The organism is Kitasatospora sp. NPDC022785 (genome assembly GCF_055561295.1).
Genome location: NZ_JBVHHB010000041.1, coordinates 1 through 46,026 on the forward strand (window position 1 = coordinate 1; position 46,026 = coordinate 46,026).

Genomic DNA, 46,026 nt, shown 5'->3' on the forward strand with positions numbered 1-46,026 from the left:
CATACCGCGATTCTGGCGTACGAAGATCAGCTCTGTTCGACCGCCCCACGCTCCACCCGGCCACCGACTTGACGGCTTGGCGCCGTGAGGTGTCTTGATGGTCCGCCCCGGAAACCTTGGTGACTCCTGGACACCTTGAGGCCCAGGAGCGACACCTTGATGGTGGCTCCGGATCCGTCGAGCTTGTTCTTTAAGGTCGGACCGGGCCAGTTTCGAGGTGCGGCACCGGGTCGCCAACCGCGCCGAGCAAATCCGTTGGCACCGGCAGCCTTCGGATGGCAAGACTGCACTGGTGAACACCCTGCCGCCGTTGCCCGGCCCGCTCCCGCTGCCAGTACCGGACCCGCGTTCCCGCGACGTCGTTCTCGACTACGCGGGCATGCACGCCCTGGTGGCCGACCTCGTTCTGCCCGGCGACGCGTCGATGTACGTCATGAGCGCGATGGAAACGTCCCGCGAGCTCATCCGGCACTCCTACTACCGGTACGAGTTCGCCACCGTCGCCGTCACGCATTCCCTGTTCGCCCTGGAGCACGTCCTTGCCGAGCGTCTGGCGATCAACGAACCACTCCAGGACCTCATCGAGCGGGCCACCGACGCAGGGCTCATCACGGCCGAACTCACCGCCGAACTCGACCGCAGCCGACTACTGCGCGACGAACTCACGCAGGGCACCGTGACAAGTGCCGCCCTCGGCCCGGCCAGGGCCATCGCCATGGTGCGTGCCGTCCTCGATGCTGTTTCCCTCCTCCTTCGCCCACCATCCTCGGCAGACGTGGCAGCCGTCGACATGAGCGGAGCCCAGCCTGAAGACCGACTCGCCCGGCTGGGGGAGGAGCACCGGCGCGCCCCGTTCCCCGACAGCTTCCGCGGCATTGACATTGAGGGCGTGGAGCTGATCCTCCTGGACGCCGACGTCGCCGGTCTTGTCCAGAGAGAGCTGAACGGTGGGCTCGACGACAGTGGCATTGCCATCCTCTGGGCGTGCATCGCCGACCTCGACAAGATCGTGCCCCTGATCAACTCGGGGTACTGCGCCTCCTACTTCGCGAAACTTCGGACGATGGCCAAACTCGCGGCAGCGCGTTGCCTTCCCACCGCGACCTGACCCTTGGAGTCGAAAGCGGAATCTCCCTCGACCTCGTCTTCACGGTCATCAGCATCCGGGCGACCAGCGGGTGGGCGTCCGCGATGGCCTGGAGGTCGCGGATGCGCTGCCGGGCGGCCCGCTCGCCGGTGTCGGCCAGGACGAACAGCAGCCGCGGGAAGACCACGTAGTGCTGCTGCCAGGCCGGCAGGGTTGCTCTGCGCGCCGGCGGTGCGCAGCCCTCTCTGGGGGTAACCCCGTGGTGCGAGGCGGGTGGAGTCCACTTTGTGCAGCTCGGCGCCGGGTGAGGTCAGAGTGGCGGGTGCAACAGGTATGGCGCCAACCGTCGTTCGGATGGCCTGGCGCGTCAGCCGGTGGGTGTGCTCCGCTCTGCTGCCTCGCGGGCGTCAATGAGCTCGTCCAGGTGAGTTTCGGCCCATGCGCGGACCACGCCCAGTAGATCGAGGAGACTCCGGCCGAGCGAGGTCAGTTCGTACTCGACGTGGCGGGATGGTTCGACATGGACGGTGCGGATGACGTAGCCGTCACGTTCCAGGGTCCGGAGTGACTGGGTGAGGACCTTCGGCGTGACGTTCCGCAGCGGTGTTCGTAGTTCGGAGAACCGCCGTGGGCCGTCTTCAAGACACTGGATGATCATCCCGGCCCACTTGTCACCCACCCGGATCGGCATCAGCTCAGAGGGGCAGAGCGGGTCGAACATGTCCGGGTCCAGAGGCTTTGTCACAGGGGCCACGGTAGTTCGGTATCCAGGAGGTAACCATGGGTCCGGCTACTTTGCGGAGTCAGCAGGCAGAGCTTGTCGAGACGAAGCGAGGTAGCCGCATGGGCAAGATCATTGTTTTCGGCGCAGGTGGCCGTGCTGGACGGGCAGTTGTCGCCGAGGCGGTCCGGCGCGGGCACCATGTCACCGCGGTCGTCCGGGATCCGGACAAGTACCGGGATCTCGAAGGGGCGGGAGTCCGCCTGCTCGTCGGTGATGTCACCGACGCCGACTCCGTTGCGGACCTCGCGAACGGGCAAGACGCTGCGATCATGGCTGCCTACGACCCTGGCGCCCAGGCTGACGTGTTCTTCAAAACCGCTGCGCAAGCGCTCTCGGACGGGCTGCCGAAAGCCGGTGTGGGCCGGTTGGTCGTCGTCGGCCTGGCGGCCGTTCTGGAGACCACCGACGGGACGCCGTTGATGGACAGCCCCGGCTTTCCGCCGGAGTACCGGCCCTTCTGCCTCGCTCATGCAGCCGGGGCAGGTGTGCTGCGCACCTCGACTACCGCGCTGGACTGGCTGATCGTCAGTCCAGCGGGCGACTTCGATCCTGACGGGACGCGCTCTGGGCGCTACTCCACCGCTTCCGCCGACGCTGCCAGCCGCATCTCTCACCACGACTTCGCAATCGCCTTGCTCGACGAGATTGATGAGCCTCGACATCACCGCACTCATGTAGGCGTTGAGACGGCGTGAACCGGGCCGCCGCCGCGACAGCCGTCGTGCCGTGGCGGCTTCAGGGACCCGTGCACGGTGGGACATCGCAGATCAACCGCGTTGGTTAAGGGCTCTTGCCAGGTCCCGGTTGGCCTCCCGTGCGGCATCCAGGTCGGACCGAGCCTCTTCCAAGGCCTCCGTGTCCCGGCCTTCGCCGTAACGGTGGTAGACCTCGGGCAGGAAGTCCAGCGGCGCGCACTCGTCGCCCGCCTTCCGGGCGCCGGCCACGAACGCGGCCTGGGTGCGGGTGACGGCCAGGATGTGCCCGACCCGCAGCCGCGCCTCGGGTGGCGCGCGGTTTCTTGATCGGTTTCTGTTGGGTGGGATCGCTGTGCGGGGTTCTGGCCTGTGGGTATCGGTGACGGGTCGGGAATCGTGGGTTGTCTGAGATGTCCTGGGGTTGCTTGCTGGTCTGTCGGTAGCCCCACAGGTGGGCGACGTGTGGTTTGTCGGGGTTCAGCTGGTGCGTGGGTGGTGGATCCAGGTCCACAGGAGGTCGCCGGGTGGGGGTGCGAGGCGTTCGAGGCGGAGCTGGTGGGCGGTGTGGGTCGGGAACGCGGTGATGGCGGGATGGGCCTGAGGCGCGGGGCGTTGTCGTGGCTGCCGGGGCAGGCGTGCGGTGGCCAGGACACGGGCGAGAGTGATCGTCTCGGGGTAGGTGACGAGTTCTCGCGCGTACGGGGCCCAGGACTGTGTGGTCGGTGTGGCGTGGGGGTTGGCGTCGGCGAGGTAGTGGAGCCGGTGCTGCCGGCGTGCGGCGCGGTGGGTCTGCTGGTCCTACCAGCGGGTGGTGATGGCGCCTGCCCAGCTGGGCGCCGCGGCGGCGCGCGGGTGGCGGATCAGGCGCTGGTGGTCGCGCCAGGCCTGGCCGAGTTCGGGCAGGGCGGCGGTGGTCAGGCTGGTGTCGGGGCCGTGGCTCCAGTGGTGGTGGCGCGGGCACAGGGTGCGGTGCGCGGGCGGGTGGAGGTGGGCTAGGTCGGCGGTTCCCCGGGTGTGGCGCAGGGTGCAGGCAGGACACGCCCGCACGGGCTGCTCGCCTCTCTCCAGCGGCTGCCAGGCGGCGGTGGCGGCCGTGTCGGGTGCCGACACCTCGCCGGGCCCGGACCCGGCGGTGGGGGAGCGGCGGCCGGGCCCGGCCACCACGGGGATTCCGGAGGGGTCCACAACGACGGGGCCGTTCAGGGGAGTTCGTGTCGAGTGCCGTCGGCGACGGCGTGGAGTTTGTCGGGGTTGGCCACGTTGTGGATGGCCGAGATGCGGCCCTCCGGGTCGAAGTCGAAGGTCATCGTGGCGACCACCCGGTCCGGGCCGTGGAAGACCACGCCCGGGCCGCCGTTGATCCAGGTGAGCTCTGCCCGCATCTGACCGGGTTCGATGCCTTGGTAGGTCGCGGTGCCGAGCGCGGCGAACCATCCGGCCACGGTCTCCAGGCCGATGACCGGCTTGAGGGCCTGGCGGACCTTGCCGCCGCCGTCGGTCCACAGCGTCACGTCCGGGGAGAGCAGTTCCATGAGGGTGTTGATGTCGCCGCCCGTCGCTGCCGCGAAGAACCGCTCGGTGACGTCGCGTTGGCGGGCGCGGTCCGCCCTGAACCGGGGCCGGCGGGCCTGGACGTGCTCGCGGGCGCGGTGCGCGGCCTGCCGGACCGCCGCCTCCGAGCGTTCCACCGCCTGGGCGATCTCCGCGTAGCTGAAGGCGAAGACCTCCTTCAGGACGAACACCGCGCGTTCCAGGGGGCTCAGCGTCTCCAGGACGACCAGCAGAGCCATGGAGACCGAGTCCGCCGTGGCGACGCCGTCGGCGGTGTCCGGGCCGGTGAGGATCGGCTCGGGCAGCCACGGCCCGACGTAGGTCTCGCGCTGGTGGCGGGTCGAACGCAGCCGCTCCATCGACAGGTTGGAGACGATCCGGGTCAGGTAGGCCTTGGGGTCGGCGACCTGGGAACGGTCGGCCGCCGACCACTTCAGCCACGCGTCCTGGACCACGTCCTCGGCATCGACGGCGGAGCCGAGGATACGGTAGGCGACGGAGAAGAGCAGGGTGCGGTACTGCCGGAAGGCGAGCTGGTCGGGGCCGGCCGGTTGCGGATGGGTCACTTGGCGCTCCTGATGCGGGTGTAGCGGCCGCCGTGCGGCCAGAGGGCGCCCGAGGCGGGCATCTTCTTCATGCGGAGAAAGGTCGGCCACGGCGCTGCGGTGACCGTCTCCTTGTACTTCGCGGCCCGCTTGCCGGTCAGCACGATCCGGCGCGGGCTGTCGTCGGGGTGGGTGAACTGCACGACGGCGTCGCCGCGGCCCAGGCTGACCGGGGTGTGGTAGTAGCCGAAGCGGAAGGGCTTCGGCTCCTTGCCGGCCAGTACCCGCAGGATCGACAGAGCCGCGTGCACTCCGGTGGGCATCCCGCTCTGGCAGGTCCCGTGCATCACGCCGAAACCCTGACGGATCGCCGCCGCATCGCCCACGGCGTAGACGTCCGGGTGGGAGACCGAACGCAACGCGCTGTCGGTCACCACCCGGCCGCGCTCGTCGACGGTCAGGCCCGCGGCCGCGGCCAGCGGGGACACGCGGGTGCCGCTGGTCCACAGCACCGCGGCCGCCTCGATGCCGGAGCCGTCCGCGAGCTCGACACTGTCCGGCAGCACCTTGACCACCTCGACGCCGCTGCGCACCTGCACGCCGAGCCGGGCGAGCGCCGCGTCCAGGTAGGCCTTGGCCTTCGGGTGCATGCTCGCGCCCGGCTCCTGCCGGCCCAGCAGCACCACCTGGAGTTCCGGGTGCCGCTCGGCGATCTCCGCGGCGGCCTCGATGCCGGTGAGACCGCTGCCGCCGACCACGACGGTCCCGCCGTCGAGCCGGGCCAGCCGGTCGGCGAGGAGGGCGGCGTCCTGCGGACTGTTCAGGGTGTAGGCGTGGTCGTCCACGCCGGGGACGGCGACGGTGTCCGCGATGCTGCCCAGGCCGTAGACCAGGGTGTCGTAGCGCAGGATGCGGTCGTCGTCGATCCGGACGGTCTTTGCCTCGGCGTCCACGGCGGTGACCCAGCCGCGGACGAAGCCGGCCCCGGTGCCGTCCAACAGTTCCGGGACGTTCATCTCGGCCGTCTCCTGGCCGGTGGCGGTCATGTGCAGCCGGAGCCGCTCGGTGAAAGTGTCGTAAGGGTTGACCAGCGTCACTCGCAGGTTCCCACGCTTCCTTGTGCGGGCCGCCAGCTGGATCGCGGCGGAGAGCCCGGCGTAACCGGCGCCCAGGACCAGGACCTCGTGCTGCTGCGCTGCTGTCGCGTTCATCGTTCTACTGCCTCTTTCGTGTCGACCGTTCCCGCCGTGCGGACGACCACCAGACGCAAGCTGCCCTTCCGTTCGTGACATGGGAATGATGTGACCCGCGTCACCTCGCGAAGAGAGAGTGGCCGCGCACGGCATCAGCACCGTCGTCGGCGGCGAACCGGAGGCGCGAACGGGCCTGCGCCGCCTCTACGGCGCCCTCACCCGCGCCGTCTCCGGTCGCGCCGTCCTGCACGCGGCACCGCTGCCCGAGCACCTGGTCCAGCGCCGCCGGTACGGAGTACCCGCGCCGCGGCTCAGCTCGGCGCGTTCATCGGGACACCCTGGAGCACTGCGGCCACCTCAGGGGCGCGGACCAGGGCTTCGAGGTCGTCCAGTGGGGCCGGGCCGACGTCGTGGCCGCCGCCGCTGGGAACACCGCCGAGTCCGAACACCTTTCCCTGCGGGGTGGCCAGCGTGACGCCGGTGACCGGGTTCGTGGTGCCCTTGCTCAGCCAGCCGGTCGAGCCGTCCGAGAGGGTGACCGATCGGCAGTCCGCGAAGTACGCCCGCCCGGCAGGCCCGGCCGCGTCGCAGGGGCTGCGCGGATACGTCCCGGCCGGGAGTGGGTTGCCCATGACGGCCGCGACCGCCACGGTGCCCCCGTCCTCACGGACCAGCTCGAAAGTGGTCGGGCCGCTGCCGTCGACGACGTTCACGTAGCCCGCCGGAAGGTTCGCCCGCAGCGCGGCGAGCATCCGGTCGTGCCACTTGTCGAGCTGGTGCATGCCGTCCTGGCGTACCGGCCTGCCCGTGCCCCCGGCCGCCGGCCCCACCGACGTCGGGCGCGATCCCACCGCTACCACCGTGCCCGTCCCGCACAGCGCCAGCACGGCCAGCGCGCCCACCCCGACCGCCAGCCGCCTCCTGCGGCGCAACCTGCGACCGCCTGTCCGCACCTCGTCCAGCACCGGCGGCGGGTCCGGCTCCGGCTGCGCCAACACCTCCTGGAACAGGGCGGCGGTCATCCGGTGGACCTGCTCTGCGTCGTTCTGCGATGTCATGCCTCTCTCCTCTCCCCGCGTCAGATTGCGGCGATCTCGCTGAGCGACTCACCGAGGATCGCCCGCAGCTGGGCCAGGCCCCGGTGTGCGTCGGAGCGCACGGCTCCGGTGCTCACGCCGAGGATCGCCGAGGTCTCCTCGATGCTCTGGTCCTCCCAGTAGCGCAGCACCAGGACGGCCCGGTAGCGGGGCGACACCTGGGCCAGCGCCGCCAGCAGCGCGAGCCGTCGGTCGTTGTCCGGCCCGGCCGCGGCCTGCTCCGGCAGGTCCAGGCCGGTGAGTTCACCGCTGGAACGCCGGCGCCGGCCGTCGATGTAGGTGCGGGTCAGCGTGGTACGGGCGTAGCCCGCCGCGGACTGCGGGTCCCGCAGCCGCGACCAGCGCGCGTACAGCTTGATCAGCGTGGCCTGCACCAGGTCCTCGGCCCGATGCCAGTCCCCGCACAGCAGATACGCCGTGCGGCGCAGCGCCGCGTAGCGCGCCGCGACGAACTCGTCGAACTGACTCTCACGTTCCGGTGACATCCGATCCCGGCCCCCTGCCCCGATTCGCGGCGCCGTCGTACCGGCGCCACCAGTAGTCACGCATCGGGCCGCGCGAAATGTTGCGCCGAACCCCGCCCGTCAGCCGCCGATCAACTCGCGCCACTTCGCGGCCTTCACGGGCGCCGCCACGCCCGCCCCAGCCGCCGCCCTCGCGGGCCGCGCCATCGAAGCCGCGCCATCGAAAGGGCGTACCGGCTCTCGTCGGGCAGCCAGTAGCGCCTGCGCTGGATGTTCTAGATGAAAACAGATTTCATTCTTCTATGGTTCTCGCCACCGCTCCTGGAGGACGTCATGGCCCGCAACGAAGTGCGCCCGCGCCGCGATGCGCGAAGCGAACAACCGCTGGCAGGCGATGACCCGTTCGTCCCGTTTCCCGCGCGGGGCAGCCTGCCACACCACGGTCCTCGGCCCACCGCAGTCGGTCCTCCTCCACAGGATCGGCGACCTCACCTGCACGGCACGGCAGTGGGCGCGCGGCCGTCGACGCCGTCGCCTGGACCCGCGACAACGCCGACTCGGACACCTCGTCTGCCGCGCCCAGCGCCCCTGGCGCCAGCGCCCACGCCCGCACCGGCAACTGCCCGCGTATCAGCAGACAGCAACAGGAGAACCATCAGCGCCCTGGCCGATGTGGCCCGGCGACCACAATGCGACCACCAGGTGACGCAGCAACAGAAAGAGCCCCGGACGAAGACTCATACGTCACCCTCTCATAGTGGTCACGTGTCTCAGCCTGGTCGTGGTCGGGCGGGCGCCCCAACGACACTGGACCGCACATCGGGCCGGCCGGTGCGCTGCCCTGGGGGGCTCCTTGCCCTGCCAGGACAGCGCGGTTCGGCGCTGCGCGGCTCGTCCGACGCTGTCGGGACCTACAGCGCCGAGAGGTTGCCGGCCAGATCGTCCAGGCCCAGGGAGCCCTGGGAGAGGGCCTTCATGTGCCAGGTCTTGAGGTCGAAGGAGGGGCCCTGGCGCCGCCGGGCGGCTTCGCGGCCTGCCAGCCAGACGCGTTCGCCGAGCTTGTACCCGATGGCCTGGCCCGGCCAGCCCAGGTAGCGGTCGATCTGGCCGCCCCGCTCCTCGGCCGAGGCGCCGTTGTAGGTGGCCATGAACTCCGCGGCCAGGGCCGGGGTCCAGCGCTCGCCGGGATGGAAGCCGGAGTCGGCGGGGATGGCGAGCCGCAGGTGCATCCCGATGTCGATGATCACCCGGATGGTCCGCAGCATCTGCCCGTCCAGGAAACCCATGCGGTAGCCGGGTTCGGCGAAGAACCCCAGGTCGTCCATGAGCCGCTCGGCGTACAGTGCCCAGCCCTCGATGTTGGCGCTGACGATGCCCAGCGTGGCCTGGTAGCGGCTCAGCCGGTCGGCTACGGCGACCCACTGGGCGAGCTGCAGGTGGTGGCCTGGCACGCCCTCGTGGTACCAGATGCTGACGAGCTGCCAGGTCGGGAAGGACTCCCGGCCGAGTGTGGGCAGGTAGGTCCGGCCGGGGCGGCTGAAGTCGAGGCTGGGGCCCGAGTAGTAGGGCCCTCCGACGCTGCCCGCGGGCGCGATCAGGGACTCGACCTTGCGTATCGGTCCGGTGATGTCGAAGTGGCGGCCGTCGAGGGCATCGATCGCCCCGTCCATGAGCTGCTGCAGCCAGTCGCGGATGCCCTCCTCGCCCTTGACCGCGTGGCCGTGCCGCTCCAGGTGGCGCATGGCCTCCAGCGGAGTCGAGCCGGGCAGGACGCCGGCGGCCGCGGCCTGCATGTCGGCGAGAGTCCCGTGGAACTCGCTCCAGGCCCAGTCGTACGCCTCCTCCAGGTCGAGGTCGGCGCCGGTGTTGTAGCGGGCGGCACGCAGGTAGCGCTCGGGGCCGACGGCGTCCGGCGTGCCGGCGGCGGCGGGGGCGTAGGTGTCCCGCATCCAGTCCCGGAACTCCGCGACCGCGGCGGTGGCTCGCAGGGCGGCGGCGTCCAGTTCGGCGCGGAGCGACTCGGGACCGCCCGCGACGAAGCCGGCGAACCAGCCGGCGCCAGCGCCCGCCTGCGGTCCGGCCGCCCGGTCTGCCGTTCCTCCGGTCCAGGCGGTGAGCTGGCCGATGACCACGTCCACCTGGCGCGGGGCGGCGAGCAGGTCGCGGGAGATCCCCTTGGTGAGGGTGGCCCGGTAACCCTCCAGCGCGCCGGGGAGATTGCGCAGTCGCCCGGCCACGGCCGCCCAGTCCTCGTCGGTGGCGGTGGGCATGAAGGTGAAGATGTCCCGGACCTGGTGGACGTGGGCGCCGATCGCCCGCAGCTGGCGGTAGTTGTCACCGGCGTCGTGGACGGCGAGTTCGGCGGTGAGTCGCTCCCGCAGCAGCCTGGCGCAGGCCAGCTCGGCGGGATCGGTCGTCACCGGGGCGGCGTCGAGTGCGGCGAGGGAACGGCGTGCTATCTCGGCGTGGGCCTCGAAGCCCTCCGGCGAGAGGTCCGGCTGCCGGTCGTCGCCGGGGTGCAGGCCCAGCCATGCGGATTCCAGCGGGTCGTGCGCTGCGACCTGGTCGAGGTAGCTGTCGGCGATGGCGCGTGGGGTGGTCCGTTCATCTGACATACCAGCATCATGACGCACTGTCATCCTGAGCAGCCAGGAGCGGTCACTGTGCTCGTCCTGTCCCCACGCACCCCCGTTCCGGAACGGGGGGACCGCTCGGTTGTGACGTGGTTCCTGGCCGCCTGGCTCCGGCATCCGGGCTTCCATCTGGTCAAGTGACGGACTCGGCCGCTCTCGGCCCGCGGCTCAGGTCGCGCCGCGCCGCAGCCACGGCGACGCGGTCAGCACGCCTGCACGGTACCGAGCAGCCAGCTTCGATCCGGGTGGGTGCGCCACGAGGCGCCATGACGTCGAGATGTCCGGGGCGCTTCCTCCGAGACCCTCCTCGTCCGCGCCTTCGTCCAGGCCGCTCGGGACCATCTCGACGGCCGCCCCTGCATGCGAGCTCGCTGGACGGGGCGAGCGCGGCGCGGCGGAACCCGGTGCGCCGGCAGCAGCGCTCTCAACGGCGGGCTTGCGCCGCCCTGCTCGCGAGTGTGTCGACGGCTTGCTGGAACTGGCGTCGCCAGCGTGAGGCGATCATCGGCTTGGTCAGGCCGATGACCGTGCCGTCGAACACCTCGGTATTGCCGATTCGGGTTCCCCCTCCAGGGCGCGCGGTGAAGGTCCACAGATGGCAGGAGCGCACCCCGTTGGCATCGCCGGACCAGGAGGCGCGGCGAGCGGACTCGGCGATGCCGACGGTGACGTGGTCGGTGGTGGTTCCGGCGGGAAAACCGAGGCGGAGAGTCTGGTCGAAGGTCGCACCCGCCGCGAATCCGGGCGGTCCGGTCCATTCGGTGCCCTGGTGCAACGGCGACCAGGACGGCCAACTGCCCAGATCGCTCCAGAGCGCCCAGATGTCCTGCGGGTCGGCAGGACTGTCGGCTGTCGCGGTGACGATGAGCGTTTTCCAACCGGGCTCGGCTACCCCGACCCCCTCCAGGCAGAACTGGACATCCGGGTGAGCGGCTGGGTTCTGGCTCGTCATGCTCGACTCCCTCGGGTACATTATCTCGGAACTCAGATACAACATCCTGGTCGCGGAGGCAGTGCGGTGTCAACAGATCCAGCAGAGGCAGTCAGCGCGACGTTGGCGGCGAATCTGCGGGCCGGAAGAAGAGAGCGCGGCTGGCGCCTGGAAGACCTCGCCTCTCGCAGCGGAGTCAGCCGCGGCATGCTCCAGCAGATCGAAACGGGGCAAACCAATCCCAGCATCGCGACGGTCGCCCGCATCTGCGCCACACTCGGGATCTCCATCGGACAACTCGTCGAACCGCCCGACGATCTCGGCCACGTGACGACCGCCGCCGACATCGACGTCCGGCGAGCCGGACGTGCCAGCGAGGCGAGGCTGCTCATCAACGACGGCCAAGCTCCGTTCGTCGAACTGTGGGATTTCGTCATCGCGCCGAACGACGAGATCAGCTCACACGCCCATCCCGCCGGCACTCGCGAGTTGATCCACCTGCATCAGGGAGAACTCGACGTCGAGGTCGGCGGAGCCTCGTTCCACGTCCCGGAAGGCGGGTCGGTACGCATCCGAGGCGACCGGACCCACGTGTACCGAAACCCGACCGCTCAGCCGGTCCGGCTCACCATGACCGTGGTCTACCTCGGCAACCAGGACCCGCGCTACACCCGGCCAGCCCTATGACACGGTCCTCTTACTGATCATTTCAAAATGAGTTCGGCTCAGGGGCTTGGCAGTTGAGGTGGCCGGGCGGCAGAGTGCTGCACGTGTCGGATGATCTTGTGCCTGATGACCTGTGGGAGCGGGTGGCTCCGCTGTGCCGCCACGTCCGCCGCGACGCCACCGCTACCCCGGCCGGCTGCCCGCGGACGACCGTGCCGCCCTGCGCGGCATCGTCTACGTGCTGTGCAAGAGCGTGAGCTGGCGGGATGTACCCGCCGAGCGGACCGGCTGCAGCGGAGTCACCGCCTGGCGGCGCCTGCGGGACTGGACCGAGGCCGGCGTGTGGCCGCGCCTGCACGAGGTCCTGCTCGGCGAACTGCGGGCGGCGGGGCTGTTGGAGATGGACGACGCCGCCATCGACGGCTCGCACATCAGGGCACTCAAACGGGGGCTCACACCGGACCTTCGCCGGTCGACCGGGGCCGGCCGGGCAGCAAGCACCACGGTGGCGGTCGGCATGGCGCCGGGGGGCGGGGTCAGGGGTTGGGGCCGAGACGGGATCACGCCCTCCTGGCCCTCGTCCAGGCCGTCCTGCTGTACCCGCTGCGCCCGGTCCGTCGTCTCAGCCGGCCGTTAGGCGCTTGACCCCACCGGTGTTCGGGACCAGGAGCAGAGGCGCGTCGCCCCCCGGCGGTTCACCGCCCGTACCAGGATCAGCGCGTCCCATCGGCAAGAGCTCAAGGACCGAATCGAGGCTGCACGGCGGCTGCACGGCTACCAGCAGAAGCCGCCGGCCGGGACCCCGAGCAGCGGACGAGGGCCCGGACCAACTCAGCGCTGAAACCTCGGAGGGAATTGCCGTCTGGATTGCGCTCTCCCCGGAACCGGACGGGACGGTCACCCTCACCATGTCCGTCAGCGGCGCTGACGTCGCGTACGCTCCGGACTACGCCCGCCCGCTCTCGCCCCTGACACCGGACACCGAGGACCCCTACTGGTCGCACTGAGCCGAGCACATCCCCCAGGACGACAACATCACCAGCACCGAGCTCGAGCGGCCTGTCAAGGCCGGGTGCCCTTGGCGGGTGGTGTTGCGGCGTTCTCCGGGCTGGCCGGTGCGGGGGTGTGCGATACCAGGAGCCGTGGAGCCCCGGAGCGGGGCCGGACGGGGAAGACGGTGGATCCGATGCGGGTCGGCGAGGCGCGGGAGTGGACCGGCGAGGCGGTGGTGGGTGCGGTGCGCGCCGGCTTCGCGTGGGAGCACGAGCACTTCCGGTAGGCCAAGCACCCGGCACCGGAACCGGCGTTCAAGGCCGGGCGGGAGCGCGCCGGGCACGCCTCCTCCCGCGTGCCCGAGGTGCCCGCGGGGCGCAGGCGTCATCGATCACGGTCGCGGCCCGAGTCCTCGGGCCGCGACCAGCGGTTGATCAGGCGGCTCCTAGCAGGGGCTGAGCCAAAAGACCCAGCCCCAGGGGGCGGCGGAGTCCGAGCTGTAGCCGCCGGGCGACGTCCAGCCGAGGTTGCGGTTCGAGTCGTAGAACTTGGCGTGCAGGGTGGCCCGTTGGTTGTTGATCCACGAGCCGGTCCCGGACCAGGGAATGGACACCAGGTAGTTGCACGTGAAGAGCGTCAGGACGTCACCGGTGTAGTTGGGGCCGCTGTAGGCGCACACGTACGTGTACGGGCAGGAGGCGGCCAGGCTCGTCGCGTCACCCGCCGCTGGGACGCTGCGGGCCTTCTGCTCCCCGGGGAGGGCGAGCAGCAGCTCCCCGCCGTTCAGGGCGATCTTGTTGGCCGAGACCTGGGTGCCGCCGGTGGTGGCCAGGTAGGCGTCGACGCGCTCCTGGAGGCTCTTCGCCTGGGCGTCGGTCAGGCCGAGGCCGTGGGCCTGGGCCGAGAAGTCCGGGGTGGTGGCGGCGCCGGCCGCACTCGCGGTGCCCACCAGTGCGAGGAGGGTCATGACCAGCGCGGCGAGAATCCTCGCGGGCGAGCCGGAGCCGGGGGTTCGGTGCTCTGTCACGGTGTCACCTCTGGGAATCGAAGGATCGTGTCGTGTGCTGGTCACATCGTTGCCGCGCACCGGCGCCCGGGTCTTTGGCGCTGCGTGCGAACTTCCTTGGCACCGGGCGCAGTCGGCGTCCGTCATGGCCGACAACTGCCTGGACGCGGGCCGGCTGCGACCCGGATCATCTCTCTGTGTTCACGTCAACCGAAGCAGGGGCGTGCGGGTCGGCACCCGAGGCGCTGGTGTCGGTCTCCACCGACGGGGTGGTTCCACCGGACCGGCTGGAGTGGTGGAGCTGCCTGATGGAGACCGACGTCATGCCCGTGGCGCTCACCAGCGACCACGAGGGCGGCTTCCGCGGGAGTGCGAGGGCGGTCGATCTGCCCGGCGCCCGGGTGGCGGAGTTCGCGTTCTCCCCGATGTCGGCCCGTCGCGGACCGGCCCAGATCCGGCGTTTCGACCCGGAGCAGTACCACCTGTTCCTGGTGCAGGGCAGCCCGATCCAGCTGGAGCAGTCCCGCAACGTCGCCAGCCTCACGACCGGCAGCCTGGCCGTGTTCGACACCTCCCGCCCGCTGGCGGCCGACTTCTTCACCCGGGACGACCGCAGGCACCGGGTCACGCTGATGCAACTGCCCCGGACCGCCGTGCCGCTGAAGGCCGACCGGATGGAGCGTCTGCTGGGCCGTTCCCTCGCCGTCCGATCGCCCGCCGGGGGGCTGCTCGGGCACTTCCTGTCCGGCTTCCTGGACAGTGCCGGCCACGGCGGCCCGGCAGAGCTCCGCCGGACGGGCGCCATCGGTGTCGATCTGGCCGCCGCCTACTTCGCGGGCCTGCTCGACGCACGCGACGCGCTGCCCGTGGAGACCCGGGAGCAGGTGCTGCTCGCGCGCGTCGACACCTTCATCGAGCACAACCTGGGAGACCCGGAGCTGTGCCCGGCCGTCATCGCCGCGCACCACCACATCTCGCTGCGCACCCTGCACCAACTGTTCCGGACGCGGCCCGAGACGGTCGCCGCCACGATCCGCCGTCGCCGTCTTGAGCGCTCCCGTGTCGACCTCGTCGACCCGCGGCTGCGCCACCGCACGATCGGGGACGTCGCCGCCCGCTGGGGATTCCGCGCGCACGCGGACTTCAGCCGTGCCTTCCGCACCGCGTACGGCGTGGCACCCAGTGATGTCCGAGGGCCCGATCCGCAGGGACCGGGCGTCGAGGGCGTCAGTCGCCGCGGAGGCGGATGAAGGTGGCGGCGGGTGGCCGGTCGGTGAGGCTGAGTTCGACGTGCAGGGGGTAGGGGTGGTGAGAGGGTGGTCGGGGTCGCGGCCGGGGGAGCCGAGGAACGGGCGGACGGCCTCGGCGACCTCGCGGGCCTGGACGGGGGCGAGCCGGGGGAGGTGAGGAGGATCCGGCCGTCGTCGAGTTCGAGGACGAGCGCGTGCGGCCGGGAGGCCGGGAGGCCGGTCCGGTGACGGCGCGGGCGAGGGCGTCCAGGGTGTCGCCGCGGCGGTACTTCACCCAGGCCCGGCGGCGGGCGAGGTCAGGGCTTGAGCAGGCCAGGGAAGAGTCGGTCGAGGTCACGCCTGGCGTTGGCGGCCAGCGTCCTGGGGTCGCGGGCGGTCCATTGGTGGGTGCTGCCCACCACCTTGGCCCCGGACTCGAAGAAGCTGCCCTTGGAGGGTAGGGAGCCTGTGGAAACCCGGGCGGTGAAGGTCGGGCAGGAGGGGCGCGGGAGCAGCAGGACGGGTCCGTCGCCGAGGTCGAAGTGGTCGAGTGAGCGGGGAGCCGTGCCGCAGCTCGACCGTGGGCTGGCTGAGCGACCACGACCACAGGGCGGTGACCTCACCGGGGGTGTACGGGCGCGAGGCCGTCGATGCGGACAGCTTGACGGGGCGCCCCGTGGCCATCTCCGGGCCGATCACGGCCTCACGAAGCCGCAGCAACCGCGAGCGGTAGTTGCCGCGCGTCGCCTCCCCTGCCGTGGGGCAGCCCACCAGCACGAACCGCTCGATCACCTCCCGCGACAGCCAGCACTGCGCGCTCGACGCCATGCCCTGCCCATCGGCGAACACTGCGAGGCGGGCAAGCGGGCCCAGGAGCTCGCGTGCGGTGTAGGACAGCAGCGGTTCCGCCTCCTTGACGATCCGGCGGACCTCTGGAGCCAGCCGGGGCCAGGACGACGGGGCGGGACGCGGGGTGTAGTTGTCGATGTAGCGGGAGATGACGGACCGCCACTGATAGAAGCCGGCAGGAAGGTTGCTAACGGACTCGCACGCTAGTGGATTAGCACCCTTTGCCGGGGCGGAACCAGTGGATCGGAGTGGGAGAGACTGGACGACGTGCCTGGAGACTCTCCCCGCGCGCTCGCCCCGCGCGCCTTCGTCCTCACCGGGACCTGGCCCGATGCCGCACTGGCCGAGCACCACGGTGCCCGCGTCGCCCAGGCCCTCGCTCGCCGCCTCGCCACCGTCATGAGCGACCGCGGCATCAGCGCCAACCGGCTCGCCCGCGACTCCGGGATCAACCGGCAGACCATCGCCAACGTCCTCGCCAGCTCCGGCTGGCCGGACCTGTTGACCATCGCCAGCCTTGAACGCGCCCTCGAAACTGATCTGTGGCCCGGACGCGCGATGTGACCCGCTTTCTTTCTGGGTCCTTGATGGCTTCGGCCAGTGGTAGGTCAGCAAACATAAGCCTGACGCTATCCAATCGGGAATCAAAAAACCGAATCCGACAGCCAGGTCCCACTCGAAAGAAGTAGTACAGGGGTAAGGAAACGCCAGGTGGTCAACCGTGGTCGGGAGGACATACCCCTCGATTATGTGCGCGCCAGGAATGTCCGGAAATTCGACGGGAGGTAAGGAAAGGAAAGTCTCCGGAAAGCCTGTCAGGCCCAGGCGCCGCCCCGTTGCATGCATGCCTGTCGCGAGCCGTTGATCCCTTGCTACTGAGGAAACCTGCCGGGCAAGCTTGCTTGGTGATCGACCCGTAGTCAGGACCACGGGTCGTCGCAGTCTCCGATGTCTGTCATGTCGGGGTCCAACATGCTGCGCAGGCAGCGGTGGAGGCTGCTTCCCCTAGCGGTTCCCACCGCGCGCATCCACGGCAGCGGCGCCATCAACCGGGCTGTCTCACCGGTGGCGAGATCGTCCACCGTGGCGCGTAGCTCGTTCGGGACCGGCAGATCGGTGAGGCATAGCCACCCCAGCGCGGCGCTCACGCGTACCTCGGGCGGTCGTGCGGGGTCGGACCAGCAGGCCCGCATCCACACCATCGTCTCCAGGTCCTGGTGTGCCCGGGCCAGTTGCGCGATTGCCAGGACCAAGCCCGCGCGTACGGCCGGGTTGTGCTCGGCGAGCAGGCGGGAGCGGAACACGGCAAGGACGTCTTGCGCGCGGTCGGAGGCGGCTGCCAGCACGTACGCGGTGGCGATGCGCACTGCGTGGTCGGGGTCGTCGAGCAGGGGCAGAAGAAGATCGGTGTCCGCGGCGATCGCGCCGCGGGCGGCCTGCACCGACCAGTTCTGCAGGTAACCGGTGACCTCGAAGGACCATTCGTCATCGCCACGGAATCGCAGCATGTCTGCACGCGTGCAAACGCCCTGGTGCCGCATGCGGGCTGCCTCGCCCACCACGGTCAGGGCCTCGGCGCGGTAACCGGCCTCCGGACCGGTACCGATCCGAATCAGGAAGGGCACCGCCGGCGCGACCGCGGCCCTCATGTCGTCGGCACACAGGCCGATCAGCACACCGAGCGCCCAGTCAACGGCGGCGTCGTCGTCCGAGCGCATCCGCTCCATGACCTCCCGAACCCTGCCGCCCTCCGGGAAACGGTCCCATGGCACCTCCTCTAGCAGGAACCGGTCCTTGGCCTCCGGACGGATACCCGCCACCACCGCGCGAACATCGAGGGGCCCACCTATCTGGTCGAGCGGATCCCCGTCCACGAACGCTCGCACCACCCCCCGGTACGCCGGGTCGTTCTCCCAATCCTGGCCGGTCATGGTCAGGAGCCGTCGTTGGCAGAGTGGAGAACGGCCTCGGCGATCTCGCGCACACGATCCCGGGTGATGCCCGTCCTCTGCTCGACGGCAAGGGGGTGATCGGTGGGTTCGAGCTCGATGAGGGGCCGCTGGCCGACCGGCCTCGTGTGGAGGTTGGTCTTCAGGTTGATGGTGCTGGGCGAGTAGATGGGAAGCTCGGTGGTCAGCCAGCCGAAGTACGGCTTCTCGGATTCGCGCCCTGGTGAGTCCCAAAGGTCTGCGGCGCGGGCGAAGTTCTCGCGGCTCAGGGAGACCCAGACGCCCCAGGAGAAGACGTCGCTGCCGCCGATGACCGGTATCTCGATCAGGCCCTTGACGAAGTAGTGCTGTGCTTTGATGACGCACTGATCCGACGAGAGCAGGCAGTCAGGGGCGTCGGCGAAGCTCGGGTCCCAGACGTAGGGGGCCGTTGTCGAGTAGTTCATCGGCAGCTCTGCGTGGTGCTCGCCGCAGCACGAGCAGGTGAACCCGGGATCACTGGTCATGGGCGGAAGCCTAATGATCAGATCGGACACCCAGAGCGGGCTCGGAGCGGGAAACGATCACGTACAGCGTGGGAGTGCGCTCTGCTCAGCGCCTGCGTAGGCCCTGATCAGAGGGTTTCGTCGGTGCTCCTGGAGCGCTTCAGCAGCGTGCTGGGCAGCCGCCCGCACGCCGCGCCAGGAGCGTGTTCTCCAGGCCAAACGCGGGGCCGGTGCTGGCCAGCCGAGTCGAACGTATCGACACCGGCCAGGCTGCCCAGGACGACGAAGAGCCCGAAGCCCTGGCCGGCACGTAGATCGCCGCGGCAGCGGCTCCACCAGACGTGGCCGCAGGCGTCACTCTGTGGCCACGCCTGGCTGGGTGGATGGTGCTGGGCTGGTCACCACTTCGAGGTGGTGACCAGCCCAGCACCGCCATCGCGGGTCGTTCAACCGAGGGCCACCACGGCTGCCCAGTAGGTCCGGGCGGTCCCGTGGCAGGTGTCACGTTGGATCTTGGTGGGCTGGACCGGCCAGTAGGAGGCGTCGCAGACGGCATCCATGTCTTGGAGGAAGACCTTGTCGACGCGGTCCTTGGGCGAGGGCTCGAGGCCGCTGAGGCCCTTGAACCGGAAGCTGCCCTCGCCGAGCAGCTCGCGGTAGTTGCGGTAGCCGAAGTCGTGGCGGATGCAGGCGTTGGTGAAGTCGAAGCGGAACGGCATGTCGGGGGCCGGGGAGTTGCAGACGTTCGTGGACCAGTTGAACTCGTACCGGTCGGGCGTGCCCTTTCGGTTGGCGGCGTAGGCGTTCAAGTACGCGTCGGTCGCGGCTTGCCCTGTTTGCACCATGTGGTCGAGGGCAGCGATCTTCTCCGCCTGGGGCGCCGGGGAAACGGGTGCGCCGGCGGCGGCCCAGTTGTTGTGCTTGTCCCAGGTGTAGCGGTACAGGGCGGCCCCGTCGGGGGTGATGCCGTAGAGCTGGCCGCCGGAGCTGGTGAACGCGGATCCCGGCTGGCCGATCTTGTTCCACGTCCCGCTGCCGTTGTGCTTGTGGATGTCACCGGTTCGGGAGTCGACGGCGAAGAGGGTGTCGGAGGCGATGATCCGCTCGGTGCGCACTGTACGGACGTTGGTCCAGGCACTGGCCTTGCCGTCCTTGCCGTTCCACTGCCAGACACCGGAGTGGTCGGGGGAAAGGCCGTAGAGGTTCTCGTCGGTGACGGCGAACTCGGCGCCGGGCTGACCGATGACGCTCCACTGGTTGGCGCTGCCGAGGTAGCGGGAGATGTTGCCGGTGTCGCGGTCGGTGGCGAACAGCGGGCTGTCGGACGGCTTGGTCAGCGCGGCGGGGCCCCGCTGCTTCATCGCCGGGGTCACGCCCGTGTAGGTGTAGAGGTGGGCGGCAGGGGAGCCGACCTTGCGCCAGGTGTCGCCGGGGCCGGTGTGCTCCCAGACCCCGGAGCGGTCGGCCGGGATCTTGTAGAGGTGCTTGTTCGTGGCGGCGAGGTCGGCGACGGGGCCGCTGATGCGGGTCCAGTCATCGGGCTTTCCGTTGTACTGGTAGACGTCGCCGGTGACCGGGTTGGTGGCGTACACGGTGTCCACGCCGGCGTAGATGGTCTTCGCCGGGCCGCCGATCCTCTGCCAGGCCGCCCGCCCGGGGCTCCACAGGTACACCGCAGAGCCGTTCTTGGGCAGGACGTACGCTCCCTTGCTGCTGGCGACGACCTTGGCCATGTTCACAGTCGGGGTGGTCTTCTTCTGGGTGGGCTTGCCACGGGTGGCGGCGTTGGCGCTCACGCTGATGGCGAGGACGGCTGCGATGATCAGCGCGATCATCCTCAGCAGGCGCACGGCCTTGCCCCGCCCGGGGCGGGGCGGGGGGCCGTCGGTACCAGTCGTGAAGTCGGGCTCGGGGTGGGTCATTTCGGACTCCTTGAATGTGTGCCGGGCAGGACGGATCAGCCGCAGCGGCTGCTGCGGAGGCGTGTCGACGGCGGGTCAGGCGAGGGTCCACCAGTGGTCGTCGCCGGGTTCCGGGTGGCAGGGGTAGACACCCAGGCGAAGACCCGGGGTGGGGTCGGCGTGTCCGGGGACGTCCAGGCACATCGGCGTCGGCGTGCCGGCGGACTTGGCGTTGACGAGCAGGAACGCGGTGCGATCGGCGGTCCAGCGCTGGAGCCACAGGTGGTTGTCGGCGCTGCTGTAGTCGCAGGGGTAGAGGCCGACCTGCGAGGGCGCCGGAGCCCCGTAGTTCGGCGGGTCCACGCACAGCGTGGATCCGGCCGGACGGAGTGCGAACCCGCTCGCGCCGCCGGTGCCGGGCACGAGGTCGACCTGCTGCAGATGCCCGGCGCCCGCGCCGCAGCGCTCCTGGACCACCGGGTGCCCCATGGTCGGTACCCCGCCCGTCGGCACGTCGACGCACAGACCGGTCGCCACGTTCCGCAGCGTCCGGCGCGGCGGCGCGGCCGGAGCCGGGGCGGGCTCGGTGGCGGAGGGGGAGGGGCGGGCGTTGTCGCGCGCCGCGGGGGCGGTGGACGGTGCCGGTTCGGGCGCCGGCTGCGCGGACGACTGAGTCGGGGCCGGCAGGGACGGTACCGGTTCGGGCGTCGGCGGCACGGAGGGCGATGCGGGTGCGGGTGGGGAGGCCGGCGCGGACGACTGAGTCGGGGCCGGCAGGGACGGTACCGGAGCCGGCGCGGGTGTGACCGGGACCGGTACGGGCACCGACGGCGCGGGAGGTACGGGCGGCGGGGGAGCGGGGTTGTCGGTGATCTTCCGGTACCTGAGGGGGACGTACGAGCTCGTGGGATGGCCGCCGATCTTCGGGTCGCCGCGCCGCGCCGTCGCCGCAGAGGTCGGCGTGCGGCTGTTGCTCTCGGAGTAGTACCGGAACTCGCCCTTGGCCTTGTCCGTCCACCCGGCGAACAGGATCGCGTGCCCCTTCACGCCGCCGATGTCGAGCGCGTCTCCGGGTTGCAACTGCTCCCAGGTGATCCTGTCGGCGACCGAGAACAGGCCCGTGGTGTCGTAGCTCTCCTTCAGCTGCCAGGCCATCGAGACGAATCCGGAGCAGTCCTGCCGGTACCCACTGCCGGTCGCGCTGTCGCTCCACCAGCGCACCCAGCTGTAGCCCACCCGCTGCTCGGCCCAGTGCCGGGCGCGGGCCAGGACCTGGTCGCGGGTGACCGGGCCGCCGGGGGCGGCGCCCTTGCCGAGGGTGCCGGTGCTGGTGGGCCGCTGAGGGCGGTCGCTGCTGTCCGCGTGGGCCGGCAGCACGCTCAGGCCGATGGCGAGCGCCAGGGCGGCGAGGGCGGCTGCGCGCCGTGGTCGGTTCATCGTGTGGGGTCCCATCCGTCGTCGGAGAACCCGCTTGCCGGGCTTGCCGGAAGCGGTGGAACACCACGCTGGAACCTGATCTGATTGTCCGTCGGGTCGCATCGGCCGGACCGCAGGTCAGCGCGCCGCAGGTTGCGAACACCGGCGAACATGCCGGATATCCGAGGAGGAGAGATGGGGAAGGCCGGCCGTCCGCCGGGTCCGCTACGGGGCCGCACCGAACAGGCCAACGCCCTCGCGCAGTTCCTGCGCGAGCTGACCGCAGAGAGCACCGTCAGCGACCTGGAGAAGCGCTACAACCTGGCCAGAAGCACCTGGAGCGAGTACCGCTCCGGCCAGAAGATCATCCCGTGGGACCGGCTCAGCAAAGTGGTCGAGCACCGCTTCGCCCAGGACCCCCGGGCCCGGCAGCTCGCCACCGACAAAGCCCGACGCCTGCACGCCGCCGCCACGTCCGCCCAGCCCGTCCCGGCCCAGCCCGTCCCCCCGTCGCCCGCCGACCCCGCCCCCGCCCCGTCCCACCCACCGGCACAGGACGAGGCAGGCGACGCCGGACAACCGGCGGACAATCCCCCCACCAGCACGGACACCGTCTCCGAACCCAACGTCGCGCCCGACCCGCTGCCCCCCGCCGAACCGACCGCTGCGCCTCCCGACGCCGTCCAGCCCCGGCAGGACGACGCCGAAGCCCTCGAGCCCGCGGCGCCGCACAGGCGCCCCCCGACACCGCTGCCCTCCGGTACCGGCCCCGCGACCACCCCCTCCATCCCCGCCGACGGGACCCCCGCTTCGGCCGCCGCCGCCCGCAGGCGAACCGCCGTCAGCGGATCGTGGTGGACCCGCTGGCGCACCCCGGTCCAGTGGACCCTGCTGGCCGCCCTGCTCGCCGCGGTCGTCATCGCCAACCAGGATCAGCACCGCGGCGGCCGGCCCGCCGCCGCACCGTCGCCGCCCAGCACCGCCGACAGCGCGGGGCCCCAGCCCATGGACGCGCCGCCCGAGTCCCCGACCGCCAGCGGCACCCCGGAGCAGCCGGCCACCAGCCCGGCACCCGAGCCGCCGGTTGTCACCCCCACCTCGCCCCCGGCGGCCACCAGCCCGGCACCCGAGCCGGCAGCCCTCGCCACCACCCGCTCGGCCATGGCCAGTAACCCCGTGAGCACCCCTTCCTCCCGCCCGTCCGCCACCTCCACCCAGTCGGCCACCACACCCCCACCGCCCGCGCCCGCCCCGGTCCCGGTGGCGCCCCCCGGCCCGCCCCGCCGCTCGCTGCGCAACCTGGCGACGAATCTGTGCGTCGACGTGCCGACAGGCGGTGTGCCGAACATGGGGCACCCGGTGGTGCAGGAGCGGTGCGGCGCGGCCGGAGAGCACCTGCAGTACTTCGACCTCGTGCCCGGCGCCGGCAACGCGAGCCAGTTCGCCCTCCGCCCGGCCGGGTCCACCCTGTGCGTGGACCCGCCCGAGCACGGGGTCCCGGCTCCCTCGCAGGTCGGCCTCTACCCCTGCGACCTCACCGACGGCGACAACCACCTGTGGCGCCTGCAATGGAACGACGCCAACGGCTTCATGCTCGTCAACGTCAAGTCCGACAGCACGCCCACGCCGATGTGCCTCGACGTCCCCGGCCACGCCGACCTCACCCCCGGCCTGCGCCTGGGCGTCTACCCTTGCCACCCGGACCCCGGCGACGACCAGTGGTGGGCCTTCACCTGACGCCGACCAGCTCCACCCCGCCCCCGGCGCCCGCACTCCCTCGCCCACCCTCGACACCGCCGCCGAGCCCTTAACTTCGTGGCATTGGATGGTGGACGCGGTGCGCTACCTGGTCGCGGGCGGCATCACCTGGCGGGCGATGCCCGCGGACTTTCCCGCGTGGGACCGTGTCTACACCTTCTCCCGGCGCTGGCGGGACAAGGGTCTGGTCGCCGAGTTCCACGACCGGCTGCGGGATCGGGTCCGCGAGGCCGCCGGCCGGGATCCGGAGCCGACCGCGGGCATCATCGACGCGCAGTCGGTGAAGGCGGCCGCGTTGAGGCGCTGCCCAGGGCCTGGGCAGCCGGCAGGTGACGTCACCCCATCCCACTCATCGTCCGATCATCGACATATAGCGATGATCGCTCTAAGCTCCATGCATGACCTACCGTCAATTACAGGAGCCGACCAGGCTCGTGCTTACCGCACTGGCCGACACCCCTCGGCACGGCTACGCGATCATCCAAGAGGTGCTCGCCATCTCAGACGGGCACAGCCGCCTGAGCACCGGCACGCTCTACACCGCGCTCGACCGGTTGCTCCAGCAGGGCCTGGTGCGGATCGAGAGCGAAGAGGTGGTCAGCGGACGACTGCGCCGCACGTTCGCCCTCACCGACCAGGGACAGGACGCGCTGGCACAGGAGGCCAAACGCCTGCGGGCCGCCGCCACCGAGGCCGAACGTCGGCTGGGCGCCTTCCGTCCGCGACCCCAGGGGGCGACCTCATGAACGACGTCACGACCGGCCACGACGCCCCACGGGCGGCCCGCCTGCTGATCGGCCTCTACCCCGCCCGGTACCGCTCCGCACACGGCGACGACATCCACGCCACCTTCGCCGAGGCCACCCAGGGCCGGACACGCAGTGCGGTGCTCCGGGAGTACCGCGACCTCGCCACCCACGCCCTGCGGCTGCGGTTGCGGATCGGCCCCACGGACCCGGCCGGCCGCGTGCTGGCCGGAGCGGCACCGGTCGCACTCGCGCTCGCGGCCGGCTGCGCCCTGTACTTCCTGCTGCCCGGGCTGGTCCACCGGATCCGGGACCCCCAACCCAATCTCGGCCTCGGCCACGCGGTGCTGGCCGCGGTCCTCCAGCTGGCCCGCGCCGCACCGTGGCTGCTCGCCCTCGGGCTCGCCGTGACCGGCCGTTGGCGGGCCGCCCGGATCGCGGGCGTGGCAGCCGTTCTCCTCAGTGGCGGCGTGCAGGCCCTAAGCGGGCTGTACCCGTACTCGGCGGGTCAGCTGGCGGGCATGGCACTGGTCGGCGCACTCGTGCTGCTCGCACCGGCCGGACTCGTGGACGTCACACAGCGGGGCCGTTGGGAGATGGCCGCACTCGCGGTCGCCGTCGCGCTCCCCGCGATCGCGGCCGACCGGTACATGGCGCAGTACCTGCCGCTGCCCATGCTGGGCCTGCTGCCGATCTGGCTCGGCACCCTGACGGCACCGGCCCTGCTGAGCCGACTGGCCGGCCGACGAAGGGACCCGCTCCGGGCCGTGGGCGTCGGGCTCGGGACACTGCCCTGGCTGATGCCCATGACGGCCGTGGCCGCCTTCGACCCGCCGGCACGGCTGCGCCCGCTGCTCGAATACGCCGGAGCCTGTGTGGCCCCGCTCGGCGTGGCCCTGGCGGTGGCCGGAGCGGTCCAGCTCGCCCGGTGGGTCCGGGCGACCGGCCCGGCCTGACCTCGGCCCGGTGCGCGCTCCCTCGGGCCTGCGCACTCGGGGGCCCGGGCGGCCCGGGGGCGAGTTTGCCGCCCCGGCTCAGGTCCGCGAGGCGCCGGGCTGCTGAGCCGCTGACCGGAGTCGGGCGATCTCGGAGGGGCGGGGGCCGGGCGGCGAGCCGGTGACCGAGGCGTGGGACTGGCACCGCCCGCTCACCGGCACCGAGCAGACGGCTGGCTGGGCGGTCGGCCTGGACATCAACATGGCGTTCCTCGCAGCCGCCGGCCGCCTGGTGCTGCCACTGTCCGGACCGGTCCACGAGCTCAAGCCCGCCTTCGACCCGAAGATCCCCGGCTTGGCTTTGTTCACGAGATTCGACAGCGTTTGTTCACGACTTCGGACAGCACCCCGGCTGCCGTCGTTCGATTCCAGGCGGGGTCGCCGCAGTGGCATGGAGGTGGGTCGCAGCTCCATGAGGAGGGCCCCGCATGCTGGCCGAGGGCTGGAAGGAAGGGCCTTTCCGGCGATGTCGTACAGTGCCCCTATGTGTGCAGCAGTTCTCGCGCCTCCCGTCCTCTGAGGCGGGTCGCCATCGACACCAGCGCGTAGGTAGGCCACGGGCCGCGACGCGCTGGGTGGTTGTGCCCGCAGACGCGAGTCCACGACCACCTGCTCCGTCTGGAGATTCCTTCCGTGTCGAAAACTGCTGTTGCAATGACCCCTGCCCCCGTGACGGCGCCCCGATCAGTGCGCCGCGGCCTCGCCTATCTGGCGTTAGCCGGCATCACCTGGGGCACCACCGGAGCCGCCGTGGAGATCGTCTACCGGTCCAGCGACTTCGGGCCGATGGCCGTCTCGTTCTGGCGCTTCCTGACCGGCGTGGCACTGCTGCTCGCAGCAAGCGTCGTTCGCCCGGCCCGCAAGCTGTCCAGGACGCCGCAGCCGGTGGGCCGACGTGTGCTGCTGTTCGTGGGCACCGGCGTCGGCCTGGCGGTCTTCCAGACCGCCTACTTCGCCGCCGTGCAGGACACGGGACTGGCAGTGGGCACCATCGTCACCCTCGGGGCGGCCCCGGTGTTCACCGGCGCCGGCGGGCGCCTGTTCCTCGGTGAGCGCGTCGGACGAGGCGGCCTGCTGGCGGTCTGTGGCGCGCTGGCCGGCCTGGCGATCCTGGTGCTGGGTAACCAGCAGGGTGTCGTCCACCCCGTCGGGGTGGCGATGGCGCTGTTGTCCGCCGCCGGATACGCCGTCTCCAACCTCCTGGGCCGGTGGACCGGACGGCATGGCGCCGGTGAGGACCCGTACACCCTCACGATGGGGTCCTTTGCCGTCGGCGCGGCCGTCATGCTGCCGCTCGCCTGGGGCGAGGGCCTCGTGCCGCACACCGCCCACCTGGGCCATGTCGTGCTGCTGATGCTCTACGTCGCCACCGTCACCACGGCACTCGCCTACCCGCTGTACTTCGCCGGAGCGGGCGCGGTCCGGGCAGCCACAGCGTCGGTGGTGATGCTCATCGAGCCGGTCAGTGCGGCAGTGCTCGCCGTGCTGTTCCTGGGCGAGCAACTCACCGCGGCCACGGTCATCGGCACGGTATTGATGCTCGCCGCCATCGCCGGCCTCGCCGTCGCAGAGTCCCGGCTGAACGCGACGGACTGACAAAGCGACGAGGCTGGTCAGCGTGGTCATTCCCTTGGGCTGGCCAGCCTCGTTCGGTCCGGTGACCACGCGGGCTGCAAGCCTGCGCTGTTCGAATCGCCTGACCAAGTCCTGCTGTCCGAAGTCGTGAACAAACGCTGTCGAATCTCGTGAACAAAGCCACCGGCTCCTGGCTTCGACCTCTCCCACGTCGACACCGACCCCCTGCTCCCGTCGCCGTTCACACCGGCGCTCCGGCGAGGGCGGTCTTTACGCCGTAAAGACTGCCCACCGTGCCGCGTGGGACCGGGGAACTGCCGTCACAGGCCGAAGACGTCGGCGCCGTCCAAGGGCCTGGTGTCAGCGACGATCACACCGCCGAATTGGGAGTCGGTCAGGACACGCAGACCGGCTCGGCGTAGGACGGAGCCGAGGGCTTCCTCCACGCTCGTGACGACGCCCCGAGTGAACCGGTCAACGGTGTCACCGGCGTCGGCTTCGTCGTCCAGGGCGACGAGGGAAGCGCTGGGCCTCCACTCGACCGCGACGGATCCGGCTGGCCAGCTCGCGGCGGCCGTGCCCAGCAGGGTGATGACGACGCCGGGCACGAGGTCAAGGTGCTCCTGGTCGACTTGAGAGCTCGGTCTGGCGGGAGCCTTTCCCCGGTGGCTCGACGGATGCGCCAGCCACGCTCTGGGGGTGCGGTCAGAAGTGGGTGCGCAGCAGCAGAAGGTCGAGGACTGGTCCGTCTGGTCCGGCCGTGTACGGTCCGGCGTACTCGTAGCCCAGGCGGTCGTAGAGGCGGCGGGCTGGAGTGTCACCGGGCATGGCGAGCAGTGACACCCACTGGGTGCGCAGCGCGGTGACGAGGGCGTTGTGGATGCTGGTGCCGACTCCTTGACCGTGCCAGCCGGTGCGGACGGCGAGTTCGCAGATTCCGGCCAGGGAGTCGGTGTCGCGGGCCTGGGGGGTGATGGCCGGTAGGAGGTCTTCGCCGTACCAGTAGGCGGGGGTGCAGCGGAAGCCGTAGCCGAAGCCGACGACCTGGCCTGTGGCGTAGGCGGCGATGAGGGTGAATTCGTCGCGGCGGGCGTGGCCGGTGATCTGGCGGCGGAGGGTCTCGGGGGTGAAGCCGGCCCGGGCGACGTCGTCGTGACCGGCGTGGGCTTCGGCCCAGACGTCGGCGATGGTGTCGAGCAGGGTGGCGGCGTCGCTGGCGCCGTAGCGCTGCAGGGCGAGGGGGGTGGCCGGGGTGGTCATGGTGTCCTTCAGGCAGCGTGAACGGCGGTTCGGTAGGTGCCCAGGTAGCTGGCGACGCAGGGAACGCTCTGGTGGGGCGTCAGCGCCCCGGCGATGTCTCGCAGGGAGCGCAGCAGTCGCGCGGAGTGGACGTCGTTCAGGTGGGCGAGGGTGCGGTGGCCGGCGTCGGTGACGGCGTCGAGATCGGGCCGGGCGCGGTGGGCGTGGTGCAGGGCGATGTCGGCGGTGTAGAGGGCGCGGTTGCGCGGGTGCCCGTCGGCGAACAGCATGACGGCCTGCTCGGCGCCCGCCGCTGCGCGGTCGTGCTGGCCGAGGTCGGCGCGGCACAGCGACTCCAGGCCAGCCAGCTCGGCGGGGACGAAGAAGCCGAGCCAGTCGGGGTCGGCCTCTCTGGGCCCCTTCTCGTAGAGGCGGTACGCCCGCACCATGGCGTCCTCGGTGAGGGCGCGGTCGCCCTGCAGTGCCCAGCCGCGGGCCTCGCGCATCGCCAGCAGCGCCAGCCAGCGCGGTGATCCGAGTCCGGCGGCCGCGCGCTGCGCCACCTGGGCGGTGCCGACCGCTTCGCGGGGGCGGCCGGTGGTATGGGCCAGCAGGGACATGCACGCGAAGGCGTGGGCTTCGAGCCCGGGGTCGTCGGCCTGGCGGGCGCTGGCGAGGGCCTCGGTGTAGAGGGAGCGGGCGTCTGCGGTGCGTCCGGCGTCGAGGGCGAGCCAGCCGGCGGCGACGGACAGCATGCCGGTGGCGGTGTGGAGGCGGCGGCCCAGGTTCTCGCTGTAGCGGCCCTGGGTGAGCCAGGTGTGGGCGGTGTGGAGTGCGGCGGTGGCCTGTTGGCCGAGGTCGGCGGAGCCGTGGTCGCGGTCCTGGGCGTACAGCTGCTGCTCGATCTCGAGCAGCGCCTGTAGGTGGTCCGCGGCCAGGGCCGGGCCGGCGCTGCCGGCGGCCGGTACGGCGGCGGCGAACAAGGCCATCCCGGCGCCGAGGACGAAGGTGCGGCGGATCATGGGGCCGGCTCCTGCCTGTTCCTGTTCGTCAGTCACCGCTCTCCTGGCTCTTGCCCGGTGGGCCGGGTCCTTGAAGCCGAGCTCGACCGCGTGGCGGCCGGTCACCTTGTGAAGCAGGCGCCGGTACTTGGCGCGGGGCCACGCGGAGTCGCCGTCTTCCCAGGTGGCGAGCGTGCGGACCACCAGGCCGACCGGCTCGCCGGATTCGATCGGCACCATCATCGAAACCGGCACCGACTCCTACCGCCTGGCCAGCACCCGGGGCCGAGCCGACCAGCAGGCCGCCGCCCGCTGACGGGTGGCCAGGAGACGGTCAGCCTGCAAGGACCTGTCGAGCCTTCACCAGGCGCGTTCGATGGTCCTCGATCCAGCCCGCCGGCGGGGACATGGGAAGGCTGACCGTCACCTGCGAGGACGGATCGTCGCTGATCGACACCCCAATCGCGCTGGGACTGAGCGGCTTGATCTTCAACTGGACCGTCCGGCCGGAGTTCAGCCACGAGACGAACCTGTTCCCGGCAAGGCTGTCGAGAGCCTCTTCCCACATGTCCAGGTCGAAGGACGAGATCCCTACCCGGAAGCTACCGGTGACGGTCTCCGTCGACACGGCGAACTCACAGTCCAGGAACTCACTGCCCGGGTCCGGTCGCTTCAGCACCCGCAGTGCGATGACATGACCGCTCGTCCCAGGCGGATCGGCAAGGTGGATCAGATCGTCCAGTTCGTCGTCCATCACAGCCCTCTCGCTCGATCTTGAACAAGGGCATCATTCCGCACGGCACCGACACGCCCGAAGGCGCTCTCAGTGGGCATTTGATGTGAACGGATTGCCCTTTATGCCCTAGTAAGTTCCTTACCCGGCTGGTGTGGTCTCGTCCGTTATGCGCGTGGTGAGGTTGTCGATCGAGGCGATGTGGATCACGGCTTCGGAGCTGGCCGGCAGGGGTCGCGGGCGAGGCGGCGGCGGAGCATGAGCCACCCCAGGCTTCGCTCTCTACCCGGCGAAGGACCGCAGGGTGTGACCTGTTGGCGTCTGCCCGCGCCGCGGGCCTGTTCTGCTGGGGGGCGGGGGCGACCCCGCCCCTCGGGCTAGCATGGCGCGGCAGCGAACCGAGGGGGAGCGGATGGGCGATTGGGACGGCGTGGCGGAGCGGGGCGTCTACAAGGACGTCCATCAGGCCGAGCGGGACCAGCTGTCCGATGCGGGGCACAGGGGCGACTGGCTGGCAGTGGTGGCCGCCGTCGCGAAGTCGCCCGGCCTGGCCAACACTCGCCGTGTCGGCGGCCGCAGCGGCTGGGCGCCGCTGCACCAGGCTGCCTGGCACAACGCCCCGGCCGAGGTCGTCCAGCAGCTGTTGGACGCCGGAGCCTGGCGTACCCTGTGCTCGATGGATGGGGAGCGCCCCGCCGACGTCGCCGTCCGGCTCGGCCGCGACGCCCTGCTGCCGCTGCTGGAACCGGAGCCCCTGCACCAGGTGCCGGAGCCGGACCTCCGGGCGATGGAGCACTTCCTGCACGCGCTGATCCGGGTCCGCACCGAGTACTACGCGGTCAAGACGGCGCTGGTCCTCCCGCAGGTCTGCGTCCTGACCGAACTGCCCGAAGCCGAGATGTGGTTTGGCGTGCCCGGCATGTACGGCGGCTTCGGCATCCGCCTGGAGGAAGCCGCGACCGCACCCCGCCTCAGGGTGACCAGCCACTGCCGGGTGGTCGGCTATTCAGGCCGCACCCACCACATCACCCCGGACAGCTGCGTGCTGGTCGACTCCGGCTGGTAGCCGAACAGGCATTCCGCCCCGAGGTTTCACTGGGCCCGTCGCCCCGGGCGGCCTCTGCTGGTCCTGCCACGAGAAGCACCAGCAACGGCAGGCAGCAGGAGGAGCGGGAGGCCAAGGCCCAGGCCCAGCTGGAGGCGGCCCGAGCGGCGAACGCCGCGCTGCGCCCGTGCTGGACGTGCCGGGGCCAGCTGACCGTGGCGCTCGATCTGCTCGGCGCCGCCGACGGGGCGGAGCAGGCCGTACACCGAGCGGTCCTCCTCGTCGATCCGGCCGGAGTCCGCGGGCGAACCGACGCTATCGGCAACGCGATCCGCCTCGAACGCTGCTTCGTCGAGTCCTTCAACGGTCGCCTGCGCGACGAATGCCTCAACATCCACCTGTGCTGGTCCCTGACCCACGCCAGGTCACCATCGGCGACTGGAAGGAGGAGTACAACCACGACCGGCCGCACTCATCGCCCCTGACGCACAAGAAGCGCGCCGGCGCCAAGGGCGGCAAGTTCGAGAAGCTGTACCCGGCCGCCGCAGTCCGCTCCGCCGCCGCTGCCGTCGCGGGCGTAGGCGTGCGCGACCGCACCCCCGACGCCCGCGAGACCCACCTGAACGCGGTCATCGCGGACCGGGCGGCCCGTGACGGCGTGTCCGCGGCTGTCGCGCTGACAACGATCGGGCAACTGCGCGCGATCGTGCGCCTGGCCGCGTTCGACGTCTTCACCGATGCCCTGGACACGACGGTGTGCGAGCATATCGGCACCTACGTTCAGGGCCGGCCAGCACATTTCGCCGCCGCCACAGGGTTCCTGGAGCCCGAGATGGCCGCGGCGCTTGCCCTGGTCGGGGTTGACGCGGTCCGGGCCCGCATCCCTGCCTTGGTCAGCACGTTCGCCCAGCTGTACCCGACCCAGCAGGCTGCCGTCATTGAGCGGCGGCCCTCCGCCTACTTCACCTTCTTCCTGGCGAGCATCCTGACCGCGGCGGGCGCCTGGCGCACCGCCGAGAGCCTGACGGCGACGGCGGTGATCCCGTGCGCACGCTTCATCCAGCCCGAGCAGCTGGGTGGCATCCTGACGGCCTGGGCTGATAACCCGCAGTGCCGGGAGGCGGCAGGGATGCCCGAGCTTGCGGCCTCTCGCTGGGCGCATGCGCCTCAGCTCTGGTCTCATCCTGCATGGACTGCGTTCGTCACGCGGGTGCGAGAGCTGTCGACAGAGGAGTGGTACCAGTATGAGAGTCTGGCGCGCCTGATCGAGTACGGGGGGATGACGCCCACGCCGAGTGAGCCCTCCTTGTCGCCGCGAGGCCTGAACGGGCGTCGGCAGTCTGCAAGGCGCGATAGGTCTGTGGACCGGAGGACGGTGAGGTAGGCCGTCTCTGTCGGCTAGCGGGTCTAGCCTGCGGCCATGGACGCTTCCCTCTATCGCATCCGCCCGCTTCAGGCTGGTGACATCGACGCGGCTTTGGAGCTGATGCACCAGGCCAATCCCGCGTACAGCGCGGAGAGCCTGGTCGCGCACCGGTATCTGCTGGAGCTGGCGACGGCGCCGACCGGGACCGAGCCTTCGGAGGGGGCGCTGCGGGCCCTGGCGCAGGACTACGCCGCCGACACCTCCGGCGTGCCGATGGACGCGGAGTCCGCGTACCGGCTGCTGCGCGGGCGAGCGGGCACCGCCGCGACGGCCGCGCTGGTGGCCCTGGTGGCGGCGGAGCGGGCCAGCGGCACCGTGGTGGGCCTGGCGAACGCCGGTCCTACTGGCAGGCGGTCGCACTACGCGATCTCGCAGCTGCCGGAGCCGATGGCGCGTCAGCTGCGCGAGAGGGTGGTCGAGGTCTCTGACATCGCGGTGGCGGCCGACCACCGGCGGCGGGGCATCAGGCAGGAGCTGTTCAGCGCCGTGCTCAACGCGGACAGCGAGCGGGCCCGGGGGTGGAGGGTGGCTCTGTGGTTCTTCCACGAAGGCGCGGGCCACGGAGGCTTCCATCGGGCGATGGCTCCCGAGTGGCCGGTCGGGCAGCCGCTGGTCCTCCTGGACTCTGCTGGCGCGTGGCAGCGTCCGTGCGAGAGATGGAGGGGGACCTGCGGATGTGGGTCGCTCCCCTGCACCCAGACCTCAAGCTGATGAGGGATCCGACCGGCAGCGCCGGGATCGCGGGCGTCTTCGACCAGTCGTGGCCGGACTCCGTGGTGACCGGAGCGGCAACAAGCCCTCGAAGAGCGACCGGAAGCAAGACAAGAAGGCCCGCGGACGCGCTCGGGGGTAAGTCGAAGGGAAGTCAGCCTTCGGGCCCTGTCGGAATTTCCGACAGGGCCCGAAGCCGCTGGGAGCGCGTCCGTGATCGGCCTCAGAAGTGGTCGGGCAGCCACGGCTCCCGGTCGTTGGTGACCCGGATGAGGGCGGTCAGTGAGTCCTCGGAACGTGCGCGGACGCCGGACATGCGGGCTGCTGCGGTGCTGCGGTATCCGCCGGCGTACCAGACGGCGAACTGTCCCCGGGTGAAGGCGACGGCACCCTCGGTGCGCGTTGGGACGATGTCCGCCGACCCGGCGCACAGCCGCAGCAGGAAGCGGTGGCTGGAGCCGGGGCGCTCGTCCCCGACCTCCACCGGGATCTCAAGGTCGAGGTCGGCGTGCCAGCCGCGCAGCCGGATCGCCCCCCGCAGGTCGAGGATGCGGAGCATCCACGGATGCCAGGAGTCGGCCGTCACCCGGTGCCGGTGGAGGTTGTGCAGCAGCACCGGGTAGGGCGGCAGTGCGCCGCGCCGGAACTGCACGGTCTCGGCCCGGCTGCTGTGCCGAGCGAGGAACGCGAGCATCGAGGCGGCACAGTCCGGGTCCGAGGCCCAGAAGTCGTGGACCACCAGGTCCATGCCGTGGCGGTCGCTGCGCTTGGTAGTGAAGGAGAGCCAGCCGGCCGCGGGTGCCCCGGAGCGGCTGAACCGGTAGGTGGTGAGGGCGTTCTTCGCCGTCGTCCACGTTGACCACCAGTCCGGGCGCTGGACGGGGCCGTTCCACTGCCGGGCGAGCTCCTGCTGCAGGTCCAGGGCGTCCTTGGTCAGGCCGTGCTCGATGTCGAGGTCCCCGGCGGCGAAGGACCGCTTCAGGTCGTCGGCCCTCACGGCCCACCCGAACACCGGGACCGGGGCCTCCCAGCCCATGTGGCGGGCGTAGCCGTTGGAGACGGTGGAGATGGTGGAGATCACCGCGCCGCGTTCGCGCAGGGGCCGCAGCCGCTCGCCGACCATGGCGGTCGCGAGGCGGCTGCCGCGTTCCTCGGGCGCGACGCTTCCGGCGGCCAGGCACGCGCTGGGCACCGCGGCGCCGCCGAAGAACTGGTCGGTGAGGAGGCCGAGTCCGCCGGCGACGACCCGCCCCGCGCGGAGGGCGACGCGGACGTCCGCGTGGCCGCGCAGGTGGGTGATGTCGCCGACGGTGTGGCCGAAGGCGCGGGCGGCCAGCTCGTCGTACTCCTGGACCAGGCCGTCGTCGGCATGCGCGAAGGTGAGATCGTCGTCCACGGTGGCCCTCCCTAGACGAGTAGATCCGATGTGACGGTGGCCGAAGGTTCATGCGCGCGGCTGGAGGGCTGGCCAGGCCGCTCCGGCCAACCGCATCGCCGTATGGTGTGGTGGGTCTACCGAGGCCAGGAATAGGAGGTGCTCATGGCGGTCGAGCCGAGGTGGCTGTTGGACGAGACTCCCTGGCCCGAGCAAGCCACACTGGTCTACGGCGAGATGGTGGAACTGACGACCCCGCATCCGCCCATTCCGAGTCTGGGCTGGCTTGGGCCGGAGATCGTGGGCAGCCGCGGTGTGATCGTCGGGTGTGTCATCGAGCAGGACGAGCGTGACGGCTACGTCGGACCGCTCTACTCGGTGGAGACCGAGGACGGCAGCCCCTGGGGGCTACGGCCGGAGTTCCTGATCTCCCGGGGAAGACTTCATCCCGACATGCCGCCCCGTTATCGCAGCGACCTGCCCGACGGAACCCGCGTCCGAATCCGCATCGAGTCGGACCCACCGAACGGAACGGCGGAAGCTATCGGGGAAGTCACCGGTATCTGGTGGACGACGTCCTTGGAGCCGCCGAAGGGCTACATCGTGCAGGTTGGCGACCACGACCACTGCGTGACCCCAGAGCAGACCGAGGTCCTCTGACTCGGCGAGAACCTACCTGCTGCGGTCACTGCCAGATGCCGTCAGTGGTCGAACGCGATCAGCGAGCGGGTGACGGGTGCGCCAGTCTGGTTGTTGTGCCAGATGGCGGTGGCCATTGCCAGGACTCGCTGAGCTACCCGGATCGCGACGCCCTCGAAGGTCCGCCCGCCATGTTGTTCCAGGTCGAGCTGCCCTTTGAGGGTGTCGTTGACCGACTCGATCAGCTGGCGGACCTTCTTGAGCATCGGCTCGCCAAACCGCTGCCTCTCGCGCTTGAACGAAGGCCGCAGCAACTCGACGCCCAACTCGGCGAGTTCTCGCTCGAACGCCTTCGAGGCGAAGCCTTTGTCGGAGATGAGCACGATGCCCTCGCGCCGGGCGACGAGCTCGGTGTCGACTTCGAGCATCGCCGCCAGGACCTCGCGCTCGTCCAGCTTGGGGTTGGCCAGTGCCCACAGGATGGGCATGCCGGTGGGCGTGCACACCAGGTACAGGCGCAGGCCCCAGAAGAAGCGGGAGTGTGAGGCGCAGTAGCCGTAGCCGGCCCAGCCCGCCAGATCGGAGCGTTTAACGGTAGGGCGCGACATTCCGCACGGTACCGGGGTGGAATCGGTAATCCACACCGTGTCGGTCCAGAAGTCGCTGTCCCGGGCCAGTTCCCGGATCACCCGCTTGATCAGCGGCAGAGCTGAACGGAGTCGCTTGTTGTAGCCCGCGCGCTGGGGGAGGTACGGGAACATGCCGGACAGGTGCTTGTGCGCGTAGCGCAGCCAGCGGGCCTCGCCCTCGACCCGGTCTATCCGGTGCTGTTCGTGGATGCCGTGAACATCAAGGTCCGCGACGGTCAGGTCGCCAACCGGCCCGTCTGCGTCGTCCTCGGCGTCCCCGCGGACGGCTACCGGGACATCCTGGGCCCGTGGACCTCCCGCGGCGGCGAGGGCGCCAAGTACTGGCAGTCCGTGCTCACCGAGATCAAGAACAGGGACGTCAAGGACTGCCTGATCCTCATCTGCGACGGTCTGGCCGGGCTGCCCGACGCGGTCGCCCAGGTCTGGCCGCAGACCGTGGTGCAGACGTGCATCGTCCACCGCAGCCGTAAAGAATCAACCTGTTGCTTCTGCCTGTGGGCATCGTTGACTTGGTATGGGCATATCGGAGGGGGAGCGCGGCCAACTCGCCGCGCGGTTCAAGGTGTTGCTGCCGGTTCTGAACGAGCGGCAGCGGCGTCTGCTGCTCGCGGCCGAGGCGAGGCTGATCGGGCACGGCGGTGTCCGGGCGGTCGCACGGATCAGCGGGGCCAGCGAGACCACGATCCGCAGTGGTGTCTTCGAGCTGGAAGCCGGCCGGGAGCCGATCGATGATGGCCGTGTTCGGCGGCCCGGAGGCGGACGCAAGCGGGCCGAGCGGGTGGACCCTGACCTGCTGCCCGCGCTGATGGCGCTGGTGGAACCGGATGAACGGGGCGACCCGATGTCCCCGCTGAGGTGGACGACCAAGTCGCTGCGCAACCTCGCCGACGAGCTGACCCGGCAGGGCCACCCGGTGTCTGCCGTGACGGTCGGCCGGCTGCTGAAGGAGAGTGGCTTCAGCCTCCAGTCCCAGGCCAAGGTGTTGGAGGGAACCCAGCATCCCGACCGCGACGCCCAGTTCCGCTACATCAACGAGCAGGTCAGCCAGCACCAGAGCACCGGCGAGCCGGTGATCAGCGTCGACACGAAGAAGAAGGAACTGCTCGGCCAGCTGCCCAATCCGGGGCGGCAGTGGCGCCCGAAGGGCGATCCCGTACTGGTGGAGGACCACTGCTTCTTCTCCGGTCCCACTGGCGACGCCGCCATCCCCTACGGCATCTACGACGTGTCCGCGAACACCGGCTGGGTCAACGTCGGGGTCGACCACGACACTTCCGCCTTCGCCGAGGCCTCGATCCGACGCTGGTGGCAGGCCGCCTCGACTACCCGGAGGCAACCCGGCTGCTGATCACCGCGGACGCCGGCGGGTCGAACAGCTACCGCTACCGGCTGCGGAAAGCCGAGCTTGCCGCCTTCGCCGCCGACTCCGGCCTGGCGATCACGGTCTGCCACTATCCTCCCGGGACTTCGAAGTGGAACAAGATCGAGCACCGGATGTTCGCCCACATCACGATGAACTGGCGCGGCCGCCCGCTGACCAGCCACGAGGTCGTGGTCCGGGCCATCGCCGCCACCCGCACCCGCGCCGGACTGCGGATCCAGGCCGAACTCGACACCGGCGCTTACCCGTTGGGCATCGCGGTGAGCAAGGCCCAGATCAAGGCGCTGCCCATCGAGGCTCACCAGCAGCAAAGCGCGTGGAACTACACCATCCTGCCTGCCAGCGGCGAGGGGGGCCGATGGCGCGACAGTACGCGACGACCAGGCCCGCCGAGAGGTGCTCGATCTGCTGGCCGTCCCGGCTCTCACCGGCATGGAGCCGGAGGAACTGGCTCGGATCAGCGACCTTCTCGCCCCCCGGACTCGCCGCACTGCGCGAGGAGCGGCTGTGGTGCTACCGCGACGGCCGGCGCCGGCGCGAGAGCGCAGGATCCCGCCCGCCGGCGCTCTCCCCGGCCGACAAAGTCCTGGTCAGCGTCCTGTATCTACGTCACATCTGTTCCCAGACCACACTGGCGGACATGCTGGGCCTCCATCAGCGCACCATCGGGCCTGCGGTCAAGGACGTCCGGCGACTCCTGCAGGAACACGAGATCACGGTCACGCCGACCACCTTGTGCTTCGACAACGGCCAGCAGATCCGCGACTACCTGGCCACCGGTGCCCCGACCACGGCCCGGCAACGGGCCACCCACCAACTCGCCCACCCCGCGCTCACCGGCATGAGCCGCACCGAGTTGGACGCGCTCATTGACCGGCTCTCGGTGCAGCAGAGTGCACTCATCGAGTCCCGGCGCCACCGTCAGCGCGGCGGCCCGCGTCAACCCGGCTCACGCGGCGGCGTGTTCCGCCAAAAGATCACCGACGCCGATCGCCTGCTCGTGGCGGTCCTGGACGCACGGAAGATCGCCAGCAAGCCGGTCTTGGCAGAGGCATTCGGGGTGAGCCTGAACACTGTGCGCAATGCACTCGCCGACGCACAACCGGTGCTCGAGGACACAGGCGTCACGCTTCCAGCCGCCTCGCGACGGTTCGACTCCGCTGCCGAGCTTATCGAGCACCTCACGAACCTGACGGATGATCAAGAGAGGGTCACTGACACGCCGACATCTTGAATCTTTACGGCTGCACCTGCTGCGGAACTCTTTCCGCTACACCTCCAAGCGGGACTGGGCGGCGGTCGCCCGCGACCTCAAGCCCGTCTCCACCGCGCCGAACGAGGCCGCGGCCCTGGAGCGGTTCGCCGAGTTCGCCGCCGCCTGGGAAGCGTCCTATCCGGCCGTCGTGCGACTGTGGGAACGGGCCTGGTCCGAGATGGTCCCCTTCCTGACGTTCGACGCCGAGATCCGAAAGATCATCTGCACGACCAACGCCATCGAGAGCCTCAACTCCCGCTACCGCAGCGCCGCCGGCGCCTGCGGCCACTTCCCCAACGAGCAGGCCGCCCTCAAACGGCTCTACCCGGCGACCCTCGCACTCGACCCCCCGGCCGCGGCCGCCAACGCTGGAGCAACCGCTGGATGGCCGCCCTCAACGCCTTCGACATCACCTTCGACGGACGCCTGTCAGCCGGACGGGCGTAGGCCAACCCGCCCACGCCCGACAACAAGATCAACACCTAGTCCAACCGGGTGCCGTACACCTAGATCGTGATAGTCCCGCACCGAGTTCGGTCGCCGTGTCGGACCGTATTGGGGAGATGTGGATCGTGGTTGCGTCCGGCGCGTACAGAGTGGCGCCGTTGGCGGCGATGACGTAGTGCCGTCCGATGGTCTCCAGCAGGGCGGGAACGCACCGTGGTGGGCGGCCGGTGACGAGGGCGATGCGGATGCCGGCCTTGCTCGCCGCGGTCAGGGCAGCCCGGGTGCGCTGGGACAGGCTGCCGTCGCTGTGCAGGAGTGTGCCGTCGAGGTCGGTCGCCACCAGCTTCGGCCGGGGATGCGGCGGGGAGGCTGGAGTCGGCGTTGGCGTCGTTGTCATGGTGCACTTTCCGGACCGGGGGCGGGCTGGTCGAGTGGGCCGGGCGCGGGGCCGCACGGGGCTGGGCGTGGCGCCGCATGGGCCTTTGGGCCTGGTGGCGGAGGATGCGCTCAGTCGGTGTGGCTGGGGCGGCGGGCGAGGAGGCCGGCCGTGGTGAGCAGGGCGAGCAGGACCGCGGTGAACCAGGTCATCGCGGTGGTCATGGTGGTGTAGCGGGTGGCGATGCCGATGGCGATGGCGGGCAGGGCGAGGCCGAGGTAGGAGATGAGGAAGAGGCCGGCGAGGGCTTCGCCGCGTTTGGCCGGGGTGGCCATGGCGACCACGGTGCCGACGGCGGATTTGAACAGGACTCCGGCGCCGATGCCGGCCGTGATGCCGGCCACCAGGAACAGGGTGAGGCTGGCGGTGTGCATGCCGACGGCGAGTGCGGTCGCCCCGGCGGCCTGGGCGTACAAGCCGATGTTCCTGCGCAGTGTGGCGTCGAGGCGGCTGGTGAGGGTCTGGGCCGCGGCGGAGGCGCCGAACACGGCGAACACGGTCAGTCCGGCCAGTGCGCGGGAGGGGTGGTGCAGGGTGTGGCCGACGAATCCGGGGGCCAGCGAGGTGAACAGGCCGAAGACCGCGAAGGACGCGAAGCCCGCGGCCGTGGCGGCCAGGTATCCGGCGGGGTCACCGTGGTCGGTGCTGATGCGCTGCGGCCGGTAGGCGGGCCTGACGGACTGCACCTGGACCGTTTCGGGGGTGAGCGCGACCGCGGCGATGCTGATCAGCAGCAGGGCGCCGAAGACGAGGTAGGGCAGGCGCAGGGGGGCGTCGAGGTACTGGGCGAGAAGGCCGGCGATGAGCGGGCCGAAGCCGAGGCCGCCGATGTTGGCCGCGGTGGAGACGATCTCGAAGCGCTGCGGCGAGGCGTCGGGGCGGTGTGCGGTGTGCAGTTCGTGCAGGTGCGCGGTGGCGGTCGCGGTGAGCATGCCGACCCCGAGGCCGGTGACCAGCCGTGCGAGGAGAAGGAGCGGCAGGGATGGCTGGGTGAGGAACAGTGTGGCGGCGACCAGTTCGAGGGTCAGTGCCGTGATCAGGATCTTGCGTCGGCCGACCCAGTCCGAGATGTGCCCGGCCAGCCGCAGGCTGGCCAGGACGCCGAGGGCGTAGACGGCGAACACAATGGTGACGGTGAAGGTGGAGAAGCCGTCGCGTGCCTGGTAGAGGGGGTACAGCGGCGTCGGGACGGTGGAGAACGCCATGGCCGTGACGAACGCCGAAGCGATCAGCCAGAACCCGGCCCCGTGCCTGCGGGCCGAGTGCCGGGCGGCGATCTGCTGGCCGGGTGCCCGACGAACGAGCCGGGGGGCGGACAACGACATGGGGGTGCTCCGTTTTCGTGAGTGCTCCGAGTGGTGACGGTGGCCGGTCGGCGTCGCCTGGGACCGACGCCGGCCGTGAAACTCAAGTCGCTGAAGGACGGGTTCGCCCGCCCCGGGCCGGACGGCCCGGGGCGGGCGAAGGGTTTCAGGCCAGCCGGCCGCGGGCCTCGGCCCACTTGACCTCGGCGCCGGCGCCCTCGGACCCGGTGGCTTCCGCCTGGGCGCGGGCCACGGACTCCATGACGGCGGCGTAGCCGGGGCTGACGCTCGCGTAGATGCCGCCCCAGGCGGCCCAGTCCTCGCGGGCCCAGGTCTTCTGCAGCTCGGCCGCCACACCCAGGACGTCGATGACCTTGACGCCCGCACGGCTCAGGCGCTCGATCGAGATCCGCTGTGCCTCGTCGGAGTAGGTGCCGGAGGCGTCGATGACGGCGTACACGTCGTATCCCTCGGCGAGGGCGGCCAGCGCGGGCTCGACGACGCAGACGCTGGTCATGATGCCGGCGACGAGGAGGGTGCGGCGGCCGGTCCGCGCGACGGCGCTGCGGAAGCCCTCCACGTCCCAGGCGTTGATCTCACCGTGACGCTGGACGTAGGTCGCCTGGGGGGCGTTGTCGAAGACCTCGGGGATCAGCGGGCCGTTCGGGCCCTCGGGGACCGACGCGGTGGCGATCACCGGGGCGCCGGCCAGGGTGGCGGCCTTGGCCAGAACAGCCACGTTGTTGCGCAGCTCGTGGATGTTGGTGTGGTTGACGATCTGCAGCAGACCGCTCTGGTGGTCCACCAGCAGAACCGCGGCGTCGGCGGGGTCGATGAGGCCGTTGTTCGACATGACGTCTCCTTGCTTCAAGGGCGGGCATCCGGCACCGGGCCGGATGCCCTGGTTCACCGGCAGCTCCCTCGCTGCCGACGACCTCTTCAACCTCGTGCCACCGCCACCGCTTCCCATGTCGAAGAGATGGCTAAAGATGACGGTAATCTCTGTTGGAGATAGCCTGGAGCCAGCGGGCCCGGAGGGGGTACGGAGGCGGAATGGATCTTCGACAGATGGAGGTCGTCGTCGCGGTCGCCGAGGAGGGCGGCTTCAGCGCGGCGGCACGACGCCTGCACGTGGTGCAGTCCGCGGTCTCCACCACGGTGCGCACCCTTGAGCGCGAGCTGGGCGCACCGCTCTTCCACCGGACCACCCACCGGGTATCCCTCACCCCGGCCGGCCAGGCGTTCCTCCCGGCCGCCCGCGCCGCACTGCGGGCCACCGAGGAAGCCCGCGCCGCCGTCGACCTCGTCAAAGGAGAGCTGACGGGAGAGATCACGATCGGCGTCATGCAGGGCCTCCACACGGGCCTCGCCCAGGCACTGGCCGCCTTCCGCCGCCAGCACCCACAGGTAACGCTCAGGCTTCGCCAGGCACCGGCCGACGACATCCTGCAGGCACTGCGCGCCGGCACCACGGACGTGGCCGTCGCGGCACTGGACCGCCCCCAGCAACGAGGACTGGCCACACGCGTGCTGAAGGAGGAGGAGATGGTCCTGATCACGGCACCGAGCCGCGCCATGGAAGGCGAGCGACCGGTCACCCTCGCCGAGGCCGCCGCCCTGCCACTGGTGGAATTCCCCGCCGGCTGGGCCATCCGGCACTCGGTCGACCGGGCCTTCCACGCGGCCCTCGTCGACCGCACCGCCACCTTCGAGGTCAACGACATCCTGGCCGCCACCGACCTGGTCCGCCAGGACCTCGGCGTGTGCATCATGCCCACATCCCTGGCCGCCCGCTTCCCCGACCTCACGCCACACCACTTCACCCAACACGCACCCACCTGGAAGGTGATGGTGGTACACCCCCGAGGGCAGGTGTACCCAGCCGTCACCGCCCTGCTGCGCCACATCAAGTAGGCAGCGGCACGGCACCCGGCAGGCCGAACACGTTGGGCACGTCTCCGTAGATCCGCGAGATTCCTCGGGAGACGCCGACGCTGCCCGCGACCGTGATCGCGGAACGGACCGGCCGGCAGCGCGGGTCTGTAAAAAAAACGGCTCATACAAGATTTTCGTAGCCGGTGATCGCTTCAACTTGCCTCTGGTGTTGGCTGGTTGGCGGTGAGAGGCTGGCTGTGTGTGTTGTCGTGGTGGGGGACCTTCTGCCGCAGCTGGCCGCGGTGCGGGTCGATCGGGTGGAGGCTGGCGGGGATCTGCTGAGGATCACGGCCCGGACCAGGGATGACGCCGAAGCGGCGTGTCCGGCGTGCGGGCAGGTATCGGACTGGGTGCATTCGCGATATGAGCGGCATGTCGCGGACGAGGCGGTCGGCGGCCGCCCGGTCGTGATCGACTTATCGGTGCGCCGTCTGTACCGCGAGAACCCGGACTGCGAGAAGGCCACCTTCGCAGAGCAGGTAGACGGGCTGACGAAGCGTTACCAGCGCCGCACGCCAGCCCTGCAGAAGGTGATCGACGCGGTCGCCGTGGCCCTGGCCGGGTCGGCCGGGGCCCGGCTGCTGAGTGTGCTGCACCAGGCGCTGTCCTCGGCGTGCGTACTGAATTGCCTGATGCGCGTCGCCCTGCCGGTCAGGGCCGTCCCGCGGGTACTGGGGATCGACGAGTTCGCCCTGCGCCGAGGCCACCGCTATGCCACGATCCTGATCGACGCCGTGACAGGTGAGCGGATCGAGGTGCTGCCGGACCGGAAGATGGAGACGGTCACCGCCTGGCTGAAGGACCACCCCGGTATATCGGTTGTCTGCCGGGACGGGGCCGGGGGCTTCGCGCAGGCCACCACGGACGCCAACCCCGCGATCACGCAGGTCTGCGACCGCTGGCACCTGTGGCACGGCCTGGCCGAGGCCGCGACCAGCGAGATCAGGGCCCACAGCGCCTGCTGGGCCAAGGCCGGCCCGCCTCTGCGGGAGGGCACCCGCGCCGCGACCACCCGCGAGCGGTGGCAGCAGGTCCACCAGCTCCTCGGTGCCGGGGTCGGCCTGCTGGAATGCTCCCGCCGTCTGGGCCTCGCCCTGAACACCGTCAAACGCTACGCCCGCCACACCGAGCCGGAACGCATGGTGACGGCGCCCCTGTACCGGCCCACCCTGGTCGATCCCTACCGCGACCACCTGCGCCGACGCCGCGCCGAGGACCCCGCGGTCCCCGTCACCCACCTCCTGGCCGAGATCAAGGAACTCGGCTACAGCGGCAGTGCGAACCTCCTGGTCCGCTACATCAACCAGGGACGGGTCGAGGCCGACCACGCCAGCCTCTCCCCGCGCAGAGTGGCCCGCCTCCTGCTCACCGACCCCGACCACCTGCGCGAAGAGCAGCTCGTGCTGCGCGACCAGCTCGCCGGGGCCTGCCCGGAGATGACGGCCCTGGCCGCCGCGACGACCGGCTTCGCCGCCCTGCTCACCCCGGCACCGGCCAACGCCGACGCGCTGACCGGCTGGATCACCCAGGTCCGAGCCGCGGACCTGCCCTTCCTGCACGCCTACGTCACCGGGCTCGAACGCGATCGCACGGCCGTCGAACACGCCCTCACCTTGCCCTGGCACAACGGCCGCACCGAAGGCGTCAACAACAAGATCAAGCTGCTCAAGAGGCAGACCTACGGCCGCGCCGGATACCGCCTCCTGCGTCAGCGCATCCTGCTCAGCTGACACACGCTCCGAAGCGATCACCGGCTACGAAAATCTTGTATGAACCGTTCGCTGGACAGACCCGAGGCCCCAGATCTTCTCGGCGCCGGGGCCGCCAGGCTGTGGCTTGGAGCCGGCGGTTTTGTCGGTGGGTTTGCGGCTGGGCGGGCGGGTGGTGCCGCGTGACTCGACGAGCTTGTGCTTCTCCAGGTCTCGGACGGCTTCGGCGACGTGCTCGGTGCGGTTGTGCTCGCGGTCGTCGGTGCCGCCCGCGACCGGGGCGTGCAGCTGCTTGTAGGTGGCGACCTTGAGGACGCCGAGGACGACGAGGACATCGTCGGCGCACCGAGCCCCAGGAACCGTTCGGGTTGCGGGCGGAGCGGCGGAAGTGGACCCGGCTGCGCCGGGCCGGCGGCTGCTGATCGTCTCGGGTTCGCTCCTGGTCCCCCGTGCTTCTGCCGCTCCCCATCGCCGGCGCTGATCTTCCCCCGCCCCTTTGCCCAACGGCACCGACACCCCCCCGCCGCCCACCGCCCCGACGACCCAGCGCCGACCGCCGGGAGGCGCGCGGCCACCCGGCCGCGAGGGAGAGGGTCGAGCGGGCCCGGAGCGACAAGCAGGGCCCGCGGACCAGGAGCGAACCCGCGACCGCACCACCCACCCAACCGCCAACACCACAAGCCAAGGAAGAGAGGGTTGTCGGCAAGCCCGGCGGCCCTGATTTCGGCTCTGGCCAATGGGAATGTCGAAACCCTCGGACACCAAGCCCCCCGGGGCAACCCCCGGGGGGTCTGTTCCGCCCCGCCGGGCCCGCAACGCGCTCTGACGGCGGCCCACAGCGGCCCTGGACAGCCATGGAGAACGCTTACCCGCCACGGGCCCGCCCACCGCTGACCACAGCCGTTCTGGCGCCGCCTCAGGACCGCAGGGTGCCGAGCGCGGAGAGCGTCGGCTCCGGCGCTGGGCGCATCCGGGCCTGCGGGGCGGTCGTCGTGCCGGTGGGATGCGGGCATGGCGCGGCGGTGGCGTTTGGCCGGGGCCGGCGGGGCGGTCGTCTCATTTGGGTGCTTGAGCATTCTCCGCCCACCATCCGAGAACTCCGCCGAGCAGCGAGGGCGGGCCAGGCAGCGCCACTCGAGCCCGCCCTGCACGTCGATGGCGGCCCCGTTCGGTCAACCGATGACCTGGAAAGATTCGACAGGCTCGAAGACCGTGATGGTGATCATGACGTCGACCGGCGTATTCGACTCGGTGTGCAGGAGGAACTCGACACCCCCGGCCTCGCCCCCGGGCTTCCCGTGGGGGCCGATGTTGGTTACATACACATTGGGTTCATGACCAGCCTCACCAAGGACGGGACGCCCGTCCGTCCCGAAGACACCCCCGGAGAACTGCCACATCGCGGCCGTGACGAGGACGGCGGATTCCTGCGAGATGGCGTCGAAATTATGGTTGTGACGGGTCCTGCCCTGCATGTTGCGAAAGATGAGGCGCGTCGATCGGGCCATGATGCCTCCCGGCGTGAGTGCTGCGAAATGCGAGCGGAAGAGTGCTCTGAGAGCAGCTTGACCGCTGCCCGCCCGGTTCGTCGGGTGGCTTGGGCCGTTCGCGGGGCGTCGGCGGCCCTGGTTCACGCGACTGCCCTCGCCGGGCGCACGACCGTATCGGCGTCCCAGGAGAGCGGTAACTCGGGCGCCCGAAAGGCGCCGCACTCCTCCCGGTGCGCCTGCTTCCGGCCGTGGGTCCACGTTAAAGACGCGCTGGACGCCTCCCGCTTGCCAGGCTGCGGTGACCTCCCGGAAGGCGGCCTGCCACTCAGCGCCGTAGCGGCCGGTGAAGTGTGCGGCGGCAATCGTCCGCACGGCGGGCGTGGGACCGCCAGGACGCGGTCCAGGGCCGCGGCGACGTCGGCCGGGGTAAGGTCTCGCCAGTCCAGCAGGTCGCTGAGGGCGCCGAGGAGCCGCTCGGCGTCGTCGTGGCGGTCGAGGGCGCGCTGCACTGCGGCTCGGACGCGATGGATCGCCTCCAGCTGATAGACGTGCAGGGTCGTCAGCCGGACCGTGCTGAACGGGCCGGCCGAGGCCGGCACCCCGCCGGTCGCCCAGGCGGTCGGGCTGGGCGCGGCCATCGACTACCTGTCGGCCATCGGCATGGAGAAGATCGCCGCGCACGAGCACGCGATCACCGAGTAC

General features: G+C 70.7%; 37 protein-coding genes and 9 pseudogenes. 21 read left to right on the forward strand and 25 right to left on the reverse strand.

Features of this window, described 5'->3' with window-relative positions:
- The first annotated feature begins 292 nt into the window (after window positions 1-292).
- Window positions 293-1,108, forward strand: a complete 816-nt coding sequence (locus tag ACZ3YO_RS37750) for a hypothetical protein (RefSeq protein ID WP_465578531.1) — start codon at window positions 293-295, stop codon at window positions 1,106-1,108.
- A gap of 346 nt (window positions 1,109-1,454) precedes the next feature.
- Here ACZ3YO_RS37750 and ACZ3YO_RS37755 read toward each other — a convergent pair whose 3' ends face one another.
- Complete coding sequence (locus ACZ3YO_RS37755) at window positions 1,455-1,832, reverse strand: winged helix-turn-helix transcriptional regulator (protein ID WP_465555320.1); 378 nt, start codon at window positions 1,830-1,832, stop codon at window positions 1,455-1,457.
- Between the two features lie 98 nt (window positions 1,833-1,930).
- On the opposite strand from ACZ3YO_RS37755, the gene ACZ3YO_RS37760 reads away from it, so the two are divergent.
- Window positions 1,931-2,566 carry an NAD(P)-dependent oxidoreductase gene (locus ACZ3YO_RS37760; RefSeq protein WP_465578533.1) on the forward strand — a complete coding sequence of 212 codons (636 nt, stop codon included), beginning with the start codon at window positions 1,931-1,933 and terminating at the stop codon, window positions 2,564-2,566.
- Between the two features lie 798 nt (window positions 2,567-3,364).
- Here the strand turns inward: ACZ3YO_RS37760 and ACZ3YO_RS37765 are convergent.
- From ACZ3YO_RS37765 to ACZ3YO_RS37795, 7 genes are all read right to left on the reverse strand, one after another.
- On the reverse strand, window positions 3,365-3,730 hold the full coding sequence (locus tag ACZ3YO_RS37765; RefSeq protein WP_465578535.1) for a hypothetical protein: 366 nt from the start codon (window positions 3,728-3,730) through the stop codon (window positions 3,365-3,367).
- A 35-nt stretch (window positions 3,731-3,765) separates the two neighbouring features.
- Window positions 3,766-4,683, reverse strand: a complete 918-nt coding sequence (locus ACZ3YO_RS37770; protein WP_465578537.1) for an RNA polymerase sigma-70 factor — start codon at window positions 4,681-4,683, stop codon at window positions 3,766-3,768.
- Window positions 4,680-5,873, reverse strand: coding sequence for an NAD(P)/FAD-dependent oxidoreductase (locus tag ACZ3YO_RS37775; RefSeq protein ID WP_465578539.1), 1,194 nt, complete (start codon window positions 5,871-5,873; stop codon window positions 4,680-4,682). Before ACZ3YO_RS37775 ends, ACZ3YO_RS37770 begins: the two co-directional genes overlap by 4 nt.
- A 293-nt stretch (window positions 5,874-6,166) precedes the next feature.
- On the reverse strand, window positions 6,167-6,913 hold the full coding sequence (locus tag ACZ3YO_RS37780; RefSeq protein WP_465578541.1) for a hypothetical protein: 747 nt from the start codon (window positions 6,911-6,913) through the stop codon (window positions 6,167-6,169).
- Window positions 6,914-6,933: 20 nt separating this feature from the next.
- Window positions 6,934-7,437 carry a SigE family RNA polymerase sigma factor gene (locus tag ACZ3YO_RS37785; protein WP_465555306.1) on the reverse strand — a complete coding sequence of 168 codons (504 nt, stop codon included), beginning with the start codon at window positions 7,435-7,437 and terminating at the stop codon, window positions 6,934-6,936.
- An 890-nt stretch (window positions 7,438-8,327) separates the two neighbouring features.
- A complete protein-coding gene (locus ACZ3YO_RS37790) occupies window positions 8,328-10,031 on the reverse strand; it encodes a DUF885 domain-containing protein (RefSeq protein ID WP_465578543.1) in 1,704 nt (567 codons plus the stop codon).
- A gap of 442 nt (window positions 10,032-10,473) precedes the next feature.
- Complete coding sequence (locus ACZ3YO_RS37795) at window positions 10,474-11,001, reverse strand: SRPBCC family protein (RefSeq protein ID WP_465578545.1); 528 nt, start codon at window positions 10,999-11,001, stop codon at window positions 10,474-10,476.
- A 66-nt stretch (window positions 11,002-11,067) separates the two neighbouring features.
- On the opposite strand from ACZ3YO_RS37795, the gene ACZ3YO_RS37800 reads away from it, so the two are divergent.
- Entirely contained in the window at window positions 11,068-11,667 is a 600-nt protein-coding gene (locus ACZ3YO_RS37800; RefSeq protein WP_465578547.1) for a helix-turn-helix domain-containing protein, read from the forward strand.
- 83 nt (window positions 11,668-11,750) lie between these two features.
- Window positions 11,751-12,150, forward strand: a pseudogene (locus ACZ3YO_RS37805) (transposase); the annotation flags it as partial.
- A 934-nt stretch (window positions 12,151-13,084) separates the two neighbouring features.
- Here ACZ3YO_RS37805 and ACZ3YO_RS37810 read toward each other — a convergent pair.
- Complete coding sequence (locus ACZ3YO_RS37810; protein WP_465578549.1) at window positions 13,085-13,666, reverse strand: peptidase inhibitor family I36 protein; 582 nt, start codon at window positions 13,664-13,666, stop codon at window positions 13,085-13,087.
- Between the two features lie 176 nt (window positions 13,667-13,842).
- Between ACZ3YO_RS37810 and ACZ3YO_RS37815 the strand changes: the two genes are divergently transcribed.
- Entirely contained in the window at window positions 13,843-14,895 is a 1,053-nt protein-coding gene (locus ACZ3YO_RS37815; RefSeq protein ID WP_465578551.1) for a helix-turn-helix domain-containing protein, read from the forward strand.
- A 1,095-nt stretch (window positions 14,896-15,990) separates the two neighbouring features.
- Window positions 15,991-16,287, forward strand: coding sequence for a helix-turn-helix domain-containing protein (locus ACZ3YO_RS37820; protein WP_465578553.1), 297 nt, complete (start codon window positions 15,991-15,993; stop codon window positions 16,285-16,287).
- A gap of 356 nt (window positions 16,288-16,643) precedes the next feature.
- Here the strand turns inward: ACZ3YO_RS37820 and ACZ3YO_RS37825 are convergent, their stop codons facing one another.
- The 4 genes from ACZ3YO_RS37825 to ACZ3YO_RS37840 form a co-directional block, all read right to left on the reverse strand.
- Entirely contained in the window at window positions 16,644-17,654 is a 1,011-nt protein-coding gene (locus tag ACZ3YO_RS37825; protein ID WP_465578555.1) for a hypothetical protein, read from the reverse strand.
- A 2-nt stretch (window positions 17,655-17,656) separates the two neighbouring features.
- Entirely contained in the window at window positions 17,657-18,118 is a 462-nt protein-coding gene (locus tag ACZ3YO_RS37830; RefSeq protein ID WP_465578595.1) for a DUF2199 domain-containing protein, read from the reverse strand.
- Between the two features lie 485 nt (window positions 18,119-18,603).
- Window positions 18,604-20,079, reverse strand: coding sequence for a phospholipase A2 (locus ACZ3YO_RS37835; protein ID WP_465578557.1), 1,476 nt, complete (start codon window positions 20,077-20,079; stop codon window positions 18,604-18,606).
- A gap of 75 nt (window positions 20,080-20,154) precedes the next feature.
- A complete protein-coding gene (locus tag ACZ3YO_RS37840) occupies window positions 20,155-21,495 on the reverse strand; it encodes a hypothetical protein (RefSeq protein WP_465578559.1) in 1,341 nt (446 codons plus the stop codon).
- Window positions 21,496-21,669: 174 nt separating this feature from the next.
- Between ACZ3YO_RS37840 and ACZ3YO_RS37845 the strand changes: the two genes are divergently transcribed.
- From ACZ3YO_RS37845 to ACZ3YO_RS37860, 4 genes are all read left to right on the forward strand, one after another.
- Entirely contained in the window at window positions 21,670-23,211 is a 1,542-nt protein-coding gene (locus tag ACZ3YO_RS37845) for an RICIN domain-containing protein (protein WP_465578561.1), read from the forward strand.
- Window positions 23,212-23,630: 419 nt separating this feature from the next.
- Window positions 23,631-23,978, forward strand: a complete 348-nt coding sequence (locus ACZ3YO_RS37850; RefSeq protein ID WP_465578563.1) for a PadR family transcriptional regulator — start codon at window positions 23,631-23,633, stop codon at window positions 23,976-23,978.
- Window positions 23,975-24,934 carry a hypothetical protein gene (locus ACZ3YO_RS37855; RefSeq protein WP_465578597.1) on the forward strand — a complete coding sequence of 320 codons (960 nt, stop codon included), beginning with the start codon at window positions 23,975-23,977 and terminating at the stop codon, window positions 24,932-24,934. The genes ACZ3YO_RS37850 and ACZ3YO_RS37855 overlap by 4 nt, the downstream gene beginning before the upstream one ends.
- A 693-nt stretch (window positions 24,935-25,627) precedes the next feature.
- Complete coding sequence (locus tag ACZ3YO_RS37860; RefSeq protein WP_465578565.1) at window positions 25,628-26,569, forward strand: DMT family transporter; 942 nt, start codon at window positions 25,628-25,630, stop codon at window positions 26,567-26,569.
- Between the two features lie 299 nt (window positions 26,570-26,868).
- Here the strand turns inward: ACZ3YO_RS37860 and ACZ3YO_RS37865 are convergent, their stop codons facing one another.
- The 3 genes from ACZ3YO_RS37865 to ACZ3YO_RS37875 form a co-directional block, all read right to left on the reverse strand.
- Window positions 26,869-27,156 (reverse strand): hypothetical protein, encoded by a 288-nt coding sequence (locus ACZ3YO_RS37865; RefSeq protein ID WP_465578567.1) that lies wholly within the window; start codon window positions 27,154-27,156, stop codon window positions 26,869-26,871.
- Window positions 27,157-27,253: 97 nt separating this feature from the next.
- On the reverse strand, window positions 27,254-27,808 hold the full coding sequence (locus tag ACZ3YO_RS37870) for a GNAT family N-acetyltransferase (RefSeq protein ID WP_465578569.1): 555 nt from the start codon (window positions 27,806-27,808) through the stop codon (window positions 27,254-27,256).
- 8 nt (window positions 27,809-27,816) lie between these two features.
- Window positions 27,817-28,809: a hypothetical protein gene (locus ACZ3YO_RS37875; protein WP_465578571.1), complete on the reverse strand. Its 993-nt coding sequence runs from the start codon at window positions 28,807-28,809 to the stop codon at window positions 27,817-27,819.
- A gap of 211 nt (window positions 28,810-29,020) precedes the next feature.
- On the opposite strand from ACZ3YO_RS37875, the pseudogene ACZ3YO_RS37880 reads away from it, so the two are divergent.
- Window positions 29,021-29,104, forward strand: a pseudogene (locus tag ACZ3YO_RS37880) (ATPase); the annotation flags it as partial.
- Window positions 29,105-29,122: 18 nt separating this feature from the next.
- Here ACZ3YO_RS37880 and ACZ3YO_RS37885 read toward each other — a convergent pair.
- On the reverse strand, window positions 29,123-29,542 hold the full coding sequence (locus ACZ3YO_RS37885) for a DUF5959 family protein (protein ID WP_465578573.1): 420 nt from the start codon (window positions 29,540-29,542) through the stop codon (window positions 29,123-29,125).
- 120 nt (window positions 29,543-29,662) lie between these two features.
- Window positions 29,663-29,802, reverse strand: a pseudogene (locus tag ACZ3YO_RS37890) (IS5/IS1182 family transposase); the annotation flags it as partial.
- Window positions 29,803-29,933: 131 nt separating this feature from the next.
- Here ACZ3YO_RS37890 and ACZ3YO_RS37895 point away from each other — a divergent pair.
- Window positions 29,934-30,587 carry an ankyrin repeat domain-containing protein gene (locus tag ACZ3YO_RS37895; RefSeq protein WP_465578575.1) on the forward strand — a complete coding sequence of 218 codons (654 nt, stop codon included), beginning with the start codon at window positions 29,934-29,936 and terminating at the stop codon, window positions 30,585-30,587.
- Between the two features lie 26 nt (window positions 30,588-30,613).
- On the opposite strand, the gene ACZ3YO_RS37900 is transcribed toward ACZ3YO_RS37895, so the two are convergent.
- Window positions 30,614-30,964, reverse strand: a complete 351-nt coding sequence (locus tag ACZ3YO_RS37900) for a hypothetical protein (RefSeq protein ID WP_465578599.1) — start codon at window positions 30,962-30,964, stop codon at window positions 30,614-30,616.
- Between ACZ3YO_RS37900 and ACZ3YO_RS37905 the strand changes: the two are divergent.
- Both ACZ3YO_RS37905 and ACZ3YO_RS37910 read left to right on the forward strand, forming a co-directional pair.
- Window positions 30,914-31,035 (forward strand): annotated as a pseudogene (locus ACZ3YO_RS37905) (integrase core domain-containing protein); the annotation flags it as partial. The gene ACZ3YO_RS37900 and the pseudogene ACZ3YO_RS37905 overlap by 51 nt on opposite strands.
- A 951-nt stretch (window positions 31,036-31,986) precedes the next feature.
- The gene (locus ACZ3YO_RS37910) at window positions 31,987-32,703 is read left to right on the forward strand and encodes a GNAT family N-acetyltransferase (protein WP_465578577.1); all 717 of its coding nucleotides are present in this window, start codon (window positions 31,987-31,989) and stop codon (window positions 32,701-32,703) included.
- Between the two features lie 223 nt (window positions 32,704-32,926).
- Here ACZ3YO_RS37910 and ACZ3YO_RS37915 read toward each other — a convergent pair whose 3' ends face one another.
- Window positions 32,927-34,099 (reverse strand): GNAT family N-acetyltransferase, encoded by a 1,173-nt coding sequence (locus tag ACZ3YO_RS37915; RefSeq protein WP_465578579.1) that lies wholly within the window; start codon window positions 34,097-34,099, stop codon window positions 32,927-32,929.
- 144 nt (window positions 34,100-34,243) lie between these two features.
- Between ACZ3YO_RS37915 and ACZ3YO_RS37920 the strand changes: the two genes are divergently transcribed.
- Window positions 34,244-34,738, forward strand: coding sequence for a hypothetical protein (locus ACZ3YO_RS37920; RefSeq protein ID WP_465578581.1), 495 nt, complete (start codon window positions 34,244-34,246; stop codon window positions 34,736-34,738).
- A gap of 41 nt (window positions 34,739-34,779) precedes the next feature.
- Here the strand turns inward: ACZ3YO_RS37920 and ACZ3YO_RS37925 are convergent.
- Window positions 34,780-35,547: pseudogene (locus ACZ3YO_RS37925) on the reverse strand (IS982 family transposase); the annotation flags it as partial.
- On the opposite strand from ACZ3YO_RS37925, the pseudogene ACZ3YO_RS37930 reads away from it, so the two are divergent.
- The 3 pseudogenes from ACZ3YO_RS37930 to ACZ3YO_RS37940 form a co-directional block, all read left to right on the forward strand.
- A pseudogene (locus ACZ3YO_RS37930) lies at window positions 35,524-35,835 on the forward strand (transposase); the annotation flags it as partial. The pseudogenes ACZ3YO_RS37925 and ACZ3YO_RS37930 overlap by 24 nt on opposite strands.
- 46 nt (window positions 35,836-35,881) lie before the next feature.
- Window positions 35,882-37,481 (forward strand): annotated as a pseudogene (locus ACZ3YO_RS37935) (ISAzo13 family transposase); the annotation flags it as partial.
- Window positions 37,482-37,992: 511 nt separating this feature from the next.
- A pseudogene (locus ACZ3YO_RS37940) lies at window positions 37,993-38,450 on the forward strand (transposase); the annotation flags it as partial.
- A 28-nt stretch (window positions 38,451-38,478) separates the two neighbouring features.
- Here ACZ3YO_RS37940 and ACZ3YO_RS37945 read toward each other — a convergent pair.
- The 3 genes from ACZ3YO_RS37945 to ACZ3YO_RS37955 form a co-directional block, all read right to left on the reverse strand.
- Complete coding sequence (locus ACZ3YO_RS37945) at window positions 38,479-38,847, reverse strand: HAD family hydrolase (protein ID WP_465578583.1); 369 nt, start codon at window positions 38,845-38,847, stop codon at window positions 38,479-38,481.
- 110 nt (window positions 38,848-38,957) lie between these two features.
- A complete protein-coding gene (locus ACZ3YO_RS37950; protein WP_465578585.1) occupies window positions 38,958-40,211 on the reverse strand; it encodes an MFS transporter in 1,254 nt (417 codons plus the stop codon).
- A gap of 145 nt (window positions 40,212-40,356) precedes the next feature.
- On the reverse strand, window positions 40,357-41,043 hold the full coding sequence (locus ACZ3YO_RS37955; protein WP_465578587.1) for an isochorismatase family protein: 687 nt from the start codon (window positions 41,041-41,043) through the stop codon (window positions 40,357-40,359).
- 200 nt (window positions 41,044-41,243) lie between these two features.
- Between ACZ3YO_RS37955 and ACZ3YO_RS37960 the strand changes: the two genes are divergently transcribed.
- Together ACZ3YO_RS37960 and ACZ3YO_RS37965 are read left to right on the forward strand one after the other, a co-directional pair.
- Window positions 41,244-42,104 (forward strand): LysR family transcriptional regulator, encoded by an 861-nt coding sequence (locus ACZ3YO_RS37960; RefSeq protein ID WP_465578589.1) that lies wholly within the window; start codon window positions 41,244-41,246, stop codon window positions 42,102-42,104.
- A 218-nt stretch (window positions 42,105-42,322) separates the two neighbouring features.
- The gene (locus ACZ3YO_RS37965; RefSeq protein ID WP_465578591.1) at window positions 42,323-43,855 is read left to right on the forward strand and encodes an ISL3 family transposase; all 1,533 of its coding nucleotides are present in this window, start codon (window positions 42,323-42,325) and stop codon (window positions 43,853-43,855) included.
- A gap of 1,151 nt (window positions 43,856-45,006) precedes the next feature.
- Here ACZ3YO_RS37965 and ACZ3YO_RS37970 read toward each other — a convergent pair.
- A complete protein-coding gene (locus ACZ3YO_RS37970) occupies window positions 45,007-45,342 on the reverse strand; it encodes a hypothetical protein (protein ID WP_465578593.1) in 336 nt (111 codons plus the stop codon).
- Window positions 45,343-45,912: 570 nt separating this feature from the next.
- Between ACZ3YO_RS37970 and ACZ3YO_RS37975 the strand changes: the two are divergent.
- Window positions 45,913-46,026: pseudogene (locus tag ACZ3YO_RS37975) on the forward strand (aminotransferase class V-fold PLP-dependent enzyme); the annotation flags it as partial.

Bases quoted from the DNA above. Each gene is read 5' to 3' on its own strand.
- ACZ3YO_RS37760 (WP_465578533.1), top strand. From the start codon at position 1,931: ATGGGCAAGATCATTGTTTTCGGCGCAGGTGGCCGTGCTGGACGGGCA.
- ACZ3YO_RS37775 (WP_465578539.1), bottom strand. From the start codon at position 5,873: ATGAACGCGACAGCAGCGCAGCAGCACGAGGTCCTGGTCCTGGGCGCC.
- ACZ3YO_RS37780 (WP_465578541.1), bottom strand. From the start codon at position 6,913: ATGACATCGCAGAACGACGCAGAGCAGGTCCACCGGATGACCGCCGCC.
- ACZ3YO_RS37785 (WP_465555306.1), bottom strand. From the start codon at position 7,437: ATGTCACCGGAACGTGAGAGTCAGTTCGACGAGTTCGTCGCGGCGCGC.
- ACZ3YO_RS37790 (WP_465578543.1), bottom strand. From the start codon at position 10,031: ATGTCAGATGAACGGACCACCCCACGCGCCATCGCCGACAGCTACCTC.
- ACZ3YO_RS37795 (WP_465578545.1), bottom strand. From the start codon at position 11,001: ATGACGAGCCAGAACCCAGCCGCTCACCCGGATGTCCAGTTCTGCCTG.
- ACZ3YO_RS37825 (WP_465578555.1), bottom strand. From the start codon at position 17,654: ATGACCGGCCAGGATTGGGAGAACGACCCGGCGTACCGGGGGGTGGTG.
- ACZ3YO_RS37830 (WP_465578595.1), bottom strand. From the start codon at position 18,118: ATGAACTACTCGACAACGGCCCCCTACGTCTGGGACCCGAGCTTCGCC.
- ACZ3YO_RS37835 (WP_465578557.1), bottom strand. From the start codon at position 20,079: ATGACCCACCCCGAGCCCGACTTCACGACTGGTACCGACGGCCCCCCG.
- ACZ3YO_RS37840 (WP_465578559.1), bottom strand. From the start codon at position 21,495: ATGAACCGACCACGGCGCGCAGCCGCCCTCGCCGCCCTGGCGCTCGCC.
- ACZ3YO_RS37845 (WP_465578561.1), top strand. From the start codon at position 21,670: ATGGGGAAGGCCGGCCGTCCGCCGGGTCCGCTACGGGGCCGCACCGAA.
- ACZ3YO_RS37850 (WP_465578563.1), top strand. From the start codon at position 23,631: ATGACCTACCGTCAATTACAGGAGCCGACCAGGCTCGTGCTTACCGCA.
- ACZ3YO_RS37855 (WP_465578597.1), top strand. From the start codon at position 23,975: ATGAACGACGTCACGACCGGCCACGACGCCCCACGGGCGGCCCGCCTG.
- ACZ3YO_RS37860 (WP_465578565.1), top strand. From the start codon at position 25,628: ATGACCCCTGCCCCCGTGACGGCGCCCCGATCAGTGCGCCGCGGCCTC.
- ACZ3YO_RS37870 (WP_465578569.1), bottom strand. From the start codon at position 27,808: ATGACCACCCCGGCCACCCCCCTCGCCCTGCAGCGCTACGGCGCCAGC.
- ACZ3YO_RS37875 (WP_465578571.1), bottom strand. From the start codon at position 28,809: ATGATCCGCCGCACCTTCGTCCTCGGCGCCGGGATGGCCTTGTTCGCC.
- ACZ3YO_RS37885 (WP_465578573.1), bottom strand. From the start codon at position 29,542: ATGGACGACGAACTGGACGATCTGATCCACCTTGCCGATCCGCCTGGG.
- ACZ3YO_RS37895 (WP_465578575.1), top strand. From the start codon at position 29,934: ATGGGCGATTGGGACGGCGTGGCGGAGCGGGGCGTCTACAAGGACGTC.
- ACZ3YO_RS37910 (WP_465578577.1), top strand. From the start codon at position 31,987: ATGGACGCTTCCCTCTATCGCATCCGCCCGCTTCAGGCTGGTGACATC.
- ACZ3YO_RS37920 (WP_465578581.1), top strand. From the start codon at position 34,244: ATGGCGGTCGAGCCGAGGTGGCTGTTGGACGAGACTCCCTGGCCCGAG.
- ACZ3YO_RS37945 (WP_465578583.1), bottom strand. From the start codon at position 38,847: ATGACAACGACGCCAACGCCGACTCCAGCCTCCCCGCCGCATCCCCGG.
- ACZ3YO_RS37950 (WP_465578585.1), bottom strand. From the start codon at position 40,211: ATGTCGTTGTCCGCCCCCCGGCTCGTTCGTCGGGCACCCGGCCAGCAG.
- ACZ3YO_RS37955 (WP_465578587.1), bottom strand. From the start codon at position 41,043: ATGTCGAACAACGGCCTCATCGACCCCGCCGACGCCGCGGTTCTGCTG.
- ACZ3YO_RS37960 (WP_465578589.1), top strand. From the start codon at position 41,244: ATGGATCTTCGACAGATGGAGGTCGTCGTCGCGGTCGCCGAGGAGGGC.
- ACZ3YO_RS37970 (WP_465578593.1), bottom strand. From the start codon at position 45,342: ATGGCCCGATCGACGCGCCTCATCTTTCGCAACATGCAGGGCAGGACC.